A 57,671-nucleotide genomic window follows, 5' to 3' on the forward strand; every position below is an offset into this window, starting at 1 on the left:
CATTACGCCGCCGGGCGGTACATCGGTCGGGAGCAAGTCGTGCAGCAAGGCGAACAACCCCAGTTGCGCCAGCCAGCCGAGCAGGGCTCCGGTCACGCTGGCCAGCAGCCCGAGCATCGCCAGTTGCAGGCTGAACAGCCAGAGTGTTTCGCGGCGGGACAAGCCCAGGCAGCGCAGCAGCGCGCTGGCATCAAAGCGCCGATTGGCAAAACGGGTTGCAGACAGGGCAACCGCCACCCCGGCGAGCAACACCGCTACCAGGCTGGCCATGTTCAGATAGCGTTCGGCCTTGCCGAGTGCGCCGCCGATTTGCTGGTTGCCATCACGCCCGTCGAGCAAGCGCTGGTTGGCTTCAAGGCCCGGTTGGATGACGTCACGGTAGGACTGTAGTGCCGGTGCTTCGCCGCGCCACAGCTCGCGAAAGCTGACCCGGCTGCCGGGTTGTACGATGCCGGTCGCTTGCAGGTCATCCAGATTGATCAGCACTCGTGGGGTCAGGCTGTAAAAATTACCGGCACGGTCGGGTTCGTAGGTCAGAACACGGGTGATCTTGACGGTTTTTGAGCCGACATCAATGTCGTCACCGACCTTGAGATCCAATGCAGTCAGCAGTCGCGGCTCAACCCAGGCCTGCCCGGACTTTGGCCCGCCGCCGGGCTGTTCTTCGCCGTAAGGCTGGGCGGCGCTTTTGAGTTGGCCGCGCAGGGGGTATGCGTCATCGGCGGCTTTGATGCTGGACAGCTGAATGCCGTTGTCTGTGGCAATTACGCTGGAAAACTCGACGATTTGCGCGTGTTTGAGCCCCAGTTCGTTGCCCACGCGGATTTGCTCTTCGCGGGCCGGTGAGCTGCCTTCGAGCACCAGGTCGGCCCCCAGGAACTCGGTGGCGCGCAAAACCATCGCGCCGTTGAGGCGAGCGCCGAAGTAACCGATGGCGGTGCTGGCAGCGACGGCCACCAGTACGGCAAAAAACAGCACGCGCAACTCACCGGCGCGTGCATCACGCAGGAGTTGGCGCAGGGCGAGGCTGAGCAGACGGACCAGCGGCAAACGTGCCATCAAGGCTCCAGAGGGCCGACCAGATGGCCGGCGTCAAGACGGATCAGGCGTCGGCAGCGATGGGCCAGACGTTCGTCATGGGTCACCAGTACCAGTGTGGTGCCCTGTTCTTTGTTCAGCTCAAACAGCAGCTCGGTAATGCGCTCGCCGGTGTGGCTGTCGAGGTTACCTGTCGGTTCGTCGGCAAACAGCACGTCCGGGTTGGCGGCAAAGGCCCGTGCTATGGCAACGCGTTGCTGCTCGCCGCCAGACAACTGGCGCGGTGAATGGCTCAGGCGCTGGCCCAGGCCGACCCGTTCAAGCAAATGCCGCGCCTGTTCGCGGGCGTCTTTGCGGCCATCGAGCTCCAGCGGCAACATGACGTTTTCCAGTGCGTTGAGGCTGTCGAGCAGTTGGAATGACTGGAACACGAAGCCAACGTGTTCGGCGCGCACGCGGGCACGCTGATCTTCATCGAGGGTGCTGAGTGCATGCCCGGCCAGAATGACTTCACCCTGGCTGGGCAGGTCCAGGCCTGCGAGCAAGCCGAGCAGGGTGGATTTGCCCGAGCCGGAAGCGCCGACGATGGCCAGGCTGTCGCCTTTGCGCAGTTCCAGGCTTAAGGGGTGCAGGATGGTTAACTCGCCTTCCGCGCTGAGAACCACTTTGCTAAGGTTCTGCGCGGTGAGAATACTTTCGCCCATGGAGAATCCAATGCGTACGTGGTTTTTAAGTGCTGCTCTTGCCCTGATGTGTATAGCGCAGAATGCAGCTGCAGGAACAATCTTGATCGTCGGCGATAGTATCAGCGCGGCTTTAGGCCTGGATACCCGTCTGGGATGGGCTTCTTTGCTGCAACAACGGCTTAAGGAGCAAGGCTACGACGACCAGGTAGTCAATGCCTCGATCAGCGGCGACACCAGCGCCGGCGGGCTTGCGCGGTTACCGGCGCTGCTTGCGGAGCATAAACCGCAGGTGGTGATTATTGAGCTGGGCGCCAACGATGGGCTGCGCGGCCAGCCGCCAGCACAATTGAAACAAAATCTTGCCGCGATGGTCGACGACTCGCAAAAAGCAGGTGCCAAAGTGCTGCTGTTGGGCATGTTGTTGCCGCCCAATTATGGTCGGCGCTATACCGACGCTTTTGCCAAGGTCTACAGCGATCTGGGCAGCGAGAAAAAGGTCGCGCTGGTGCCGTTTTTCCTGGAGGGCGTCGGCGGGCATCCCGAGTTTATCCAGGATGATGGCCTGCATCCGAAGGCCAATGCACAGGGCCGTTTGCTCGATAATGTGTGGTCAACCCTAAAACCACTGCTTTGATGCTTTTCTAGTGGCATGGTTTCGGCTAATGTGGCGCCCCCCCGATTTGGAGCCCCTGATGTCGCGTCCTGCCTGGTCTTTATATGCTTATCAACTGATCGAGCCCGATGAACAGCTCGATTTGTTCGCCTGCCAGGAGGTACGGGTACATTTGGTCACGCGCCAATTGGAGCTGGGTGGCACAATCGACCGCACCCTGTGTGGCTCATTGCTGCCCGCGCAGCCGCGTTGGTCGGATGTCACGCGCAAGGTGTTTCAGGATCACCGGCTTTGCCCGCTGTGCCGGGCGATTATTGAGTCTCAGCGCCGCGGCACTGAGCCGATCTGGCCCGAATTGCGCTTTGAATTGTGATGTAACCTGTCTGAAACCTTAAGACTCAATACGCCGCCTCCCGGCTTTTCGAGGTGGCGTGTACACTCTCTTTTTTGTCCCCCTGTTGATTATGCGAAGGGTCTTCCGGATGTTCTCGCGCTTACCTGCTGTCACCCGTTATCTGTCAGTTGCCGCACTGTGTGTTGCGGGTCCCGTTCATGCGCTTGAATTTCCGCTGCCGCCACCGGGTGAAGACATGGTCGGGCAGGTGCAAGTCATCAAGGGCAAATACGAAGATTCTTTCTCGGACCTTGGCAACCAGTACGAACTGGGCTACTCCGAAATGATTGCCGCCAACCCAGGTGTGGATGCCTGGCTGCCTGTCAAAAAGAACCTCGACGGCTCGATCGTTGACACCGATATTGTCTTGCCGACCCAGTTCATCCTGCCGCCGGGCAAGCGCGAAGGCATCGTGATCAACCTTGCCGAGTACCGCTTGTATTATTTCCCCAAAGGCCAGAACAAGGTGTACACCTTTCCGTTGGGGATCGGCCGTGAAGGCTGGGGCTCGCCTTTGGGGCTGACCAAGGTCACGGCTAAAACGCCAAATCCGACCTGGACGCCTCCTGCTTCGATCAAGGCCGAACACGCCGCCAATGGCGACCCGTTGCCTAACGTTGTGCCGGCAGGGCCGGACAACCCGCTGGGGCCGTTCAAGTTCACCCTGGGCATGCCGGGTTACCTGATTCATGGCTCCAACGCCAAGTTCGGTATCGGCACGGGCACCAGCCATGGCTGTTTCCGCATGCTGAACAAAAACGTGCTTGAGCTGGCCAAAATGGTGCCGGTGCGTACGCCGGTTCGCATTATCAACGAACCGTACAAACTCGGTGTTAGCGGCGGCAAGGTATTCCTTGAAGTGCATGAGCCGTTGAATGTCAAAGATGGCTCTTTGCTAGCCAAAAGTGACAAGTCGCATTTGACTCAGGAAGATCTGCAGAACAAGTACGCAGGCTTTATCAACTTCCTGCTTAAGCATAAAGACCTGGAAAAGGTCATCCAGATCGACAAAGACAAAGCGTTCCCTGTGGTCGGTGCCGAAACCGGCATACCTCAGGAGATCGGTGTGGCCAACACCACGGTGCAACAGGGTCAGTCGCTGGACTACGTTCAGTAACGCACCCAGGCACTAAAACAGCCGCCACGGTTAACGCCCTGGCGGTTTTTTATTGCCTGCTTAGTTGGTAGCAGGCATAAAAAAGCCGACCCATAAAAATGGGTCGGCTTCGATAATAATCCCGAAGGACTATTACTTGCGGCTAGCTTTTTCAAGCATACGCAGAGCACGTTCGTTAGCTTCATCAGCAGTCTGTTGTGCTTTTTGAGCAGCAGCCAGAGCTTCGTCAGCTTTGCGGTAGGCTTCGTCAGCACGAGCCTGGGAACGAGCTGCTGCGTCTTCAGTTGCAGTCAGACGGGCTTCAGTTTCTTTAGATACGCTGCTGCAACCGGTAGCCAGAACTGCGGCCAATGCCAGAGCAGAGAATTTCAGAACGTTGTTCATCGTGTTCCCCTTCAAGGACTTTCTAATTAAAGCTGCTCCTTCAACATGAGGAAACAGCCGGCGTACATACTACCCATTACTTGTAGTAAGTAAACTGACCTAGCGCAAGAACCAAAAAAAATATTTGGCAATCAATGCCAATGGGCTAGATTTAACAGATTGTGTCCGAGAAAACTGCCCGTCTTTGGTCGTCTTGAGCAAGCGGCTTGCAAATATAAAGACCGCGTGAAGTGACTTCAAGAGGGCGCCTGCGTCATAGATAAGTCTTTTGCGTGCGAGCACACACTGAGCATCAATTGCGAGAGCGACTATTCTTAATTTTGCCTGTCGGCGTGCCTGCCGTTGTCTGTGTGCCTGTTGCAGAGGCTGTTCCGGTTGCTGTGTAACGGCAATGACACAGGGCCAGTATCTGGGTTCCCTCAGCACAAAAACATGAGTAAGGTAGAGGTCACAGTCCAAGACCCGCGAGGAGTAATGATGAGCGAGGCGCTGTCCATCCACCATGACCAGGCAGGTCACCAGTTTGAGACCACTGTCGACGGTCACCGTGCCTACCTGACCTACATGGATTTGGGTAAGCAGACTCTGGATATTTACCGCACCTTTGTGCCCAACGCGTTGCGTGGGCGAGGCATTGCGGCCGCGTTGACCGAGCAGGCGCTCGATTACGCCGAAAAAATGGGCTACGAGGTGATTCCTTCGTGTTCCTACGTTGAGCGCTATATGGAGCGCCACAAGCGCACTCAGGCCAAAACCTGAAATAGCACTCATAAAAAACGCCGGGCTAGCCCGGCGTTTTTGTGTGCGCTTAAAATCAGCCGCGAGCCCGCTTGGGCAGGACGTCCTTGAGCTTGGCGTGCATGCTGCGCAAGGTGTTTTCAGTGCTCGCCCAGTCGATGCAGGCATCGGTGATCGAGACACCGTATTGCAAGTCTTCAAGGTTTTTAGGGATCGCCTGGCAGCCCCAGTTCAGGTGGCTTTCAACCATCAGACCGATGATCGACTGGTTGCCTTCAAGGATCTGATTGGCCACGTTCTCCATCACCAGCGGTTGCAGCGCCGGGTCTTTGTTGGAGTTGGCGTGGCTGCAGTCGACCATGATGTTCGGGGTGATTTTAGCTTTGGTCAGGGCTTGCTCGCAGAGCGCCACGCTGACCGAATCATAGTTCGGCTTGCCATTGCCACCGCGCAATACTACGTGGCCGTAGGCGTTGCCTTTGGTGGTGACGATGGACACGCCACCTTCCTGGTTGATACCCAGGAAACGGTGCGGGCTGGACACTGACTGCAAGGCGTTGATCGCAACGGTCAGGCCGCCATCGGTGCCATTTTTAAAGCCGACTGCCGAAGACAGGCCAGAGGCCATTTCGCGGTGAGTTTGCGACTCGGTGGTACGCGCACCAATGGCAGACCAACTGATAAGGTCTTGCAGGTACTGTGGCGAAATCGGGTCAAGGGCTTCAGTGGCGGTTGGCAGGCCCATTTCGGCCAGGTCCAGAAGCAATTTACGGCCGATGTGCAGACCGTCTTCGATTTTGAACGAGTCGTCCAGGTACGGGTCGTTGATCAGGCCTTTCCAGCCCACGGTGGTCCGTGGTTTTTCGAAATAAACCCGCATGACCAGATACAGCGTGTCGCTGACTTCAGCCGCAAGTACCTTCAGGCGCTCAGCGTATTCATGAGCCGCCTTGAGGTCGTGGATCGAGCAAGGCCCGATGACAACGAACAGGCGATGGTCTTTGCCATCCAGGATGTTGCGAATGACCTCACGCCCTTTGTTCACGGTCTGCAGCGCTGTAGCGCTGAGAGGAATCTCGCGCTTGAGGCGTTCAGGTGTGATCAGGGTTTCGTTGGAGGCAACGTTAAGGTCGTCGATCGGTAAATCAGCCATCGTGTTACTCGTCAGGTCACGGGTGCCGGCCGCCAGCGATCCCCGTGCGGCGGAGCACAGCTTGATTGAGCGCATCGGGGAGCGGAACCTTAACGCGTTAAGCGGTTATTCGACAATGGGCACACAGCGGTTTAATCCAGTGCAGGTTGTGCCAGGGCCTGCTCCAGTGTTTCCTGGGAAAACTCCACCGCGTGCAGGTTGACCCATTCCAGGGCCAATGCATCCTTGTTTTCGAAGGGCAGGTTGAGTTGATTGCGCTGGCGGCAATAGTGTTCGATCTGACACACCTGCTCACCCATGCGCGCACCAAACAGGGTTTGGTCATCGGTAAAGGCCACACCGACGCGGTAGCCGTCGGCGTGTTTTTCACACCAGGCGATATAGCCCGGGTAGTGGGCGGTTTCACCCAGGGTGGGCATGTACATGTCAACCGCCGTGCCGCGCCTCCAGCCTCTGTCACTGTTGCACGCAACACCCCCCAGGCTGATAGTGTTCAGCTTCTGGCGCGAAAGGGCAGGGTGCTTGCGAGGGGTGATCTGAACAGGAACATCATCTGGGTGAGGCAAAAAACGACCCATGTACACAGACTCCAAAGTGCCAGTATTTTGATCTTGTTAGCTGAGTATAGTGACTGAAATGGAACTGACAGACTTTGATGCGGACCAGCGCCTGCTGACACTGCCCGGCACGACCTTGCTGGTGTTCACCAGCACCGGGTGTTCGAGCTGCCGCACGGCGCGCAAAATGCTGCCCGAAATGCAGTTGCCCATTGATCAGCTGTGCTGGATTGACGCCGGTGACAACGGTGGCCTGGTCGAGCGTTACGAGATCTTCCACCTTCCTGCGTTGTTTGTCGTGCGTGACGGTGCTTTTTACGGTGAATTGAAGTCGCGTTTGAGTGAAGGGGAGTTGGCCCATCACCTTAAACTGGCCTTGCTGCTTGAGCCTGACGAACTGCCTTGAACCTTGTGCTACCCCAACTGCGCGTGTAAGTCATCGCGCGGGTCATCGAACTTGTCAGGGCGCTGCTAAGCTGAATTCATCTCGGCCATAACGCCTGTCGAGGAGGTCGCATGATTCGCTCGATACTGTTCGCCACAGACCTCGGTATTTATGCTCCGGTTGTGATGCAGCACGCTTTGGGGCTAGCCCGCAGTTTCAAGGCGGATTTGTATGTACTTCACGTTGTGGAGCCTATGGGGCTGTTCGCCGAATCGGTATTGCAAAGTTATCTGGATGAGCAGGCGCTGCATGAACTGCAGCAGCAGGGCATGACCGCCATGCTGTCCAATATTGAGCAGCGCGTATTCGAGAGTCTTCAAGATGAACTGGGCGAAGGGGCGCAGGAGCTTGCGTTGATCCGCTCGGTCAAGGTGGTTCAAGGCGAGCCCGCCCATATCATTCTGGAGGAGTCGCGAAAACTTGGGGTTGACCTGTTGATCCTCGGCAGTCATGGGCAGTCTACTGGCGCAAACAGCCACTTGGGGCACAACGCAAGCCGCGTCGTAGAGCAGGCGCAGGTGCCGGTGTACCTGGTGCCGTTGGTGCAACGTCGGCGGCGCACCGACGGGTGAAGGCGACGAACTGCTTAAAACGATAAAAAAGTTCTAGATTTATTCTTCTGACCTTCCATATAGTTATATATCGCCGCCGATAGTCATGGCGCCTATTTGCTCTGAGGGATGCATATGAAGCTTCAACAACTGCGCTACATCTGGGAAGTGGCGCACCACGACCTCAACGTTTCAGCTACCGCTCAGAGTCTCTACACCTCACAGCCTGGGATCAGTAAACAGATCCGTTTGCTGGAAGACGAGTTGGGCGTTGAAGTATTTGCGCGCAGTGGCAAACACCTGACCCGTGTCACACCGGCGGGCGAGCGCATCATCACCACCGCCGGTGAAATCCTGCGCAAGGTCGAGAGCATCAAGCAGATCGCCCAAGAGTTTTCCAACGAGAAAAAAGGCACGTTGTCGATTGCCACCACGCACACTCAGGCGCGCTATGCTTTGCCGCCGGTTATCAGCAACTTCATCAAGCAATACCCGGATGTAGCTCTGCATATGCATCAGGGCTCGCCGATGCAGATTGCTGAAATGGCCGCTGACGGCACCGTTGATTTTGCAATTGCTACTGAAGCGCTGGAACTGTTCGGCGACCTGGTAATGATGCCGTGCTACCGCTGGAACCGTTGCGTGGTCGTGCCTCAAGGCCACCCGCTGACCAAACTGCCGAAGCTGACCCTCGAGGCCTTGGCTGAATACCCGATTGTGACTTACGTCTTTGGTTTTACCGGCCGCTCCAAGCTGGACGAAGCCTTCAGCCATCGCGGCCTGACCCCCAAGGTGGTGTTTACCGCAGCTGACGCTGACGTGATCAAGACTTACGTACGCCTGGGCCTGGGCGTCGGCATTGTGGCCAAGATGGCGGTAGACACCAACCTGGACAAAGACCTGGTGGTGCTGGATGCCAGCGAGCTGTTCGAATCGAGCATCACCAAGATTGGTTTCCGTCGCGGTACCTTCCTGCGCGGTTTCATGTGCGATTTCATTGAGAAATTTGCACCGCACCTGACCCGTGAAGTGATGGCCAAGGCCATTGCCTGCCATAACAAGCAGGAACTCGAAGACCTGTTTGAAGGGGTTGAACTGCCGGTTCATTGAGTGGGCTGATCGGCCCACGGATGGGCCAGTTGAGTCCATGACGGTGGTGGCTGCGAGCCATGACCGTCACTACCCCAGTAACGCACATGCTGGCATGAATACCTTGAAACTCGACGCGTGATTTCACGCTGGGCGAACAGCGCCCGGCCCACGCCAAGACAAGGACTTTTCATGAATACCAGTGCGCAAACTGCTTCCGTATTAATCCCGTCGTTAAGCCCCGCCTTCATCAGTGCCGATGATGCGGCGGTGTATGCCCACGAGCTCATTGCAGCCATCAAGAATGGCGTTGTCTATGGCGGTTTTATACTCGCCAGGCAGAACCGCTATTACGCCACCCTGCCACATGCGGGCTCCAGCACGTCCTTTGACCCTGCCGACGTGCTGTCATTGTCTGACGACGGATTATTCCTGCCGATCCGGGGCTACACCATTGAAGGGATGTACCACTCCAATACCTCCATTCAGCGGATGCCTTGGCAGATGCACGAGGAAAGCGAGTTGCAAGACAACTTCTTTTCGATTCACGACCTCAATCAAGCGATTCGCTACAAACACAACTACCCGCGCTTCTATTTGTCCTGCCCGGACAAGTGCGTGTTGAGCTACATCGCCAGTGGCTCGAACCTTGAGAAAGCCTTGTTGCCTTTACTTTCACGCAAGCGAGCGCTGTATCCCGGGACGTTTGAAAGAGCCTATGACTTGGGGTCGTTGATGCCCTCTGACGTGATTGGTTTGATCTGCCTGGCGGGGGAACTCAGCATTGTGCTGGCGGGGGCTCACTGGGATCGACGCACCCGGCTGGGTGCGAACTGGAAGGCCGATCAGCAGAAGGGGCGGACCTCGGTCGACAAGCCCGCACTGTGTTCCAGTGTGTACAGCGATGTAGTAGACGCGGTGAAGGCTGTTCATCAGGCCATGCTCTTGCGCAAACACACGCAATTTGCCGGGTTTGTACTCAAGCAGCTGGACGCTGACGTGTACGTTTATACCCGTGCATTAGAAACGCCTTTTTTTGAATTTGACCGGGATGTGGTGTTCCCCAAGGATCCCAGCGGAGTGCCGGTGGTGCCCGAGGGTTACCGCATCGTCGGGGTTTACTTGTCAGGTGAAGAACCGGATGCGCTGTTGCATGACACTACCAACGAGTTGTTTGGTGATTTCTTTTCCCCCAGCGCGCTGCTGACCAGTTTGTTGCTGGCGCGCGCAACACCTGGCTGCGACGTCTTCTTTTGTGCACGGGAGGGCGGGTTACTGCGCTATCAGAGCGACGCGACAGAGTCAGAAGCAGAGTTGGTCACACTGGTGAACCGCTCTCACGCGACCGTGCCCGACATTGAAGCGAGACTTTTCCCTTACGACCGTAATGCACAGAGCTACGTCCACCGTGTGGCCGAAGCGGGCAAGCTGGAAGTCATTACAACTGATGAGGTATGGACGCAAGAGGGAAGGATTGGCCCCGACTGGGCGCCGTTTGCCGTGTCGCCAACGCTGTAGGAGCGAGCTTGCCTCGCGATCTTTTAACGGTCAAAAGATCGCGAGACGAGCTCGCTCCTACAGTGTGTGGCGGGACGCGTTATTGCTCGGCGTTACGGCTGTGGCGGTACTCGCTGACCGAGTCATACACGGCTTTGCGCAGGCGGTTGATACCGCCAATCGGTCGGTGCTCTTCGATGCCGTGCCATGGGCTGAATGACAGGTTGTCACAGGCCAGATTCTGGCTCGGGGTGTCGAAGTCTTGCGGTTCTACGGTGATGCGCGCCACAGTCTCGAAGGGTGCATCGGACTCCTTCCATTCAATACTGGTGTCTTCAATTGGCATGTAGCGGTTGGCATCCTGACGCTGAACCTGCAACACAAAACAGGCAGGCGTGCGGTCTGTGCTGAGCTGCTGAGTCAACGCACTGCGCAAGAAGTTCGGCAGGTCCTGGTTCTGTTTGGGCAGGCTGTAGGCCGGGCAGTTGTCAGCGTCCGGTGCCACTCTGAATTTGGCATTGGCCGTCCCGAACTTGTAAGGCGACACCGAATAGTAGGTGGTTTGTGTCGGGCTGGCGGGTGCGGGTGCCAAGGTGGCCAAGGCAATAAACAGGTGCCGCACTTGCCAACTGCGCGGGTCCCAGGACGGAAAAAACGCCAGCACTTTTTTGCCGTCGGCCTGGGCCGCGATGTTCTGACGATACTCCGCCACATCGCTGACAAAGAAGTTGGGGTGGTTGAACATCACAAAATCCTGTTCGCCGCGCCCTTGCTGGCTGGGCAACAGCTGCGTGCCCGGCACGTCCTGCAACTTGATCGCCATGCCGCGGGCGTCGCGGATGCTGTCAAATTGCGGGTAAGCATTACCGTTGGACAGGCGCATCACGGCTTGCCAGGTTTTGCCCGGCGCCGCAAACACACCTTGGCGCAAGGCCGGGTCGAGGTCATCGAGCACTTTGACCTCGGCTTTGACGCAGCCATGCGCTTTGGCGTGAGCATCGCGCAGGTAGCGCGTGTTCTCGCGGTGCTGGTCGACGATTTTAATCGCCGTCTGGATCGTGTCTTGAGTCATCGCGGCTTCACCGGCCGGGATCTGCTCCTGTGCTGAAACAGGACCGCGGTACTTCCAGGCATACCAGCCTGTTGTCAGCGCCCAGCCCAGCAGCCCCAGCACGATCAGGGCGAGCAACAGCTTGCCCAGCCAGGTGCCGAGTCGAAGCCATAAAGTGGTCAGCATGCAAACATCCTTTTAATCGTTATTCGTTGGGCAACTGGTGTTCGAGCGGGCCGCCGAGCACTTTCAGGTACTCGATCAAGGCCCAGCGCTCTTCAGGTTGCAGCAGGCGACCAATCACGCCGTTGCCCTGCGGTCCGGCCCGGAACTCGTGGCCGCTGTTGTGGTTGCCACTGATGCGGGTGTCCAGCACGAAGCCGCCGTCAAAAGCGTCTGTGCGGTAGCCCAAGTGGCGTGGGTCGTACTCAAAATTGCCGCGATAGAAGGTTTGCGCACGTTCTGACTGCGGCGACAGCAATTGATACACCGTCGGCACAGAGCCGTTGTGCAGGTAGGGCGCAGTGGCCCAGATGCCATCCAGCGGGCGAGCCTTGTAGGCGCGCAACTCCAGTACGCCAATCGGCAGGCCAAAGCCGTTGAGGCGTGCTTGCTCTTCAGGGCTGACGGCAGCGTCGTGGTAGGCGCGTTTTTCAACAAAGGCGGTGACATAGGCCAGGCCCTTGGCGACGGACAGCTGATGCATGTCCAGCGGCTGCTCGCTCTTGGGGAGGAGGTTGACGTTCATGCTGGCCAACTCGGCCGGGTCCCACTGCAGGGCGCTGAGGTCGTAGCGATTGTCTGCGATGTTAGTGGCGGTATTGGGATCGGTACCGATCACCTCGACCGGCAGCATTTTAAGTTGCTTGACCAGACGGCCGTTTTCTTCAACCACGGGCGGCACGTGGCAACCTGCGCAGTTCTCGGTAAAAAGACGGCGGCCTTTGGCGGCCAGCGGGCGGTCGATCTTGCCGAAGAGGTCTTCGGGCCAAACGGGTGGCTTGAGTCGTTGCAGGGTTTCTTCAATCAGGTGCAAGTCGTTGACCCGCACGCTGGACGGGTAGCGCTGGTCGCCTTGCAGCGGCTGACCGTGGCTGTCGAAGAAGTTCAGGGTTGCGCCGACGCCCAAGGCTTCACCGATATTGCGTGCCATGGGTTGTTGGGCCGAGCCATTCCATTGCACCCAGTCGAACGTCCACATGTCCCACAGGTGCGGGTAGTCTACCGGCGCATTGGCCACTCGATAGTTGTCGGGCGAGATCGCGTCGCCGAAGCTGGCATTGGCAATCCGGCCAAAGGCATCGGTGCGCCCCGGGCCTTCGAGTGTCGGGTAAAGGCCGCGATGGGTGTCGTTCCAGGCCACGGCCAGAAAGGTGTCCAGCGAGGCCTTGAAGTCCTTGCGCAGTTGCTTGTGCCCGGCTTCATAGTTATCGCCCAGAACCGTGCGGGCAAAGCGCTCAAATTTCCAGGGGTTGTAGTACGTGGCTGCCAGGCTTGCGACCAGCGCCTGGCCAAAGCTGCCGCCGCGCAGGGTCGGTACGCTGGAAGGCAGCACGTGTTGCGCCGGGCCACCGTCAATGCGCAGGGCCTGGCCTTTGTAACGCAGCTCGCCGGTGTGGCAGGCCGCGCAGGTGATGTCCAGATACTCAACGGGGCTGCCGGGGTTCTGATGGCGAGTGAAGCCGACGGGCAAGTTGGCCGGATTAGCGGCGCTGGCTTGCTGCTGCGGGTCGATCAAAAAGCCAAACCGCGCCAAATACTCAGGCGCAGCGAAGCGTTGCGTCGAGAAGGGCAGCTCCAGGGCACTGAACCAGTCGTAATGCAGGCCTTTCACTTGGGTGCCCTGGGGGGTGTAGTAATAAAGTTGCCGGTCAGCTTCGCTCCATTGGTCCTGGTAGTGCACGTGCTGCGGCGCGGTGTAAGCAGGCAGTTTTGGGTTGGCGATGAAGTAGACAACCACACACAGCCCTAACACCAAGGCCACGCCAAGCCCTGACAGCACACGGTAAAACAATCGCAAAATAACGCTCCTTGTAGGAATTTTTTCAGTCTTATGCCTGAGCGAGCGGCTAGCATCAAGTGGCTATCGGTTTGATCGTGGAGGGGAGGGACAGGTTTGACAGCGTGCTTGAAGTGTTAGCAAAAGTTGCGGTAATTATGAATTGTGATTTAGACGTGAACTTATCCGCGATTTGCCTCTCTCATGCCGGTAGCCATTGGTTGCGGCCGCCTGATAAGCTCGCGGCTTTATTCGATTGCCCATTTGGCGCATGAACAAGGAAATAGCATGAAACAGCATCGGTTGGCGGCAGCTGTGGCTCTGGTAAGCCTGGTACTGGCGGGTTGCGACTCGCAGACCAGCGTAGAGCTGAAAACCCCGGCACAAAAAGCCTCTTATGGCATTGGCCTGAACATGGGTAAAAGCCTGGCTCAAGAAGGCATGGATGATCTGGATTCCAAAGCCGTAGCCTTGGGCATCGAAGATGCCGTCGGCAAGAAAGAGCAAAAGCTTAAGGATGACGAACTGATCGAAGCGTTCGCCGCCCTGCAAAAACGCGCTGAAGAGCGCCTGGCCAAGATGAGCGACGAAGCCTCTGCCGCCGGTAAAAAATTCCTCGAAGAAAACGGCAAGAAAGCGGGTGTTGTCACCACTGCTTCTGGCCTGCAGTACGAAGTCATCAAAAAGGCCGATGGCCCACAGCCAAAGCCAACTGACGTCGTGACCGTTCACTACGAAGGCAAGCTGATTGACGGCAAGGTTTTCGACAGCTCGATCGAGCGCGGTAGCCCGATTGACCTGCCAGTCAGCGGCGTGATCCCGGGTTGGGTTGAAGGCCTGCAACTGATGCACGTGGGTGAGAAGTACAAGCTGTACATCCCTAGCGAACTGGCTTACGGCGCACAAAGCCCAAGCCCGGCGATCCCGGCCAACTCGGTGCTGGTATTCGACCTGGAACTGCTGGGCATCAAAGACCCTGCAAAACCAGAGGCCGATGCTGCCAAGTAAGCAGCCTCTGTTTTCACACAACGCCCCGTCCTGACGGGGCGTTGTCGTATCTGGGCCTGGCCCGTCTGTTTATCCCCCCGACCAGCGGTTATTTGTCGCATCCGTTCTGATGGCTAGTAGTTGCTGACCAGCAAGTCAATGAATTTATGGGTTTTTTTATGTGTGTAAAAAATGCCCGATCTAAGCGCAGCCCTTATAGAACGTGGCTTTCGGAGCGAAAAATCTGCTCTGTTCACAAGGTTATCCACAATTTGTGTGGATAACATTTCGCGTTTATCGGGCTTATTCCTGCGGCGAAGGTGAACACGAGCAAGAAGATCAAAAACCCCAGAGACCTCAGCGGCTGTTAGGATTAAGCTTCTAAGGAAAATTCCGACTTGATCTGTCTAAAAATCTGACGGGGTTAGCAATGGATCTTCAAATCATCAAGCGCAATGGAGAACCCGAATATGCGGTTCTTTCGTGGCAGAGCTACCTGGCGCTACTCAAGGCTGCGGGTATCGACGCTCCGGTAGCGACAACACTCATCCCTGATACTGAACGACAGCCGCCTGAGCCTGTACAGGCGCTGCCAGGGCTCGATCAACTACGTGGTCTGCGCGAGGGCAAGGGTTTGGCCCTGGAGGTGCTGGCACGCACGGTAGGCATTAGCCCGTCGTACCTGGGAATGATCGAAACCGGTGAACGTCTGCCGGATCTTGCCATTCGCCGTAGCCTGGCCTGGGAGCTGGGCGTTGCGGGCTGGAGGGAAGCCTCATGAACGTGCGCATCAGTCGTCAACACTGGGATGGGTTACTGGCTGAGCTTGATCAGGCGCGTCGACAACGCCATTTAGTGACATACCGGGCATTGCTGGAGCGTTTGCAGTTGCCCAGCCCGGCCATGTTGACCCTCACCTCCGCGCTGGAGCATCTGGCGGCAATGGACGTGAAGGCCGAACAGCCGCTACGCAGTTCGCTGGTGATCAGCCAAGGGGCGAGCCGTCTGCCCCGCACCGGTTTTTTTGAATGCGTGGGGCGCCTTGGGCGTTTTGCCGGGCCGCCGGATGGCGTCGCGGCAGCCTCCTGGCACGCCTCGGAAGTGGTTCGGGTGTTTGAACACAGTTACGAACACGAAGAAGCGTAAAGACAAAAAGGGCGGGCCGCATGATGCGGCCCGCCCTTTTTACACCAAAACCCCGTAGGAGCGAGCTTGCCTCGCGATCTTTTAAACGTTCAAAAGATCGCGAGACACGTGAAGGTTACTTCTTCGCTGCCTGTGGGTTGAGCTTGAGGTAGTCCAGCAGGACGCGCCCGGTTTCACTCAGGTAAGCGTCGTCTTCTGGCTTAGTCTTTTCAGGCTCCACCGGCAAGGCGTCTTCGTCTTCTTTCTTCATTTCCTTTAGCGGTGCTTCGCCTTTAGCCTTGCGGCGGGCGTTTTCCATCACCAACTGCTGGGCATCGATATCGGCGTGTTGTGCGCGACGGTCGGCCTCGTTCAGGCTCACGGTTTTCTCGGCCATTAGCTTGTCGGCCAGGGCCAGCTTGTCGCGGATAAAGATGAACTCGGCATCTTTAGCCACACGCGCATCGTGATCCGCTTTCAGTTGCGCAATGAACGGTTTGAACGGGTCAGCCGCAGGCTTGATCGCAGGGCGGATGGTGTCCCACGGCATGGCCTCAGGCAGTGCACTTTCACCGATTTCCTTGGTGTCGATAATCGACGGGAAGGCGACGTCAGGCAATACGCCCTGATGCTGGGTGCTCTGCCCGGAAACCCGGTAGAACTTGGCCAGTGTCAGTTTCAGCTCGCCGTGGTTCAGCGGCTGAATGGTTTGCACCGTGCCCTTGCCGAACGTTTGGCCGCCGATAATCAGCGCGCGGTGGTAATCCTGCATGGCCCCGGCGAAAATCTCCGACGCCGATGCCGACAAGCGATTGACCAGCAACGCCATCGGGCCTTTGTAGAACGCGCCCGGGTTTTCGTCTTCGAGTACGTCGACTTTACCGTCAGCGTTACGTACCAGAACCGTTGGGCCCTTGTCGATAAACAGGCTGGTCAGCTCGGTGGCTTCCTGCAACGAACCGCCACCGTTGTTGCGCAGGTCGATAATCACGCCATCGACTTTTTCATTCTGCAACTCGGTCAGCAGTTTTTTAACGTCGCGGGTCGTACTCTTGTAGTTCGGGTCACCGGCACGGTAGGCCTTGAAGTCCAGGTAGAACGCCGGGATTTCGATCACGCCCAGTTTGTAGTCTTTGCCATCCTGCTTGAGGTTGAGGATCGACTTTTTCGCCGCCTGCTCTTCAAGCTTCACCGCTTCACGGGTGATGGAGACAATCTTGCTGGTCTGGTCATTAGGCGCATTGCTCGCCGGAATCACTTCCAGGCGCACCACAGAGCCTTTAGGGCCCCGAATCAACTTGACCACTTCGTCCAGGCGCCAGCCGATCACGTCGACCATCTCTTTGTCGCCCTGGGCAACGCCGATGATCTTGTCAGCCGGAGCGACTTGCTTGGTCTTGTCGGCGGGGCCTGCCGGCACCAGGCGCACGATCTTCACTTGGTCGTTATCGCTCTGCAACACGGCGCCGATGCCTTCCAGCGACAGGCTCATGTTGATGTCGAAGTTTTCCGCGTTATCTGGCGACAGATAGTTGGTGTGCGGGTCGTAAGACATGGCGAAGGTGTTGATGTACGCCTGGAAGATGTCTTCGCTGCGGGTCTGATCAAGACGGCTCAACTGGTTCTTGTAGCGCTTGGTCAGCAGTTCCTGAATTTTCGACGGCTCTTTGCCAGCGATTTTCAGGCGCAGGACTTCGTCCTTGAGACGTTTGCGCCACAGATCATTGAGTTCGGCTTCAGTCTTGAGCCACGGAGCGTCCTTGCGGTCGATCTGCAGGGTCTCTTTGGTGGTGAAGTCGAACGAGTCCACGCCTTTGTTCAGTTCGCCAAGGGCGAAGTCCAGACGCGACTTGACGCGATCCAGGTAGCGCTTGTAGATGGTGAAGCCGGGATTGAGATCGCCGCTCTTGAGGAAGTCGTCAAACTGGAATTTCCATTTGTCGAATTCGGCGATATCACTGGCCAGAAAGTAACTGCGCGAAGGATCGAGCAGCTTCAGGTAGCTGTCATAGATGATCGCGGAACGTGCGTCATCCAGTGGCGGCTTGCTGTAATGATGGCGTTTGAGCAGCTCAACAACGTTAAGGCTGGCAATTACCTCATCACGATCGGGCTGAAGGTTATCCCAACTGTTAGCGGCGAACGTAGTGGCCGAAAACGGCAAAACGCCTAAGCCAATGAAGAGTGCGAGAGCGGTGCTAGGGAATAAATGCTTCATGCTGAGTCGACGCGGGGGCAATTGATAACGCATATTAGGCCGTCTTTGAAGTCGCCGGTTCCGTAAAAACCGGCCGCATAATGCAAGAAGCCCGATGCAGCAGCACCGGGCTCAGTCCAGACTCACTATGGAGGCACTGTGAAAGCATTGCAAGGCGTTGAGGGACAAGTGAAGTGGGTTGAAGAACCAAGCCCACGTTGTGATGTAGGACAAATCCGAATTCGTGTGGCGGCAGCGGGCCTTAATCGCGCCGATCTTTTGCAAAGCCAGGGGTTGTATCCGCCACCGCCTGGCGCCAGCCAGATGCTGGGGCTGGAGTGCTCGGGCGTGGTCAGCGAGGTCGGGCCAGGGTCTTCCTGGCAAGTCGGAGACCGCGTGTGCGCGCTGTTGGCGGGCGGTGGCATGGCGCAAGAGGTCGTGGTTGATGGGCGCCATGCCTTGCCGGTGCCCGAAGGGTTGTCGCTGATTGAGGCGGCTGCCCTGCCCGAGGTGTACAGCACTGCATGGCTTAATCTGTTCCAATTGGCGGCCCTGAAGCCGGGCGAAAAAGTGTTGCTGCATGCCGGAGCAAGTGGAGTTGGTTCAGCCGCTATTCAGCTGTGCAAAGCCTTTGGCAGCCCGTGCTGGGTGACGGTCGGTTCGGCCGAGCGCCTGGCCTATTGTGAGGCCCTGGGTGCCCAGGGCGGCGCAGTGCGCACCGAAGGGCTGGACAGCCTCAAGGCGCTGGGGCCGTTTGACGTGGTACTCGACCCGGTGGGCGCCAACTATGTGGAGTCCAACCTCAAGTTGCTGGCACTGGACGGGCGTTGGGTGTTGATTGGCTTGATGGGTGGGCGCAAGGCCGAGCTGGACCTGGCCTTGGTGTTGGGCAAGCGCATCCAGTTGCTGGGTTCGACATTGCGCAGCCGCGGCGACCAGTTCAAGGCGGATTTGCTGAGTGATCTCAATCAGCAAGTGTGGCCGTTGTTTGCCGAAGGCCGCTTGAGCCCGCAGTTGGCCAAAACCTTCCCGATTGAAGAGGCCCAGGCGGCGTTTGCCGAATTGGTCAGCAATCAGGTGTCGGGCAAGCTGGTGCTGGTTATTGACGCGAGCCTGGTGTAGTTGACACATAACTGTAGGAGCGAGCTTGCCTCGCGATCTTTTAAAAAGATCAAAAGATCGCGAGGCAAGCTCGCTCCTACGGTTTTCTAATTTTACTTCCAGTGATGAATCGGCCAGCCCGCCTTTTCAGCGTGCTCACGCAAGACCGGGTCCGGGTTGACCGCATGCGGGTGATCCACTTTGAGCAGCAACGGCAAGTCGTTGCGTGAATCAGAATAAAAACTCGCGCCCTCAAGGTTTTCTTCTTGTTCGTCCAGCCATTCCAGCAGGCGTGTGATCTTGCCATCACGGTAGGTCAGGGTGCCCACGGTGTTGCCGGTGTACGTACCGTGCGCAACTTCCAGTTCAATACCCAGCACTTCATCAATGCCCAGACGCTCGGCAATCGGTTTGACCAAGTGCACGCCCGACGCCGAAATAATCAAAATGCGATCGCCGGCCTTGCGGTGAGCGGCCACGGTTTTGGTCGCGTCACTGAAAATGATCGGTTCGATAAAGTCTTCAACCCACGGGCCGACCAAATGCTCGATTTCTTCAGGGGTCCGTCCGATCAAGGGCTCCAGGCTGAAGGCCATGTAATCTTCCATCCTCAACTTGCCTTGGCTATAGGCGTGCATCAGTTCGTTATTACGCTTTAAAAACTCTTCCGGATCGACCCAGCCCAAGCGGCCCATTTGCTCGCTCCACAAGGTGGCGCAGTCGCCGTGAATCAACGTTTCATCCAGGTCAAAAATTGCCAGGGCCATCAGTGCAACTCCCTTTTCATGGTGCTCAAAAGCATCAGGCTACCTCACATAAGGCGCTGGAATCGATGGTCAACGCCACGCGCTGACCATCCGCGTACAGGTCGGCCGCAGAACGGTTGAGCACGTCCACGATCAACTCCACGCCACGGACTTCGACCCGATAGCGGATCACGTTGCCCAGCAGGCTGTGGTTGCGGATCAGTGTGTCGGCCTCGCCGTGCAGGCTCAAGCCCAGGGTTTCCGGGCGTATGGCGATGCGGCTGGTGACCGGGCGCTGCAATAAACGGCTGGCGGTGTCGGCGTCCAGCAGGTTGTAGTTGCCAATAAAACTCGCGGCAAACACGTCCACCGGGGCGACATAGAGGCTTTCGGCATTGCCGCTCTGGACGATCCGGCCCTTGTTCATCAGGAAGATACGGTCGCTCATGGTCAGCGCTTCTTCCTGGTCGTGGGTGACGAAAATCGTGGTCAGCCCCAGTTCGCGCTGGATCTGCCGGATCTGCTCGCGCAAATGCTTGCGGATACGGGCATCCAGTGCTGACAGGGGTTCGTCCAGCAGCAACAGGCGCGGGCGTGTCACCAGTGAGCGGGCCAGCGCCACACGCTGGCATTGGCCGCCCGACAGTTGGTGCGGGTAGCGCTTGGCAAAGTCATTGAGCTCGACCAGTTGCAGTACCTCAGTCACGCGTTTTTGGCTGTCATTGGCGTTGACTTTTTGCATGCGCAGGCCAAACGCAACGTTTTGCTCAACGGTCATGTTGGGGAACAGCGCGTAGCTCTGGAACACCATGCCAATCCCGCGTTTTTGCGGGTTGAGCGGCACGATGTCCTGGCCATCGAGGAGGATCTTGCCGTCATCCACCGGCGTCAGCCCGGCGATGCAGCGCAGCAGCGTTGACTTGCCGCAGCCCGACGGGCCGAGCAGGGTGACGAACTCGCCCTTGCTGATGGTGAAATTGATGTCGCTGAAGACCGGCGTGCCGGAGTAGGTTTTTTGCAGGTGTTCGACGCTGACAAAACTCATTGGCTTTTGTCCTTGTTCAGGAAGGTGGCAACCCAAGTCAGCACCAGTACAAATAGGAAGTACGAGATCACCAGCGCACTGGTGAAATGGCCGCTGCTGTTACGCATGTTATTGAGGAACACCTGCAAGGTTTCGTAGCGGGTGCCGACCAGGATGTTGGCAAACACAAATTCGCCAAACAGGAACGAAAACGACAGCAGCAACGCCACCAGCAAGCCTTTGCGCAAGTTCGGCAACACCACCAGAAACGCCGCCTGCCAGGTGCTGGCGCCGAGCAGTTGAGCGGCGTCCATCAGGTCGTGCAGGTTGATGGCTTGCAGGTTGTTGGTGATGGCCCGGTACATGAAGGGCAGGGCCACAGTGAAGTAGCAGCCGATCAGGATCCACGGCGTACCGACCATGGCCATCGGCCCCGAGCCGTACAGTTGCAGCAGGCCCACCGACGACACTACCGGAGGTACCGCAAACGGCAGCAGGATAAGGATGTTCATCAGCGCGTCGAGTTTGGGGAAGTGGTAATGCACCACAAACAGCAGCGGCAGAATCAACACCACCGACAGCAGCAAAGACCCGAAGCAGATCAACAGCGAATGGCCGAATGCGGTCAAAAAGCGCGGATCGCTCCACAGTTGCAGGTACCACTTGAAGGTGAAGCCGCTGGGCAACACGGTGGCGGACCAGCTGCTGGCGATCGAGTACACAAACGTGCCCAGCAGCGGCAACAGCAAAATAATAAACAGCAGGTAAACCACCGTGCGGTGATAAACGCTGGCGGTTCCGGTTTCAGCGCGCGACATGGTAGCTCCTCTTTAACAGCCACTGATGCACCAGCGTCACCAGGGTCATCAACCCCACCAGAATCACCGCCAGCGCACTGGCCATGTTCGGGTCCAGGCTGATGTCACCCGAGACCATCGCGGCAATGCGGATAGGCAATACGTTGAAGTTGCCGGTGGTCAGCGCATACACCGTGGCGTAGGCGCCGAGGGCGTTGGCCAGCAGGATCACAAAGGTGCCCAGCAGCGCCGGTGTGAGGACAGGCAGGCCAATAAAGCGCCAGAACTGCCAGCTATTGGCGCCCAGCAATGACGCTGACTCGCGCCAGTCTTCACGCAGGGCATCAAAGGCCGGGTACAGCAGCAGAACGCCCAGCGGGATCTGGAAGTAGGTGTACAAAATAATCAGGCCGGTTTTGGAGTAGAGGTTGAAGTCCTCGATGATCCCCGCTTGTTTCAGCATGATCGTGATACTGCCGTTAAACCCCAGCAGGATGATGAAGGCAAAGGCCAGCGGCACCCCGGAGAAGTTGCTGGTCATGTTGGCGAAGGCGTTAACGAAGTTGCGCAGCCTTGAGTCGACTTTATGCAGCGAGTAGCTGCCGAGCACGGCAATTACGATGCCGAACAGGCTGGACCAGAAACTGATCTCCAGGCTGTGCTGGATGGCCTGCAAATAGAACTTCGAGGCGAAGATCTTGCTGAAGTTATCCAGGCCCCAGCCGGTGTCTTCTGATTGCAGGCTGTGTACCAGCACCCACACCAGCGGGGCAATCTGGAACACGATAAAGACAATTGCAAAGGGCGTGAGGCACAACAATGCCAGCCATTTACCACGGGTCATGGCGCGGGTCTCAATAAGGTCTGGCACAGCGGTTTGTCATGGGCGACGCCCAGCAATTGGCAAATCGTGCCGCACAGTTCGGTTTGTTTGGGGGTGGCCTGCGGGTCCAGGCTAAAGGCGTCGCCAAGTACAAACAGCGGCACTTCGCGTTCTTCGGGCAACAGGCCATTGTGCGAGCGGTCGTTGTTCATGCCGTGGTCGGCGGTCACCAGCACCTGGTAGCCCGCGTCCAGCCAGCTTTGAAGGTAGTCGGCCAACACAATGTCCGCAGAACGCGCGCTGTTGCGGTACTGCGAGCTGTCGAGGCCGTGCTTGTGGCCGGCATCGTCGATGTTCATCGGGTGCACCAGCAAAAAGTCCGGCGCATGGCGCAGGCGCAGGCTTTCGGCATCGGCAAACAAGTGGGAATCGGGATAGTGATCGTTCCAGTAAAAATGCCCGTGCTGGATGGGCAGGTCACTGTCTTCGGTGTGGCGGTCACGGGCCGCGATAAAAGGCGAGCGGTTATACAGTTCGCTGACCCAGTGGTAAGCCGCGGCGGCGGTGCTCAAACCTGCCTCGCGGGCGTAATGGAACACGCTGCGCTGGTGAGACAGGCGCGAGACATTGTTATGCACAATGCCGCTTTCAATCGGCGGGACACCCGTGAGGATGCACTCGTAAAGAGGGCGCGACAGCGCTGGCAATTCACAGGTGAGCTTGTACAGCGTGGCGCGTCCTGCGCTGACATACGCCTGCAAATGCCCCATGGCATGGCGGGCAACGTCATGATTGAGTCCGTCGAGTACCACCAAAATGACCTTGTGTTTCATGTACTGCGACTCCGCAGGTAAAGCACAGAATGTGCAGGGGCGAGCTTGCCTCGAGATCTTTTAAACGATCAAAAGATCGCGAGACGAGCTCGCTCCTACAGGGGAGGTACAGCTCTTTACTGCATGTTGATGATGACTTCTTCCTGCCATTTCTGAGGCAGGGCCTTCGCGGTTTTTTCCCACGCGTCGGCGTCTTTGATCGGCGTCACGTTCTTGTACTGCTCGTTAGGCAGCAGCTTGGCCTTCACGTCGTCTGGCAGGGTCAGGTGTTCGGCGCGGATCGGGCGGGCGTTGCCACGCGCCAGATTGGTTTGGCCGGCATCGCTGAAGATGTATTCGCGGGTCAGTTTGGCGGCGTTCGGGTGCTTGGCGTATTTGTTGATGATGGTGGTGTAACCCGAAATCACAGAGCCGTCCGACGGAATCAGCACCACATAGTCATCCGGGTTGGCCATTTTGGCTTTGTAGCTCAGGCCGTTGAAGTCCCAGACCACGCCCACTTCAACTTCACCTTTTTCCATGGTGGCGATGGTCGGGTTGGCCAGTGACAGGCGGCCTTGCTTGGCGATGTCCGCAAACATCAACAGGGCTGGCTGAATGTTCTTTTCATCACCGTGGTTGGCAAAGGCCGCAGCCAGAACACCGTTGGAGGCTTGCGCGGCGGTGCTCACGTCACCGATCGAGACCTTGTATTTACCAGATTTGAGGTCAGACCATTTGGTTGGCACTTCAGAGCCGTGCAGCAGCTTTTTATTGACGATAAACGCGATGGTGCCGGTGTAGGCCAATGCCCAGTTACCGTCTTTGTCCTTGGCCCAGGCCGGGATCTGTTCCCAGGTGGTGGGTTTGTATGGCTGGGTCACGCCTTTGGCCACCGCGATAGGGCCGAAGGCTGCACCGACGTCACCGATATCAGCGCTGGCGTTGTCTTTTTCGGCGGCAAACTTGGCCACTTCCTGAGCCGAACTCATGTCGGTGTCGACATGCTTGAGGCCATACAGTTTGTTCAAGTCTTCCCACGTGCCTTTCCAGTTGGCCCAGTCATCGGGCATGCCGACACTGTTCACGGCGCCCTCTGCCTTGGCGGCAGTTTCAAGGGCTTGTAAATCGACATCGGCGGCCATGGCCGAGGTGCAAAGGGCGATGCTGGTGCCTAACAGTGATGCCAGAAAAAACTGTTTCATCTGAAGCTCCTGTGGGGGTGTTCACGCTGGTTTTTTTAGAGTTTTGCAGTGGGTTGGTCTAGGTCAGCAATACCTGAGCCAATTTAAGGGGGCTGCATGACACTTTAATGTCGGCATTGGTTGTGCAAGCACTTTTACAGGCCCGCCAAGTGCCGTGAGCTAAGCGTAGACCATGGTCAAGGCCCCGGCGGGTTTGGGCTTGAGGGTTAAAACAGGTGTCAGTGTCATCGAACAGTCATCTGCACTGCCTAGGCTGGCATCCTCAAGAGTTAAGTGTTTTGCAGGCCGAGCCTGCCCACATTTGGTGCTGGACTAGTCCAGATAGGTAACGTTGATGCGTGAAGGTGCACCCAAAGCGGTGACAGCCATTGGTTTGGCCCTGCAAGAGCAAATCGAACATGGCTTGCTGACCTGTGGCAGCCAATTGCCGGCTGAAAGAAAACTCAGCGAACTGTTCGCGACCACCCGCATCACGGTACGTGAAGCGTTGTTGCAACTGGAAGCGCAAGGCGTGGTGTATCGCGAGGAGCGGCGCGGCTGGTTTATTTCGCCGCCGCGTCTGGCCTACAACCTGATGCAGCGCAGCCACTTTCACGCCATGGTCAGCGCCCAGGGGCGAGTGCCGACCACCGAGGTGATTTCGGCGCGCTTGCAGCCGGCGTCGGCCGCCGTGTGCGCACGTCTGCAGTTACCGGCGTTTTCCAGTGTGATCCAGATCTGCCGGGCGCGGCGCATTGATGGGCGTTTGGTGCTGTATGTCGAGCATTACCTGAACCCGCAATACTTCCCGCAGATTCTGGATTTTGACCTCACGCAGTCGATCACCGAGCTGTATGCGCGGCACTACGATTTGCATTACGGGCGGGTGCGTTTTGAGATCGTGCCGACCGCCTTGCCCGCCGAGGCGGCGGCAACGCTCAAGGTGTCGACGGGCAGCCCGGGGTTGAGGATCGAGCGCATCAACTACGACCAGCACGAGCGGCTGATCGACTGTGACATTGAGTATTGGCGACATGACGCGATCCACGTTGGTGTGGATGTGCTGGAGCGTTGAGTCTGAGCCTGCCTCGCGAACTTTTAAAGATCAAAAGATCGCGAGGCGAGCTCGCTCCTACAGGGGGGTTATTCCTTTTGTAAGTTCCCGCTACCTGCTGTCACTACCTGCACGCTCAGGCGCGGTGTCGCGAGGTCAAGGCCGGCTTCATCCAGATGGCGCTTGAGCGACAGGTTGAACGCCCGTGACACTTCCCATTGCTTGATCGGCGCGGTTTTGAAGCGTGCGCGCAAAATTGCGCTGCCCGACTCGAAACTTTCGACCCCTTGAATCTCCAGCGGCGACCAGATGTTGCGGCGCTGCAGCGGGTCGGTGCGCATCTTTTGTCCCACCTCGCGCATCAGCTTGATGGCGTCGTCGATTTCCATGTTGTACGGGATCGCCACGCGGAAGATCGCGTAACCGAACTCGCGGGAATAGTTTTTGATGCTTTTGATTTCACTGAACGGAATGGTGTGCACGATGCCGTCAATGTCGCGCAGGCGCACGGTGCGAATCGTCAGGCCTTCAACCGTACCCAGGTGGCCACCGACATCCACGTAATCATCGATGGCCAGCGAGTCTTCAATGATGATGAACAAGCCGGTAATCAGGTCGGCAACCAGCGACTGCGCACCAAAACCAATGGCCAGACCGATCACACCGGCACCGGCCAGCAGTGGCGTGACGTTCATGCCCATGTTCGCCAGTGCGACGATCAGCGCGATGATGAAAATGGCCGCAAACAGCACGTTGCGAATCAACGGCATCATGGTTTGCGCGCGGGCGTTGGCCAGGCCTTTGCGTGAGCGGGTCAGGGCGTGATGGATGGCCGTATCGGCGAGAATCCAGATCAGCCAGGCAAACAGTAACGTCCCCGCCAGGCCGAACAATTTGACGCTGATTTCATGGCCTTCACCCTCGGTGAAACCAATCAGCGAGAGGCCCCACACGCGCAACCCCAACTCGATGAACACCAGCCACACAATCAAGTGCGCCAGGGTGTAGACAAAGCTTTTGAGCCGTTCCGAATACAGCGCGTGGCGCTTGGGCCCGCGTTGGGGCTTTTGCGCATGGCGGCGCACCAGCCCGTTGATCACCATGCACAGCACTACCAGTACGGCGCAGATCAGCGACTGGCGCAGCGCGGTGCTGGTATCGCCCGCGGACAAGAAGGTGGCGAACAGTGAGATGCCCACCAGAATCAGCGCGGCGATGTACCAGTAAGTACCGAGGGTCTCGATGCTGTCGCTCAGGGCGCGACGGGTGAGGCGGCGTGACAGTGGCTGGTTACGGATAAGGTGAGCGATGGGGCGGCGGAAGCGGATGATAAACAGCCCGGTCGACAGCGCCGCCATCACGTTGGCAAACGTGGCCACGGTATGCGCCAGGTGCACGCCCAGTGAGGCAACCATGCGCGGGTCGCTGAGTGCCTCACCAAAGGCGGCAAAGCTGCCGATCCACCACAGCGGGCGGAACGCCTGATGCCGCAGAATATGCAGGGCGCGATGACGGTGTGGGCCATCGAGCAATGAAAACAAAATCACGCAGGTGGCCGAGAAGCAGGTGCCGATCACCAGGGCGTAAGCCAGCGCCATGGCCAGGTCTTTGCCCAGCGATGATGGCAAGGCGTAACTCATGTACACCGTGATCACCAGCGCCACCAGCCAGGGGCCGAGCTTGCGCAAGGCAAAGCGCAGCATGTCGACGGCTTTTGGGTGCTGCGGCAGTTCTTCGCTCAGGCCAAAGCGCAAGCGCACGCGGTGGCTGACCCAAATCAGCAGCGAGGCCAGCAGGCTCCAGATCATGATGATCAGCGCAAAGGCAAAGATGATGGGCACCCATTCCTTGGCGGGCAGCATCAAGGCCACCAGTTCATCTTTGGCCTGGCCGATTTCTTCGCTCCAGCGCGAGGTGGGGCTGTCGTTGCCCGAGAACTGTTTTTCGAGGTCGGCGAGAGTGCTACCGATCAAACCCAGCACACCGATTTCAGCTTCGGGCTGGGCTTTTTTGGTGGCATCGCGAAGCTTTTTAAGGTCCGCCAGCAACTTGCTGCGTTGCTGGTCGTTCTCAAGGTTTTTGATCACCTCGTCCAGCGACTGGCCCAAAGGCTCGGTGGGTTGCGTTTGGGTTTTATCCGAACTGGGAAGCAGGCTGGTGATGCCCACAGCTTGGGCCGAGGCGAGCGGCAGCAAGGTCAGCAGACAAATCAGTAGCCAATAGGGCCGGGCAAAGAGACGAAGAAACACTAGGCGATCACCCTCGGAAAGTACGGATCGGACGAGTGTACGCTAGGCCCCGCGATCATTCATTTCTTGTCATACATAAAATAAGTGATCGCGGATGCGGTGCTATTTATTGATTCAGTTTGGCGAGAATTTTAAAAACGATGGTGCCGAAGATCAGCAACATGCCAAACCAGATCGACAGTACACCGGGTTTACTGTCGCGAAAGTTGAAGCCAATGGTGAGCAGCAACATACCAATCACAATGGGGATCAACATGGAATTAAAGGCGGATATTTCGAGCATGTTCTGGACCTGAAGAAGTTAATCACCCAAGTCTAGGTGGCTTTACGCAGAAGTGGGGTGATGTGTATCAAAAATGAATCGCCGTGCTTGTAACACAACAGGTGGGAGCGGGCTTGCTCGCGATGCAGGCGACGCGGTCTTTCAAAAAAAACGCGCTGATTTCATCGCGAGCAAGCCCGCTCCCACCTGTTGAAGCTGGTGTTTACGGGAGTTCGTTGCTGGCGTAGAACGCGCTCAATACTTTGACCAGGTGCGCCAGGTCGTGGCTACCGGCCAGTTCACGGATGGAGTGCATGGCGAAGGTCGGCAAGCCGATGTCTACTGTGCGCACGCCCAGGTGGCTGGCGGTGATCGGGCCAATGGTCGAGCCACAGCCCATGTCGCTGCGCACCACAAAACTTTGCACCGGCACTTCAACCGCCATGCACAGATGGCGGAAGAACCCCGCCGTTTCACTGTTAGTGGCGTAACGCTGGTTGCTGTTGACCTTGATCACCGGCCCGGCATTGAGTTTGGGGCCGTGGTTGGCGTCGTGCTTGTCGGCGTAGTTGGGGTGCACGCCGTGGGCGTTGTCGGCCGAGACTAGCAGCGACTTCTGAATAGTGCGCACAAACTCGTCGCCTTCAGGTAGTACGCGCTGGAGGATTTGCTCCAGCATCGGGCCGTCCGCGCCGCACGCCGAACACGAGCCGACTTCTTCGTGGTCATTGGCCACGAACAGGCAGGTCTCGTCGGTATCGGTGTTCAACAGTGCCTGCAGGCCGGCGTAGCACGACAGCAGGTTGTCGAGGCGTGCACCGGCAATAAAATCACCGTTGAGGCCGATCACCGCAGCGCTTTGGGTGTCGTAGAAGCTCAGCTCATAGTCGAGCACCACGTCGGCGTTCAGGCCGTGCTCGCGGGCCAGTTGGTCAGTGAGCAGGGCGCGGAAATCCACGCGTTCATCGCCTGCAACCTGCGCCAGAATCGGTGGCAGTTCGGTCTGCGGGTTAATCGCCCAGCCTTCGTTGGCCGTGCGATTAAGGTGGATCGCCAGATTGGGGATGGTCGCAATCGGCGCGCGGAAGTCGATCAACTGGCTCTCGACCTTGCCATCGCGGCGGAACGTCACGCGCCCGGCCAGCGACAGGTCGCGGTCAAACCAGGGGGCCAGCAACGCGCCGCCGTAGACTTCCACGCCCAATTGCCAAAAACCCTGGCGTTGCAGCTCAGGCTGAGGCTTGACCCGCAGGCAGGGGCTGTCTGTGTGAGCGCCGACCATGCGGATGCCACCTTGCAGGGGCGAGTGACGGCCCAGCTTGAAAGCGACGATGGAGGAGTCATTACGGGTGACGTAATAGCGGCCGTTGGCTTCGGTGTACCACGTCTCGCGCTCGTCGAGGCGCTGGTAACCGGCGGCTTCCAGGCGTTGAACAAGGCTGGCGGTGGCATGGAACGGGGTAGGGGAGGCCTTGAGAAAGTCGATCAGGCCTTGGTTCAACTCTTCGCGCATAAGTTACTCCAGACAGCAAGGCCGCGAGTTTAGCGCATTGATCACAAAATTTGACCAGCAAAAACGTGCAAACCCTTTGTAGGAGCGAGCTTGCCTCGCGATCTTTTAAAGATCAAAAGATCGCGAGGCAAGCTCGCTCCTACAGGGCGTGAAGCTTTTAAAACGGGGCGGGGCACTCGAAGCGCAGGCGTTCGCCGGTCTGCGGGTGGGTGAAGCTGAGCATGCTGGCGTGCAGGCACAAACGCGGGTAGGCCGCCAATGCCTGCGGGTGCGCGTACAGGCCATCGCCCAGCAGCGGGTGGCCAATGGACAACATGTGCACGCGCAACTGATGCGAACGCCCGGTAATCGGCGTCAGTTCAACCCGGCAATAATCGCCGCAACGCTCCAGGACTTTCCAGAAGGTCAGCGCGTTCTTGCCAAACTCGTGGTCGACCACGTGGCGCGGCTTGGTCGGCGGGTCGTAACGCAGGGGCAGGTCGATGCTGCCACTGTCCAGCTCTGGTTGGCCCCAGGCCAGTGCGGTGTAGGCCTTTTCAGTTTCGCGGTCGTGAAACTGACGCGACAGCTCGCGGTGCGTGTCGGCATCGCGGGCCAGCAGGATTATCCCCGAGGTTTCCCAGTCCAGGCGGTGCACGATGCGGGCTTCGGGGTAGCCGTTTTCTTGCAGGCGGGTGATCAGGCAGTCTTTGTTGTCTTCGGCGCGGCCCGGCACCGACAGCAGCAAGGTCGGCTTGTTGACCACCAGAACGCCTGCGTCCTGATGGATGATGTGAATATTCGACAACGGCATTAAAACAGCCTCTTAACAAACGCCAACGGCGGCTTGGAGATCCCCCTGTGCAGAGAAACCTCCAAGCCGCCGTGGTATCAGCCGGATCGATTAACGATCTGGCAGGGTGATGTTGAGTTCCAGAATCGAGCAGCTACCCTCGTTTTCAAGGGCGATCTGTACTTGATCATCGCCGATGTTGACGTATTTGCGGATCACCTCGACCAGCTCTTTTTGCAGGGCTGGCAGGTAGTCCGGGGTACTGCGTTGGCCGCGTTCGTGCGCCACGATGATCTGTAGACGCTCTTTCGCGACCGACGCGGTGGTTGGCGTTTTGCGGGTACGAAAGAAGTCAAAAATGTTCATTGTTTAATTGCCTCCAAACAGGCGCTCGAAGAATCCCTTCTTCTGTACATCGAGGAACCGATGCTCCACGGTTTTGCCCAGCAAACGATCAACCGCATCGCTGTAGGCCTGACCGGCGTCACTTTGGTCATCAAGGATCACCGGCACGCCTTGGTTGGATGCCTTGAGCACCGCCTGGGATTCCGGGATCACACCCAGCAGCGTAACCGCCAGGATTTCCTTGACATCTTCAACGCCGAGCATTTCACCCTTGCTGACGCGATCCGCGTTGTAGCGGGTCAGCAGCAGGTGTTCCTTGATCGGGTCTTCGCCCAGTTCGGCGCGGCGCGATTTGCTGGCCAGCAGGCCCAACATGCGGTCCGAGTCACGCACCGAAGACACTTCCGGGTTGGTCACGACAATCGCTTCATCCGCGAAGTACATGGCCAGGTGGGCGCCAGTTTCGATGCCCGCCGGAGAGTCGCAGACCACGTATTCGAAGGTCTCTTTGAGTTCCATCAGAACTTTTTCGACGCCTTCTTTGGTCAGGGCGTCTTTGTCACGGGTCTGGCTGGCAGCCAGCACGTACAGGTTTTCCAGACGTTTGTCTTTGATCAGCGCCTGTTGCAGGTTGGCTTCGCCGTTAACCACGTTAACGAAGTCATACACCACGCGACGCTCGCACCCCATGATCAGGTCGAGGTTACGCAGGCCAACGTCGAAGTCGACGATGACGGTTTTGTGCCCGCGCAGTGCCAGGCCCGTACCGATAGCGGCGCTGGTGGTGGTCTTACCCACACCACCCTTGCCGGATGTAACCACTAGAATCTTGGCCAAGGTGCTTCACCCCTAAGGAAAAAGGACTTTTTAGTCCCTGAATAACATCTCTAAATAAACGACAACAGGTGAACAGTCTTGGTGGACATCCCCCAAGCCAGGCCTACACAACGTAAACACTGGCTGATTGCTGACTTCCTACAAAGACTAGTCTGTTTTCTCTACGTAATTGAGATGGTTGGAAAATGGCGTGAGTATCCGTTAAAGACGGGTGATGTTCAACATGTCACTTGACAGACTGATTTGAACCCCGGCGCCCCACAAAGGATCGCGTCGCAGGTCTTCGGACACTTTGTACATTCCGGCAATGGACACCAGTTCGGCGCTCAGTTGCTGGCAAAAAATTCGCGCTCGGGTGTTGCCTTTGTATCCGGCAAGCGCTCGGCCACGCATAGGGCCGTACACATGGATGTTGCCATCGGCCATAAGTTCCGCACCGGGGCTGACCGAGGCGATGACCACCAGGTCACAACCCTCGGCGTATACCGTTTGGCCACCACGTACTGGCGTGGTGATGATGCGGGTCGGTTTGATGGCCGGTTCGGGCGGTTTTTCGGGCTTTTTCGGCGCGATGATTACTTCAACCGGGGGCTCAATCGGCCGCTCACGTGCACCGGACGGCGGCAAGACTGGCAGGTCAATGGCGATGGCCGCGGCGATGTCTTCGATGCGGTTGGCGCGAATGGCCAGGGTGCGCAGGCCATGTTGGCGACACACGCGCATCAGCCCGGGCAAGTCGACGGCACCGGCACCGACGGGCAGCTTGTCTAGCGCCAGCACCAAAGGGGTGTTACTGAAAAAATTAGGCGCCTGGGCAACTTTGGCGGCCAGTTGGCGATCAAGGGCTTCAAGGTTGTTTTGGGCCAGTTCCAGCACCGTAATGGCGAGCATACTGCCCTTAAGCTGAAACACGGGGGCTTGGTCTTGCGATTCGGTTTGGCTCATGGTCGGCTTAATGCGGCTTGTCACTTAAAGTGCAGAGACTTATAACGAGAACGCCCGCGAGCCGCAAGCCGGGTCTAACGATGTAGAATGCCCGGCCCTTGTGTCTGTCCGGAATCATTAATGGATCGCCCGCGTTTTCGAGCTGCTTTTTTTCATCCGCGTTTTTGGCTGCTGTGGTCAGGGCTGGGCGTGCTGTGGCTGGTGGTGCAACTGCCTTATAAGGTGCAGCTGCGCATTGGTCGTTTTCTGGGGGCTTGCATGTTCCGGGTGGCCGGTGAGCGCCGGCGCATTGCTGCGCGCAACCTTGAACTGTGCTTCCCCGAAAAAAACGCCGCTGAGCGCGAGCGCCTGCTTAAGGAAAACTTCGCCTCAACCGGCATCGCCTTTTTTGAAATGGCCATGAGCTGGTGGTGGGCCAAGCCGCGCCTGGCCAAGTTGGCGCATGTCGAAGGGCTGGAGCACTTGCAGCAGGCCCAGCGCGATGGCAAGGGCGTCATCTTGATGGCCTTTCACTTCACCACCCTGGAAATTGGCGCCGCCTTGCTCGGGCAACAGCACACCATTGATGGCATGTACCGCGAACACAAAAACCCGTTGTTCGACTTTATCCAGCGCCGCGGCCGCGAGCGCCACAATCTGGACTCGCTGGCAGTGGAGCGCGATGACGTGCGCGGCATGCTCAAGTTGCTGCGCGCCGGGCGGGCGATCTGGTACGCACCCGACCAGGACTACGGCGCCAAGCAAAGCATTTTTGTGCCATTGTTTGGCATCGAGGCCGCCACGGTGACCGCCACCAGCAAGTTCGCCAAGCTGGGTAAAGCGCTGGTTGTACCCTTTACTCAACAACGACTGGCGGATGGCAGTGGTTATAAGTTGGTGATTCATCCGCCTTTGAACGACTTTCCCGGAGAAAGCGATGAGGCCGACTGCCTGCGCATCAACCAATGGGTCGAGCGTGCGATACGCGAATGCCCAGAGCAGTACTTGTGGGCACACCGCCGCTTCAAAACCCGGCCACCGGGAGAGCCAAAGCTGTACGACAAACGCCGCAAGTAACCTGCGCTGCAAGGGCGCTGAGGTATGAACGGACGAGCGTCGGTGACCGGGTTGATCCTGTCGGGCGGCGGCGCCAGGGCGGCGTATCAAGTGGGGGTGCTGGCGGCCATTGCCGAGTTATTACCTGCGGGGGCGCCCAACCCGTTTCCGGTGATTGTCGGCACGTCGGCCGGGGCGATCAACGGAGTCAGCCTGGCCAGTGGCGCGATGAACTTCACCCAGGCCGTCGAGCACTTGACGGCCTTCTGGCAAAACTTTGAAAGCCATCGTGTGTTGCGCAGTGATTGGCCGGGGGTGATTCACCAGGCCAGCCGCTTTCTGGGCCACAGCTTGTTGGGCCTTGGCAGCCACGTGCCGGTGGCGCTGCTTAACAGTTCGCCGTTACGCGAATTGCTCAACGACAAAATCAACTTTGCCGGTATCGATCAGGCCATCGCTGCGCAGCACTTGCGCGCTGTGGCGCTCACGGCTTTTGGCTACTCATCGGGCCAGGCCGTGACGTTTTATCAAAGTGAAGGTGCCATCGAAGGTTGGTTGCGTCATCGGCGCATTGGTCTGCCGACGGCGTTGACCGTCGAGCACTTGCTGGCCAGCTCGGCCATACCGCTGTTGTTTGCCCCGGTCAAAATTGGCGAAGAGTATTTTGGCGATGGCGCCGTGCGCCAGTCTGCACCCATCAGCCCGGCGCTGCATTTGGGCGCCAATCGCGTGCTGGTGGTCGGGGTCAGCGGCAACCCGCGCGGGCCGGATCGTCAGGGCGGGCAAGGGCGCCAGTACAACGCCCAGCAACCGACCTTGGCGCAAATTGGCGGGCACATGCTCAACAGCACTTTTATTGACAGCCTTGAGAGCGATATCGAACTGCTGGAGCGCCTTGCTGCCAGGGCAGCCCGACAACCTCGGTTTAGCGCCGGTTGATGTGCTGGTTATCGCCCCCAGCCAGCCCATCGACGAAATAGCCGCCCGCCACCGCCACGAACTGCCCGCCGCGCTGCGCCTGTTTTTGCGCGGGCCGGGGGCAACCAAAACCAGCGGTGCAGGTGTGCTGAGTTATTTGTTGTTCGAGGCGGGCTATTGCAGCGAGTTAATTGAACTGGGGCGCAAGGATGCATTGGCCCAGCGTGCGGCGTTAGTGGGGTTTTTGGATATTACGTAGCAGTTGACGAGCCTGGATGCGCTTTGGAAACGCAGTGCATGCCATTCCCCACCTCATGCGCCAGACGATTAACCGTGCTACTAAATTCGATCAATAAATAGGCAGCGATGGGCCGAAACTACAGTGAGTCAGGCCCCAAAAGTGGCAAGGGCCTGCTGGGTTAGAGCGTATTTGAGAAGGTTATATACGGTGGGTTTACCTGTCATTTCTGACAGTATCCAACTGCCTTAAAAAGGCGTTCAATAACTCTAAGAGTCACAACAGTATTAAGGTATTTATGGCGGCCATAGTTCGTTCGGTGGCGTGCTGCTCGCACACTTAATTTATAGGCTAAGTGCTAAGTTTTTTGTGGGTCTGTTTTTGTAAGGCGTAAGAACGTTCGATATCTAAACTTTTCTGTGAATTGAGGGTTGCGGGATGAATATGCTTGAGAGGAAATTAGCTGCTAAAAATGCACGTAAGGCTTATTTTAAACGCGCTGTTGGGTTAAGGCATGCAGCTGCACATGTCAAACCTACTGTGCAAGGTGTTTTGCCAGGCGATCCGCTTGGGCTTATCCCTAAAGCGCTTTTGACCGTTCCTCTTAAAGTTGAAATTCCGCACTGGGTGAATTTTCCGACCAATCCAACAAGGCCCGGTGATGAATTAAGGCTGCAATGGCGACCGCTAGGGAGTACCGATGACGCGGCCTATATAGACCTGCTGGACCCTCCATCTATTGAAATAAAAGGGGTGTACCCAGATCCCATGATTCAAGAAATACCGCTCGACGCTTTTAAAAATGTTCACGGTGCTTTTGAATTTAGATACCGCGTAGTGGGTGGGAATGATGGCGGAGTTGCTACTCCGTCAGAAACAACACCTATAGTGCTCGACATTATCCCGCCCTACGGTTCTGCATATCCGGCTGATTTAATTCTCCCGGCGGGACCTATTACGGATGCCAATCGTGCTGCAGTAGTGGCTGAAATTTCGGCTTATCCTGATGAAGAAAGCAGCGATAGAATTGGTGTTTTCTGGGTAAAAGGTGATGTGCCGGATGATATATCCGGCTTGACCCCTATTGGGGGGTATCAAGCTATTCCAGCAGGTCGGAAATTTGCAATTCCCGAAGCGACAATTGTTGCTGCGGGGGATGGTGATTTTTACGCCTGTTATATCCTGCTCGATAAAGCCGGTAATGACAGTCGTATTGGTAAGTCTGTGAAAATGCCTGTAGCGCTTGGACCTTTGCCTGTGGCGCCATTTCCGGCACCGACGGTACGCCATGCCGACGAGATCTCAGATGAGTTAATTGACCGTGATGATGCTTTTTTGGGCGTTTATCTTGAGATAAAAACTGAAATTACCAACTGGAAAATTGGCGATCGTATTGAGGTCAAGTGGGGAAGCAAGACGTTGGATGTCCTTTTTCCCATCAGTCAGTTTCCGGTTAGCGTCCCAGTGCCGTGGGCAACTCTGAAAGCTGCCTATGATTTCACGAAGCCTGGCTCGCAGCCCACCATTGTCGAGTACACCTATTACCGGGGTTCGCTGCCTTTGGGCTCAGCCGATGTCACGATTCAGGTAGATTTATCCAAAGTGGGGCCAGAAAACCCTGACGAGCCTAACCCGGTAAACCCTGCACTCGGTGTAGTGACCGTAGTCAGTTTTACGGGGGAAGTTGATAAAATTGTTGCTGGTGATGTAAACGAACCTGCAACGATAAAACTCAGACCTTATGAGGGAATTGGCCCCGATCAAAAAATCGAGTTCTTTTGGGGGGGTAAATCACTCGGTACTCATACGGTCACCACCGAAGAGCCCACTGATCCTGATGATATAGAGTTCACTGTTGATTGGGTTAATATTGATGCAGCGGGTAATGGCGACATCGATGTTTGGTTTTCTGTATCGCATGACGACTTTATCAACGATGAAAAATCAAAGCCCAAACCGGTGGCGGTTTCGGGAGTTCCTATTGTTTTGGCTCCCCCTGAATTTCCAACTATTGACACGACTTGGAACTGGCTGAATTGCCCTTCTCTGGAACTGACTGATGATGGTTCCTATGGGATTCGTGTTTATATTCCGGTATCCAGATACTTGGTCGAGGGTACAAAAATAAAACTTAAATGGACTAGTTTTATTGATGAAGGCACCGTAACGCCGATTCCAGGTGACCCACTTGAAAGTGGCGAGTTGACGGTGAGTAAGGAGCAAGAACAGCAAGGTTTTATCTGGTGGGTTAGACCTTATGACACCTACTTTCTGCCCATCTATGGTGCAGACAGTGACAATATAGGCAGTGGAAAAGTTGAATACACACTGCTTATTCAGGGTAAAGAAGAACCTGGAGAGGCGACAGTGGACATAGGTATGTATACCTCAGCAGGGACGTGCAATATCCCCCCAAGTCCATAGATTTATCAGGGCATGCAACATTATTTGGGAGACGCCCTACGATTGCGTAGGGTTTTTCCTACATTGCGGTTTATACAATGTGCGTAGCATGCGTCGGCTTTGTATGAATATGCTTAGAGAGACCTAAGGTAATTCTTTGCATAAAAATGTATCCGATTAACAGGTAAATGACCATGCCCTATCAACGTTCGCCACTTTCTCATTGTATGTTTCTTGTTGCGGTAGGCTCCAGTTTGTTCATCGCTGAACGCGTAAATGCCGAAACAGTTTTGGTCAGATTTAGTGACGAGTCTATTAGTGCTTTGAGTGATCCGCTGAATAAATATAGAGTTTTCAATGGTTGGACGCTGACGGCCAATGCAGCGACCGCACAAAATATTGAGGTCAATAAGTCAAATCTGGTGTTGAACGGGTCAACTGTAAATGGAAACGGTACAGAACCCGGTGTGAGTTTATATGGCAGTAATGCGACCATTACTGGCAGCACACTTACCAGTAATGGGATCGCTCTTAGAGTCGCAGCTGATACCAATACAGGGTCTGTTGCACAGGTACAGAGTAGTACCATCACGGGTATGAACCGTGGCGCAACAGTGTCTCATTTGAGCCGCCTGGAGATGACCGACACTACTTTGTTGGCCAACGCTGCTGAGGGTATCGGCCTTGAGGTGTTCAACGGCAACGCCTCAGCCGTGAGAGGCACGATTGTTGGGGGGCTGAATGGCATACAGATTATTGATTACATCAATCCCGAAGATTCAGTTATTGATCTAGACAGTACTACCGTGACCGGGCGGACTGGGGCGGCGATCCTTGTAGAAAACTACGATTCCGGGAGCGCTCATACACAAATCAATGTGATGAATGGCTCTACACTCACCGGTGGTAATGGCAATTTACTGGAGGTTAACGGCACATCCACAGCCACCTTGCGAGTCAGCGACAGCAATACCCAACTTAAGGGTGATGTGATTGCTGCGTCAGGTGCTACTGCCAATGTGATCCTTGATACTCAGGCCACCTTGACCGGGCGCCTTGAAAACCTCTCGGGCCTGGCAATCAATAGCCAGGCACAATGGGTAATGGTTGAAGACGGTACAGTGTCCGACTTATCCATGAATGGAGGTTCGATCAAATTTGGTGAACCCACCGCTTACTACACGTTGTCGGTCAGTAACTTGAGCGGAGCGGGCGGTACGTTCTATATGGCTTCAGATTTTTCGACCGGTCAGACCGACAAACTGGACGTAACGGGCACCGCTACGGGCAGTCACCAACTGGTAGTGGCCAGTTCCGGTGCTGATCCGATTAATGCAGACAAGCTTTACCTCGTGCACACAGCCGCAGGGGATGCAAAGTTTTCGTTGCTGAATGACCGAATTGACCTTGGTGCTTATTCCTATCAATTGGCAAACAGTGAAGATGGAGGCGCAACCGACTGGTACTTGAACCCTGAGAACAGAACCATAAGCCCTGGCACTCAGTCGGCCATGGCATTGTTTAATACGGCACCTACTATCTGGTATGGAGAGTTGACCACGTTGCGCACACGTATGGGGGAGTTGCGTATCGGTTCGGGGCAGTCCGGCGCATGGGTCAGGGCCTATGGCAATAAGTACACAGTGTCTGCTTCTACCGGAGTGGGCTATAAGCAAAGCCAGCAGGGGTTAACATTCGGTGCGGATGCACCGTTGCCGATCGGTGATGGTCAGTGGCTGGCGGGTTTGATGGCGGGTTATAGCCAGTCAGATCTTGACCTCGATCGTGGCACTTCCGGCACGGTAGACAGTTATTATGCTGGTGCTTATACCACCTGGCTTGATGCGCAAACCGGTTATTACTTTGATGGTGTCGTCAAGATTAACCGTTTTCAAAATAAATCAGATGTGAATTTGAGTGATAACACGAGCACAAAAGGCAGTTATAGCAATTATGGTGTTGGTGCCTCTGCAGAGTTTGGGCGTCATATAAAGCTTGATGAGGGCTACTTTGTCGAGCCGTATGCTCAAGTGTCAAGCGTTATTATCCAAGGCAAGGATTACGATCTGGACAATGGGTTACGTGCTAAAGGTGACCGCACGCGTTCATTATTGGGTGAGCTTGGCTCTACGGTGGGGCGTAATATTGAGTTGGCGGGCGGTCAGGTCGTACAACCCTACCTGCGAGCCGCTTACGTGCATGAGTTCTCGAAAAACAATGAAGTCAAAGTTAACGACAATGTCTTTAATAATGACTTGTCCGGTTCGCGAGGTAAGTTGGGGGCCGGTATGACGATGACCATGACTCAAAAAATAAAAGTCTATGCTGATGTGGAGTACAGCAAAGGCGACGGTATTGAACAGCCGTTGGGTGGCTCAGTGGGGGTTTATTATAGTTGGTAAGTTTTAAGTGTACGAAAAATAATAGGGCTGTTTAAAGCTGAGAGGTCGGGTGCTAGTAGTTTTGCTAGTAACCGATCGATCAAAAGCGTTCTAAATATACTTGACGTGCTTTACGTGCACAGTGGGAGTCCACTGTACACGTCAGGTTAAGTTTCAATTAAATTGAAGTTTAGTGAGTGATAGTAATGGCCGATTTTGATGACAGAAAAAATGTAAAACCCACTGAAGGCCCGGCGAATATAAATGCGCTTGCGTCCCTGCACCTTTTGTTGCGAGAGCCCGATATTGTAGGCGTTTTGCCGGGGCTCCCGGCAGGGTTACTACCGGCTTCGGCGCTTGATGATCCGTTAATCGTTGACGTTGCAGCATGGGTTAATCTCCCGCCAAAAAACGCTATTGATAAACTCTCATTTCAATGGCGCAGGCAGAATACCTCCAACGCATTTAATACAATGCAAACCTATGACGTTGTAGGGCCGCTTGCTGACAGTGATTTTCCTATGTCATTTAGTATTGATGCGGGGAAGCTAGATTACGAGGAAGGGCCTTTTGACTTTAGATACGTGGTCGTTGGGCATAATGGGGGAGGAGAGAGTGAATCAAACATTGTCCCCTTGGTTATTGATCGTACGCCTCCGTATAAGCATCTAAAACCCAGCACACTGATCCTTCCCGCCACGCAAATTACTATTCCTTTCTTCGAGGCTCATGACAATAAATTTGTCTGTGTCATACCAGAATATGCCGATTATCAAGACGGTGATGAAGTCGTTTATTTTTGGAGAACCCGTACGGGTAGTCAACTTATTGGTCGGACACCGGTGGCGACCAATAGAGAAATAATCTATACCCGTGCGCAGATTGAGGCCGCGCTGAACGGTGAGTGTTATGCCGAGTACCAACTTATCGATAAAGCAGGAAATAGCAGCCCGTTGAGTGAGTCAGTGCCCATTGAAGTGGACATGGCGCCACGTTCTCTCGGCTACGTAAAAGTTACAGGCGCCAGCGGTTCATCTCAATTTGGGAAACTGAATATCGATTCTGTAGGGGAGGGCCCTGGAGACGGTATCACTGTGAATATCCCTCCAGAAAGTGATATTTATGAGGGCGAGAAGGTTCTTCTTCAATGGGCTGACCCTCTGGCGTTTAATGCAATTACGCTGAGCAGCGCCGATCCTGATGCTCCCTTGCTATTTAATGTACCCAGAAAAAATATTGCGGCCCACATGGTCAGCAGTTTGGTCGACGGAGCACGCTATATTCCCGTCTATTATGAGGTGCTCGACGGTAGTAGCTCTGAAGTGCTTGCGACGTCGGGTATCTATGGCTTGACCCTCTCAGATATATTGGCAACTAACTATCCGACCATGCAGTGTTCGCACGTGAACGGGAATATTTTGAGCCTTTCCAGCGTGCCTGGGTCAGGAGCTGAGGTGAGTATTGGTGTGTGGCCTTTTATGGCAGACGATCAATATATCAAATTCAAGCTGGTAGGTTTGGGGCAGGATGGTAAAAACTTAGAGGTGGTTTTCTTTGAGCATAAAGTGACTGCCGAGGAAGTAGCGGATAAGAAGGTCAGTGTGACAGTCGCTAAAGAGCAATTTTTAAAATTCAAAGTAGGCATCGATATTTATTTTGAAGGGCAGGTGACTTTTAATAATAAGGGTTATTGGTATGGCTTCAGGGCGTTGCGAGCTAATCTGACCAATTAAATATGTGTCTCCCCGCTTTTTTATATTGCGAAAGCGGGGGGAGCATTTATTTGTAGGTAAGTGTGAAGTTTAAGGCTCCTTCCACTGACCCGGACTCAACTTGGTCAGCTGGATGGGTCTGATACATGCGTGCCTTGAAGTCCAGCACCGTGTTACCCGGCTGAATGGCGATCACGGGTACTTCCACTCCCAAAGCTATTGGAGTCAGGCCATCGGCGCTGAGCATTTGAATTCCCACCCCCTTTGCCGTGGCGCTTGAAGTCAGAGTAAATATCCCTTTAGCAGCATCAAATACCGTCGATCCCTTGGCCCCTTCGAGACGAATATTTGCCGTTGCGATATTCGCGTCTGCAGGGTCTGCTTCGCAGTCGATCAGATTGATGTGAAAATCCACCGCATCTGTTACATCCCCCGGTTTAGTAAAGTGCGAGTTGTCCCAATCACCCAGATTTACCGGATTTGCACTCACAGGGTTGCCTGACAAACTGCATTGCGCTTGTATTACGGTGCCAGTGACACCGTAAGAAAACGCCTTGCCTATGCCGCTGAAATGACCACTGAACAACTGAGCGCCATTCAGTGTGTGCAGGCCGGGTGCGATTTTGCCTATTTTGATCAGCGTGAGTCGATGACGTAAGTTCCCCAAACCGAAGTTGGCACTGCCCATTGCGCCTGTGTGTTGGCTGTCCATTGGCACGTAAGGGCCATTGAGGGCTGTGAATGAGTTGTCTTCTGAAAACTCTTTAACCAAGGGTCTTTGCAGTTCAATTCTGACCCCCACTCCGGGAATGTTGGAATGCAGTATTGTGCCCGGCGTCGGCGGCAGGGGGCCTATGAAAATAGGGGCAGATGCAATGGCGTTAAAGCTCAGTACCGTTTTGCCGTCGTTTGCGCAACCAATGTAGCCTCTCTCAGGATTCTGCGGAAACAGATCATTTACAATCCCAATCACACTGCCCAAGGGCGCATCTCTTGGGATATAAACAGCGCCTACATCGGGAGTAAAAGTTACAGGGCCTGAGCCGCTGACCCAGTAGCAAGTGTTCACATCATCTGCGCCGAAAGCGATAGACATCTTAGAGCACAGAGCAAGTCCAATCAGGCACACTAGCCGTTGAGAAAACGTGTTCATTGAGTCATTCCAGATTGGCCGGGGGGTATATTGAATACCACCCTTATAGAGGGCGATTTATTGGCAAACCAGAGCCTGCAAATGAAACCCGTTGATTTGTTGCATCGTGTCCGGATTTGTGTGCATTTTGCAGTTTTGCTCTGGTTCCGGACCCCAGCCCACGTTCAGAGTTTGCGACTGAAGCGTTGTCGATAACAGCACTTGCCCGGCTTGGCCGATGATTCCCTTTTGTTCACCTGTAACTGTGGTTACCAGTGCAGCAAAAGGCAGCGGTTGGCCATCGATTGTGGTACCGGTTATTAGGATTCGGTTCACTTTTCGGGCAGGAAACACGCTTTTCACAACCGCGCCTCGTCGAGGTATTACCTGAGCAGTAGCGTTATCGATCTCGATATTTGGTCCCAGATCGTCAGTATTGAGCTCAAGGTAGTTGACCCGATAAGGGCGCAGGTAAGGAGCCAGTACAAAACCTTTTTCATTGGTGCGTATGGCGCTCGTATTGGCGACACCAACCCCGGCAATGTCGGGCACCTGAATTAAGGCCATGGTTTCCCCCAAATAAGGGCTTAACTCGATGCCTTGATCGTGGAGCATGATCGCGCCAGTGGTGTTCACCGACATACTGCGGTATTCACGTCCTACAGTAATGCCGCTGCCCAGGCTGGCATAGGGTGTTTGATAGTTGGCCGATAACGTAGCGGATTCTTGCTGTTGCTCGGTGTGGCTGAATGAGCCCCGATAATTGAGACGATTGCCATAGGCGCTGCCACTCACGCTGGTGCGCTGACTGTAGTAGTCGGCATTTTTTTGCAGGTCAAATGTGACATTGCTGGCACGGGCAAAGTCCAGTGGCATTGAAATACTCAGACCTATTTGTCTATCACTGGCGTACTTATCGCTTAACGATTGCGAGGCAAACAGGTTAAGCGTGACGTCCTGAAACTGAGTGTTGAAGCTGAACTGGAATTGACGCTGCTTGTAGCTCGTCCCCCAGTAGTCTTGGTGCGAAAGCGATAAGTTTAAGGAGCTGCGAGTCGTTAAATTTTGATAAACAGAGGCTTCTATCCGGCTACGGCGGCTTCCAAAGAACGTGGAGTCCTGGCTGCGTTGGCGCAGCGCTTCATCAAAGTCTCGATAGCCTGAGGTGGAGTAGCGATAACCGGCAAAACGAAGATTGGTGCCCGAGCTGAAAGATTTGCCGTATTTAACGGCGTAGCTCATCCCCTGCAGACTTTGCACATCATTCCAATCGATCTGGGCGCTGGAACGGGTTGCGTCAAGCGCCAGGGCGCCGAATGTACCTAGGTCTTTAGAGATGCCAAATGTGCCAGCCTGATAAAAGTTGCTCCCCATGAGGCCACCATAGAGGGTTGAGTTCCAGGCGGTGCCCATCGCTAAAGTGCCTTGCCATAATATCGGCTCGCTCAGGTGGCCTGCCGCGTTATAACGTCCGGCAGCAGCGCTGTAGCGCCAGACACCTTCGCGCAATAGATTGCTCAGGGTCGCGTAGGGCTGAGTAAACCGTCTTATCTGACCGTCTTCTTCGGTGAGTACTATTTCCAGTTCACCACTGCCACCAGCAGTGCTCAGGTCGTCGATTTCATAAGGACCGGCGCTGACATAGGTTGAGTAAATGGGGTACCCGTTTTGCCGCACCTCGAGTTTGGCTCGGGTCAGCGCCACGCCTCGAATGATGGGTGCGTAACTTTGCAGCACGTCTGGCAGCATCCCTGGATCCGAACGAAGCAGGACTCCCTGAATAGGCACGCTGCGAAAAATATCTCCTTCTGTTGACGTTTCACCCAGCGTCAAATTCGCGTTAGTGCCCGGCACATCTCGTCGCAGGTAACTAAATGAGCGCGTCCACTGATCGTTATCGGTGTCATCCCGACGGAGTACGTGATTGGTGCGAAATTGCCATTCACCCAGGTTTATCCCGCTGTTGAGAAATAAATCCTGGCTGCTGCTCTGGCCTCTGTAACGGTTGGAGCTTTGCTGTGCAGATGCTTGATAGTTAATGAATGCAGCATTGATGCCGGTATCCCAACGTTTTGGTTCAACATGCCCCGCGACATCACGACGCAATGCAATTTGCGGGATAGAAATGTCCAACAGCATTTTGGCACTGTCAAAATCTGTTGTAGCGCCCGGTATCAGTGCCCAAAGATCCACACAGGCAGCTTTCAAGGAGGCAGGGTCTTGCACACTGTCCGGTTTAATGCCAATTGACGTCAATAATGCTGCAGGCAAGCAAGGTTTGAGTGTTTCGCCATCCTCGCTTAGTAGGAAATTGATCTGTTGCTGTTCAAGCGGTTGTGAATTGGCTTGAACATGCACCCAATAACGTCCGGGTACGATGTCATGTCCTTTGGAAAGGGCTTCAAGTGCATAGTTGCCCGCATCGGTTGTTTGTCCAGTGCCTTGGCGCATAAAACTGGATTGAAACTGTGTTGTCGCGTTTGCGAATGTAAAAGCTGTGAACGTGAGGTTTAAGCTGGCACTCATGATAAAAAGTCGTGTTAATTTCAGGCGCGCATGAGCATTGCATAGGCCGGGTGTGTAGATCATGGAGGGTCCTGGTAGGTCAATGCGGGGATAAGCTTTAGTTAGCGAACGCTACCGGGCGGGATAAAGGTGTGCTGAAGCCGCCGTAGTCATTGATTGCAGAGAACGTGACTTGTATATCGGAGGCCAGCTTGGTGTTGTCCATCGGGTAAACCTGATGAGAAAGGGGGGCAGCCATTGGCGGATTTTCAGGGGACTGAATATGGCCGTTTGAACTAACATCCAAGCGTAGAAAGGAAACGTAATAGGGGGTCGGGTTATATACCTCCAGATAAGTCTTGCCCTCAATTTTTTTCATGGACCATTGCAGCTCTTTTAATCGAAGCTCTGGGTTGCCCTTGATCGCTGTAGGGCGATAGAACAATTTAATTCGAGTGCGTAATGCAATATTTAATACCCCGTCTTGGGACTTAGTGGTTTGAGGGATTTCTTGTACATTAAAATAAAAGACCGACTCTTGGTTGTCAGGTAATTGATGGGGGAGCAGGTTGATTTGAACGTGCTGTTCTTTTCCTGCATTTAATCGAAATAAAGCGGGGGATGGAATAAAAGGCACTGCCGTGGTGTTGTCATCGTCAATTGTATTGACCCAGGTTTGAACGGCAAACGGTTTTTTGCTGGGGTTGGAAATAATAGTGGAGACACTACGCTTGTCGCTGTCATACACGATGCGGGTGCCACTTATAACTAGGGCGGCATGGTTGGAAGCGCTATAGAAAGTGCATATAGATAACAGTGTAATCATAAGCAAAGCAGGCTTTGAATCAGTGGTCTTTCTGATAAAACCGAACATGGAGTGCAGACCTGTCAGCGAGGTGAGAAGTTGGCGAGTCAGATAAGTGCTGCCCTTGGCTGGCAAGGGCAAACAGTGGGCTATTACTTGATAGTGACGAGGAAGTTTATATCGGCATCAGCCGGTCCGGCACTCACGTCTTTTGAGGTTGAGACATAATAAGCATCAAACTTCATGTCGTTAACCTTGAGAGGGTCCAAGACATAGGATTTGGATGCGATGCCGTTCTTCACAGGCTCACCTGTATGATCCTTTATAAGAATTGCAACCCCGGTGGCTGCGCCTGTATATACTTTAGTTGCATAATTATCACCAGCAGCATTACTGGTGAAGGTTACGGTTCCAGCATTTACAACAGCGCAATCCGCATCTAAGGGTATACGAAGAATAAAGTCATTCCCCGGATACTCCTGGCCGACTTCAGTAAAGCGTGAGGGTGATATAGAACCCATGCTGACCTCGTTGGTCACCGCACCACTGCCTGGGTTTACCACTTCTATAGGGCATGTTGAACTGTCGATTTTACCGACGAAGTTGATAGTGCCGGTGTTGGCAAAGGCAGAGGTACCTGTCAGGGCTGTCAGAAGACCCAAGGTTATTAATGAGCTTTTCATGGTGTATAACCTGTTTGGAAATGTGTTCGGCGTATAAATGCGAAACATTGCCGAGTGCACATAAGGGTGATTATAAAGGGGTAGCGTTGTTTCAGAGGGCAGATTTTGCAGGGGTTGAGCGGGTTGAGATATGAGAGAACTCTCAATTATCAGGTGGTGAAAATTTAGAATTTAATATTCCAGCGGTTGAGTGAACTGGGCAGGTCCGCCTCTCACATCGGTTCAACTGGATCAAGCGCATAGCGCGTGCGGCTTATAGGGGGGATATAAGTGCTGCAGTCACATAATACCCTTCACGTAAAATAATGTATTTCACGCGAAAGGTATCTGTGTCTACTGACTGAACTGTTCAGCTTGTTCGAGCCAAATGTTTCACTTGGGCGAGAAGTTTTTAAGAATTACCCTATATTCACGCCCTGGTATTGCGAACACCTGCTTCAGTAGTTATGACGCGATCTGGAGTCTCGACAGTAGGGTAAGTTTTAGCCAAGCGGTAAGGATTAAGGGGTTTTATATCTGGCACTTTTGAATAGATATCAATCGTATAGACGTCAGTCGAAGAGGTTGCTGGATTAAATAATTTAGCATCTCCTACTGATGTCGTTACTCCAGCCTCTATAGGTGTAAATGAGGCTAAAGATTTTTGTACATTGCGTGTAGCTCTAAGCCCACTGGAGGTCGCAGCTTTAGCAAGGTCAAGGGCAAGGTCAAGGTCAAGTATTCGCGTGATTGCCAACGTAGCGTCTGCAGCCAGCAGTGTCCAGTTAGCCTTGTCCAGAACATTGGCTAATGTTGGACTCTTTGTGCCTATGGATATCGCATCTAAGCTGGTCGTCACTGCATCAAGAGCCACAAAAGTTTTTTCCAAAATTGTCGGTGCTGTGATGAAGGTGGTGATGATGGTCGAAGTCCAATAGCTAACTGCATAGCCAGCCATGAGTACTGGCGTAGAACTTGTCAGTGCAGACAGAGCTGTTGTGAAACTGGTTGCCACACTCGAAGCTATGGCTGCCACAGGTGGGAAAAATACCGTTGCGATTACAGTTGCAACTAAAAGCACAGCACCAATAATCACGCCTATCCAGGCGCCGATACCGCCACCGCTGCTACGCGGCGCTACATATTTAGGACGAATGTTGCGACCTGAACCCGCATGCCCGGTGGGGTCACTTAATGCAATGGGATTGCCCAGGCAATACGCATATGGATTTAGCCCACCCGCACCAAATGGACTCATCGAATCGGGACTGTGGAAGCGCATCAGTTGTGGGTTGTAAGCTCGGTAGCCTTTACCGAGTAAATACCAACCACTGGCCTCATCACGCACTTCGCCATTGAATGCCATCAGGCTTTGCAGGTTTTGTTCACTGCTGCGTTCGCCATAAGCAGTGTAGCTAGCGGTCAATAACTGATTTTGCAAGCACTCGCCGACTACGGTATGACTGGCGTCAGTCAGTAACACCAGGGTTTTACTGTCGTCACCAGCCTGTTGTTGGCCGATCGGCTGCCCGCTGATGGTCAGAAAGTGAGTGCTAATACCTTCTTGAACTGAAAGGCTCAGGCGATTACCTTCATAAAAGCGCAAGGTTTCAGGCTGCTCGCCGACTTGAGTGGTGATTAATTGATTGTGTGCATCGTAGCGATAACGCCCGCTGATCTGCGCATCCCGGACCGCCTCAACTTGCAGCAGTCGGCCTTGGGAGTCATAGATAAGACGCTGGTTCTGCTCATCATTGAGCATGTTGCCATTAGCGTCATACTCGAATGCCTGAGTTGCTGGGTAGGAAGGGTGAGTATGGGTCACGTTTAGAAGGCGGCACTTATCTTCAATGTCGTAGGTGAACTGGGCAAGATCCGTTGTAGCGTCGGCAAATATGGTGGCGCAGCGTTGAATATTGTCAAGCGAATCAAACCTGAACGTTTGTCGAGTAATTGCATTGCCATAACGATCCTTGGGTAAGTTATCACCTTCGCATATATGCAGCCGCAGTCGGCCGCGGGCGTCATATTCAAATGTTTCTTTCAATAGCAGGGCACCGTCACTGTTAAGTTCACGTGTGCGTAGCAGGTTATTGGGGTACCACGTCTGGCCGAGAATGCGTGGCGCTTCACTGTTCAAGGTTTGTGAGCGCAGCACTTCCTGTCCTTGATCGTTATACCCAATCTCAACTGTTAATAGGGTATCGGCTGCACGGTCACTCGTTATCGTCTGCGATAACTGGCCCAGGCTGTTGTAAGCAAAGCTCACACTCAGCGCTTTATCCTCATCGTCTTCAGACTGTTGTACGCGTAAAAGACGCGCGTTGTCATCATATTCGTAGATTCTGCGCATGCCGTTGTATTCGGTTTTGCTAAGGGGCTGACCTTGTAATGAATAGGTAAATTGCGTTTCCCAAGTTGTCCCACTGTTATCAGTGCGTGTTTCACTGATCATTTGTTTATGACTATTGTAGAGGTAGGTCAATCTACCTTCAGGGTTGACGGCTGAGCTCATCAATGCATTAACAGCGTTATATTTGAAGGTGGACAGCTCCTCGCCTGCGACGTCTGTGGTTTTCGCCTGAGTGGTAAGTCTAAGGTCATAGGTATAGTCAATGGGCGTCCCACTGGCTTTGGTCAGGCGACTGATCAGATTTTGCCCGTCGACATAGTCATAAAGCTCGCTACGTTTACCGGTTGTCATTTGGGTGAGTCGTGCAAATCCATCAAACTGCTGTTCACCCGCGAGGTACTCTTTAAGCAAGTGATTATTGGGTTGAACGCGCGTGGCAACACGTAGCTCGCCGCTACTGTGTGAGGCATATTCGCTGCTGACTCGGGTAAGATCGGGCAATGTTGTGCTTGTCAGACGGGACCATGCATCGTAAGTAAAGCGCGTAGTGAGTTTGGCCGTGTCGGTTGTCTCAATACAGCGTCCAAAACCGTCATATGTATAAGTATCGACCGACATTAGCGTGCGGTTGGCAGTGTATATTTCAGTTTTTATCGGTTTTTTGAATGCATTGAATACGCTGATTGTCAGGCCGCTGATTAGCTGTGGCGTTGTTTTGTTTTGGGTGTAGAGGGTCTGTGTAGCCCGCTTGACAGGAGGCGTGCCTACAGAAATACCAATCGGGTCGTTATATTCGACTGTCTGTACGCCATCGGCCGCAGTGACACAAAATTGCTGACCCCAATCGTCATAGTCGATCAAACTGCTGGATAAGCGTTCCTCATCATCAATCCAGTCATGTTCGGTTTCCCTGACCAGATTGCCTCGTACGTCGTAAAGCGCGGAATACACTTGGCGCTCTACAGTTAGTGGGCTGCCGGGATCAATCAGGGTTGTACGAACGGCGCGATTAAGTCCATCAACATACGTATGAGTCTCAATGCCATCTGCATTTGTCACAACTTGCTTGGCTTGGGTGCCTTCTACACTGAGTGCATAGGCATAGGACAGTGAGGTTTCGACATCAGTGCCGGGAGCAACAGTTTGTCGAATGAGCCTGTCCAGCGCGTCATAGCTGTACTGTAGGGCAACATCGCCTTCCAGCGTGTATTGCAGCAGGCCGGTATAGAGGGATACTTGCCTCAACAGCGTTTTACTCAACGGAGTTTTTGGGTCTAACTCACTCTTGATAGTTTCCGTGATCTCCAACACTGACAAGTCGTCAAGGCGCGTGTACGTGTATTCAGTAGTCGTGGTGTTGTTGTTGAGTGTTAAGGCTTCCTGTTGGATGCGACCATGCAGCAGTGGATCTTGCGGGAGATCAAAATAACTCACCACCTTGTTCTGCAGTTCAAAAATGAGTTCATCTTTGATTTCGAAGAGAGTTTCGCTCTCCTGCACACAGAAAGTGTCGACGCGCTCTCTAGCCAGAGAGGGTAATGCCATATAAGAATAACGTGTGAGCAAGGCGTTTGCAGGTTCGCCGGTTGAAGTGGGAGCCGGAATAACTTTCTTATCACGTACTCGGTACACAAAGCCTTCTGGGTCGGGAGGGCAGAAGTAGCCGTCAGAGTCTTCACCTTTTGCGCTGTAGTAAGTGTAAAGCTCCACCATCCCTTCTTCTGTGGTATGGCTCAACACGTTTCCTCGGTGAGAATAGGTTGTAGAGGTTGATGCGCTACGCAGTTGATTTATATCATTAGCCAAATACCAGGTGCTTTTAACTTTGATCGGCATTTGGCAGTATGGCATTTGCTGGTAAAAAGATTGACCACTATAAAGTGGGTACTCATTGATGACACGGTGAACATGATCATTTTGTGTGGTGACTTCATGGCTCAACAAATGATAACGATTAAACCTGCGTTCTATTATTCGTTCGGCCTTACCCTCAACAATCAATGATTCGGTACTGTGATAGGTGTAATCGCTATTCACCTTGAATAGGTTATCAAGGCCATCGTCATCCCAGTCAAAGCCGCCTGCGCCATAGCCCATAAAGTTCTCGTCGCTGTAGCTATAGTGGTTCTCGATCGGCGGTTGATCAAACAATGGAAACACCACATGGGTAGCAACACGTGGCAGCGGGCTGGTGCCGGATGCTGGGTGCAAATGACCTTGACTGTCATAAGTAATGGCTTCATGCCCCCCGGTTGGCGTGGTGACTTTTTCCAGACACAGGCATTCAAAAACCTGTCTATATTCAAATGCCCAAGAAGTCAAATCGTCAGAAGGCAAGTGGATTTTAGTGACGTGATTATCGACGCCCGTTAGCTCCAAGCTATAGCGCGCAATCGGCTGCCCCTGTCCTCCGGAAAATGGGTATATGTCGATGTGCACGAAGTCATCATTGGGGTCGCGTTCTATAGACAATATCGGCAAATCGTCAGAGTCGGTAATAGCATTTAAAAAAGGCTCACCTTGAAAGTCCGTATAGGCCAAAGTGATTTTATGACCTTGTGCAGAATAAAATTCTTCAGGCATCGCGACAGTGCCCTGATTAACCAGGATTTCCATCTCTCCTGAAAGATGCATGACGCGATATTGATTATTACCCTCATCGTATAAATGAAACGTATCAAGACGCTGCTCGGGGATAATTGCGCGTGAGGTAATGCTGTCCCATTCAGTGACTTTGAAGGTTTCACCGGAGCGTAGTGAAATAATTTGAGTGCTTATATCAAAATGCGTGAGATATAAATTCCAGCCATAACCAAAGCCTCGATCGATACGGCTAATGGGGCTAAAGCTCAATACCAGCGGGATACTGGGGCCGTTGAGAGAGTTGCTTTTAATCTCTGGCAAATTGATCGACAGGGTGTATTGCCCCGTGCGTTGATCAACGCCGCTTTGTAGGGCACCTAGAAAATTGAAAGCATTTGAGTGCACCGCAGTTGGAGTGGTCATGAGTCTGGGTCTCTTCTTAAAGAGTGGGCAATAAGTGAATGGTTATTATGGTTAACGATAGGCAACGCTGACCTCAGAGCGATGAGCTCACGAAATTAAAAAGGCCGGTAATCATGTACAAAATAAACCTGGTAGCAAGGTGAATACGTGAGCGTATAAGCCAAGACTAACAGCTGTAACCGCGGCGCGAACCTATCAGATTAGCTAGTAGGCGCATGATGATTTAGAGCGTAACCTGAAAAAAATCGTCAGGCTCAAGCTGGGGACACTGGCGTTAAGTGTCTGCTTATTAAATGCCTCTGTGGAGTAATTGTCGTGGCTGATACATTTCCGCTACCTATCATTGAAAGTTTAGATGCCGAAAAAGTTTTGGATTTGGAGGAGTTGGGTTCAGGCCCCCTTCTGACCTATATCAAATACGACGGTATTATAGAAGGCGATACACTTTATCCGAATTGGCGTGGGTGCAGTGAAAGCGGTGAGGTCATCGATTTTATTGATTCCCCTGTTGACGTTTCAGGATCAGAAGCCGAGCTGGCCAAGGGGATGCTGGTCAATCTACCTAACATTGCAATTGCGCCACTGGATCAGGGCTGGGCTTTTTATTCTTATGCATTAAGACTCAAGGGCGAAACGACAATAAGTGCAGAGTCCAGACGTTTAATGATTTATATCGGTAAACGTCCTGCACAGTTACTTCCGGCCGCTCATATTACGCAGTCTCATGCACTGTGTATCAATATTGATGAGCTTCCTGGGGAGGGGGCCAGTGTCAGCGTACTGCCCTATCAAGCAATGGCCGTAGGAGACAAAGTTACTTTTTCTTGGTCTGGGTATATGCAGGGCAGCGATCCGGGCGACCCGAGTGATCCGGGTGACTCGGATACTTATCAATATATTCTGCAAAGCAACGATATTGGTAAACCGCTGTCATGGATTATTGAGAAGTCTTTATTTGACTTTATCGAAAATGGCTTTGGCTACCTGGATTACACAATTGACTATGCGCCGAATGACAGTGGTTTAACTTCAATTGCAAGCCGACAACGCTATGAGATCATTCCTGCTGTAGAGCCAAAACTGGAAGCGCCTATATTTGATAGTTTTAGTGGCGCGGACGTTAACCCGGATAAGTACCCCAACGGTATTACTGTACGTATCCCTTTGTACGAAGGGGCCCGAATAGGAGATGACATTCGAGTGTACGGAATGAGCACTGTGCAGACATTAAGTGCATTAAAAACACTGCGCGTTGACCCATCGAACCTAGACAGTGGCAGAGTGGAGTGTGTGTTTGACGCTAATTGGTTAAAGGCTAACAACTGGCAGACGATCCAACTATTTTATCAGTGGGGCCGTCAGAAGCTATCGAGAACTTCTAATGTATTAGAGTTCCAAGTTCGCCAAACGCGAAGTTTAATTGCGCCAATGGTTAAAACAGCCTATCCGGATGATGAAGATCAGTTTATGTATGATGCAATGGAGGGGGCAGTGCGCGGGGCGAGTGTGATAGTCCCGGATGCTGCAATTATTGAGGCGGGCGATACGGTACACGTTGAATGGGCTTTTGTAGATGGGAGTGCAGCTTACACGGGGGCGGCACTAGAAAGTAATCCACGAGAATTCAAAGTTCCGTTGGAGTTTATTCCGGTCTATATGGGTAAGCGAATAGATGTCGTGTATAGCGTCGTACCTGAGCACCCGGTGGATGATAAGGAAATTTACTATTCAGCCCCCTTCAATATTGAGATTAATAAATTGCCCGTCAACCAATACACACGTTTGAAGTGTGCGTTGGAGGGCGCAGTAACAGAGATTTCACGGGCGAAAGTGCCAAGTAGCGGTGCCCCGTTTTATCTGGATAAGTGGAAATTCATGGCAGCAGATCAATTAGTCACCATTGAGGCTAATGGCGGAGTAAGTGATGCGGGTGAAAACTATGATTTATGCCGCAGCCGAAAAGTAGTGCTGGCTGAGGCTCAGCTCGGGAAGTTTGATGTGATCTTACCGTTGAGTTACCTCAATGGGTTGACGTTGGGTGAAATATTTTCGATTAAAACCAGTGTCAGTTTCGATGGTGGGGAGAGCTATCAAACTTTCCCGACTGTTGAATTTAAATTGGTTGCTTAACCAAAGTCACAATGGCAATTAAAAACACTGAGGTGCAATATGTCAAAAGAATTCAGGGCGTTGAGCAAGTTAACTAAAACTGTGCCAGTAGTGAATGATACTTTAAAACTTAATCAGTGGCTTGCTGAAGGGTCAAGAACCTATGGTTGGGGTGCTATTTTGGCGTATGACCGTCAATCAGCCAATAAAGTGTTAAAGCAGGAGTACATTCAGCGCTTCAATTCGGCAAGCGTTGCGCTACCTATCAGTCTTTCGGTGTCAGGAGGGGCAGAGACGAAGCAGCTATCTGGATATGAGTTTGATGCGCCACTCATGTCCTTCGAAAATCATACGGATGGAGATGTCAGTAATGATCCGCGTTGTAAGCTTCGGCTGCCGATCATTGCCGGTTCATATAAAACTGTCGCAGCCAAGGGGATTGTCACGTCGATTAGTGTACTGGACCCGCTGGACGGCCAAGTGTTAACCATGACACTTGACCTGATGGCCAGGAAAGGTGCGGTAAATGACAAAGACCAGGTGGTTTTTGATATTAGTGAAGGAACCGGTTTCACAGTTGATGTTAATGAACATAGTATGGATCAGGAAGATGTAGGTAAAGCGATTCAGGCCTACTTTAAAGAAAAACTACCTCTGGATCAAAAAGTCTGGGTCTTGAGTACGATTGACAAAAGTAAGAATCAATACCTTAAGCCTGCGTCGATAGTACTTTATGTTCGTCAACTTCCTGGTTCTACAGGTATTGCCGACGGCGAGTTGTTGGTGCTGGTAGCGATGCAGGGAGACCTTGTCGGGACAGCACTCCCAGCTGATTTTCCCTACCTGACGAGCAGAGACTCTGCAATTATTATGTTAGGGCAAAAAACACTGCTTGAAAAAGTGGTACACCCGCAACTCTCGTCGTTTTATTCTTCGATGACCAGTACCGCTGTTAAAGAAGAGAATGACTATGTACTTAAAACGCTAAGTGGAAGTGCTGATGTGCAACACAAAAGCTACAACTATGTAACTGAGAGTGAAGGGGCCACATTGCCGGTGACCATTGCTTACCAAACCTTGGAGTTTGCAGGTGAAGGTAATCAACTAAAGGTGACTGCGGCGGGCGAGTACATTACAGCTGCTTGGAGTGGCCAGAATACAGTTGATATTTCAGCAGGTTATTTTAATAACTGGGGTTCACAATGGGTTGGGACTTTAGCTCAAACTTGGGCGGGGTCATCAAAGGCATCTTATAAAGTTAAGGCCGATGGCAGTGGTTTGGAAGTTAGCTCGGTCATGGATAATGAGCCTAGCCGATCCGAGACAATTAAGTGCACTAGCATACCCGCCGCCACTGACGCGCTTAATGACGTTATGAACAGGCTGTGTATTAAGTACAAAAGTGAATACGTGCCAGAGATGATCGGTAAGATTAAAGCTGCAACCCACAATGCCCTCGCTGGTTTGCCAGAACTGAACACGTTCGTTCTTGAGAGTATACTTTTCAGAAATGAAGATTCCGTCAGCCTGAACAGTTGTAGCCTGCCTAACGATCTGGTCATGCAAGGTACAGTGGGCCATTCATTTTCAGCTTACGAAATAACACCTATGGCACACATAATGCCTGTTGGCACCACTCATCAGTTTAGAGTTGAGCCTGCCACGGTAACAGATGTGGTATGGTCAGTTGAATCTGTTTCTGGCGACGGCACGTTAAAGGGAACTATTGATACCAGCACTGGCCTGTATACACCGCCTGATTTATCTGGTTTTAAAGGTGACTTTATCCGCGAACGCGTAGTTGCAAAAAAAGGCAATTATGTCAGCTATGCATTAGTCAGTGTGCTGAAAAAAACCATTACAGTGAATCCTTTACTAACAGTGAAAACAATTGGTAAGACTCCAATTGAAGGCGACAACGTCTCATTCAGTGCCAATCATGTGAGTGGGGCTTCACTTTCATGGGAGCTGATTGGCCCGGGTCAAGGTGGACTGCAAGATAAGATTGGCTACAGTAATGTCTATACGCCTAACTATACGGATTCAACAAGTCCTTATGATATCGATAGTGTTAGCGTGACAGATGAGTCAGGCAATCAAGTTGTCGCCACTGTCATCGTTAATCGCACTGCGGATGCGGGCGCTGCGATGGTCGAGGGTAGTTCAACAGCCACTACGGTGCAATTAGAATGGGTGACTGGGGGGGCTGATATAATCGCAGAAGCGGCCACGACACTTACAGTCGTGGGCAGTGGTACGATTGATGCAAAGGGTCTTTATACCCAATCTGAAAATAATAGCGATACTTTTGCAATAGCAAAGTGCAAATATGCAAGCGGGCCTTTTACATTTAGCTCTTTTATCGTAATACCCTTGCCGCTGGTTGCCTATGCTGCACCTTGATGTGTAGGGCAGATAAATTTTTTTAAATTTTTGAATGAGGTGCCGTAATGGGTATTAACTCGCGTGAAGAAATACTAAAGCAAATGGCTGGCCAGTCCGTCACGTTTGGTTGGGGGGCTGTCAATGTTTTTAACAAGACTAGGCTTAATCGATTGTTAGAGCAGCAGTATGTATCCCGCATGGAGGGCAATAGTTTTTTTCCTGGGTTTGCAGGCGAAATTTCGTTATCAAGCAGTTCAAATGCAACTGTAAAGCTGGACTCCGTTGTACTTGGAAAACCGTTATTGTCTTTCGAACAGGCGGCATCACTTGACGAGTCAATGGCAACCGTTACTCTGAATATTGTTTCTGGCAATTTATTACTGATGCAGCCGGGTGAAAAAGCCGCACGTGTGAATACCAGTTTGAAAATTCGAGAGTCGCATGGTTATCAAGTGACCATGCGCCTCCAACTCTCGATGATTACGGGTAGTGTATCGGAGTTGGGCGTTGTAATGATGGACTTGTCCAAAGGTGTAGACTTCAGCTGTAATTTGTTGCCTGACGCTCTAGACCAAGTGCCACTAGGGACTGGTTTCAAGGATTTTTTTAATTCCTTGCCAGAGACTCAACGGGTGTTTGTGCTGGGGGTCTTGGACATGGGGAGTTATGACCCTCTTGCACCCAAAGAGTTTTCAATACTTACCCAGCGTGCACCTGGCGCGGACAATTTAACAGCCTCTAATTATGGAGATGGTGGCGTTGTTGTATTTGTGCGTGTCGCCGCTGATACAGAAATAGGCAATCTACCGAGGGAAGGCTCTGGTTTTCCATACTTGATCCCGGATGATCAAGATGAATTGGGCCAGGATATTTATTCAGCTGCGGTTGTTGTTACGCAAAAGTGGAGTGATTATGTCAATGATAAAAGCATCGAGCAACTGAGTAATTTGCTCGTTCCTGGAGCAGATAGCTTCCTCAGTAAAGACAGTGCTGAACCGTTTGATTATATTAACTTCGGTAATGTGAATCCTTCGGCCACGCAGTTGGTGATTCATCCTTTGTTGTCTACCTTGAAGGTGGGACAGACCCAAGCGTTTAGTGTGAAACGCAGCGATGGTACAGCCGTATCGGGCGTGACATGGACCGCTAAGAGTCTGAATAGTCATACCCTGAAAGGGGATGGTGCTATTAATTCAGACGGTATTTATACCGCGATGGGCGTGGATGATATTGAAGCCGATACGGCACGGGTGGTTATTACCGGCACGGTTATTCTTGATGATGTATTTTATAAGGTGTCAGCGGCTGTCATGGTTACAGCTGAGCGTATGGTAATTGCGCCTCAGGTCAGTAGCCGAATTATTGAGTTAACCCCGAAGACAGTTACCTTGTTTGCTGCGACTAGTGCGACCTCAAAATTGACATGGTCGCTGTCGTTACCTTTGGTGGGGAAACTAGAGGTGTTGGGCAGTGGAAATACCGCCATTTATACGCCTCCTACTGCAGAGCAAGCAACCTTCGAGACGGTTCAAGTTATTAGTGTTTATGATGAAGCGCTTAAAGAAACAGCCCAGTCAACGGTAGTTTTATTCAATAATTATTTGTCTCTTGGGGTAAGCCCTGCTCATACCTCACATCTGACAAGAGGTAAAACTGTTACTTTTGCGGTGGAGGATGACTTTCCAGCGGATACAACTACATGGAGTGTGATTCGAGGCGGGGGAGCATTCGAAAACCCTCAATCAGGTATATTTACTGCTCCTGATCCAGTGGTAGATCCAGTGACGCTAGTTAAGTGTGTCAAGACCTCGGGTATTTTCACTTTCACGGGTTACAGCACCATTGAGTTCGATAAGTTTGAAGAGGGGCCTGGCTGGACAAAGTTGGCAAAGTTCACTGTAAAAGTACGGGACAGCTCGGGCAACTTAGGCCCGACTGGTTA

The 57,671-nt window shown here is 53.9% G+C and carries 46 protein-coding genes and 1 pseudogene (1 of these 47 running past the window's edge); 21 read left to right on the forward strand and 26 right to left on the reverse strand.

All coding sequences use genetic code 11. The features are described 5' to 3' along the window. Together GHO25_RS06575 and GHO25_RS06580 are read right to left on the reverse strand one after the other, a co-directional pair. Positions 1 to 1,059: ABC transporter permease (locus tag GHO25_RS06575; RefSeq protein ID WP_153390220.1), on the reverse strand; the 1,059-nt coding region annotated here is incomplete at its 3' end. Continuing rightward, a complete protein-coding gene (locus GHO25_RS06580; protein ID WP_048368628.1) occupies positions 1,059 to 1,742 on the reverse strand; it encodes an ABC transporter ATP-binding protein in 684 nt (227 codons plus the stop codon). The genes GHO25_RS06580 and GHO25_RS06575, both read right to left, overlap by 1 nt. A gap of 10 nt (positions 1,743 to 1,752) precedes the next feature. On the opposite strand from GHO25_RS06580, the gene GHO25_RS06585 reads away from it, so the two are divergent. The 3 genes from GHO25_RS06585 (at position 1,753) to GHO25_RS06595 (ending at position 3,848) form a co-directional block, all read left to right on the forward strand. Next, positions 1,753 to 2,358 (forward strand): arylesterase, encoded by a 606-nt coding sequence (locus GHO25_RS06585; RefSeq protein ID WP_153390222.1) that lies wholly within the window; start codon positions 1,753 to 1,755, stop codon positions 2,356 to 2,358. 58 nt (positions 2,359 to 2,416) lie between these two features. Further along, positions 2,417 to 2,710, forward strand: a complete 294-nt coding sequence (locus GHO25_RS06590) for a hypothetical protein (RefSeq protein ID WP_003446817.1) — start codon at positions 2,417 to 2,419, stop codon at positions 2,708 to 2,710. 109 nt (positions 2,711 to 2,819) lie between these two features. Then, entirely contained in the window at positions 2,820 to 3,848 is a 1,029-nt protein-coding gene (locus GHO25_RS06595; RefSeq protein WP_153390223.1) for a L,D-transpeptidase family protein, read from the forward strand. Between the two features lie 132 nt (positions 3,849 to 3,980). Here GHO25_RS06595 and oprI read toward each other — a convergent pair whose 3' ends face one another. Further along, positions 3,981 to 4,232, reverse strand: a complete 252-nt coding sequence (gene oprI / locus GHO25_RS06600) for an outer membrane lipoprotei OprI (protein WP_003172710.1) — start codon at positions 4,230 to 4,232, stop codon at positions 3,981 to 3,983. 477 nt (positions 4,233 to 4,709) lie between these two features. On the opposite strand from oprI, the gene GHO25_RS06605 reads away from it, so the two are divergent. Next, positions 4,710 to 4,991, forward strand: coding sequence for a GNAT family N-acetyltransferase (locus tag GHO25_RS06605; protein WP_048368625.1), 282 nt, complete (start codon positions 4,710 to 4,712; stop codon positions 4,989 to 4,991). Positions 4,992 to 5,046: 55 nt separating this feature from the next. On the opposite strand, the gene GHO25_RS06610 is transcribed toward GHO25_RS06605, so the two are convergent. Together GHO25_RS06610 and GHO25_RS06615 are read right to left on the reverse strand one after the other, a co-directional pair. Beyond that, a complete protein-coding gene (locus GHO25_RS06610) occupies positions 5,047 to 6,123 on the reverse strand; it encodes a 3-deoxy-7-phosphoheptulonate synthase (RefSeq protein ID WP_048368800.1) in 1,077 nt (358 codons plus the stop codon). A gap of 131 nt (positions 6,124 to 6,254) precedes the next feature. Further along, entirely contained in the window at positions 6,255 to 6,701 is a 447-nt protein-coding gene (locus tag GHO25_RS06615) for a PilZ domain-containing protein (RefSeq protein WP_153374051.1), read from the reverse strand. A 58-nt stretch (positions 6,702 to 6,759) separates the two neighbouring features. Here GHO25_RS06615 and GHO25_RS06620 point away from each other — a divergent pair, with 58 nt between their 5' ends. The 4 genes from GHO25_RS06620 to GHO25_RS06635 all read left to right on the forward strand — a co-directional run bounded on the left by GHO25_RS06620 (position 6,760) and on the right by GHO25_RS06635 (position 10,283). Beyond that, entirely contained in the window at positions 6,760 to 7,086 is a 327-nt protein-coding gene (locus tag GHO25_RS06620) for a thioredoxin (RefSeq protein WP_048391481.1), read from the forward strand. Between the two features lie 110 nt (positions 7,087 to 7,196). Beyond that, positions 7,197 to 7,697, forward strand: a complete 501-nt coding sequence (locus tag GHO25_RS06625) for a universal stress protein (RefSeq protein ID WP_153390225.1) — start codon at positions 7,197 to 7,199, stop codon at positions 7,695 to 7,697. Positions 7,698 to 7,811: 114 nt separating this feature from the next. Continuing rightward, a complete protein-coding gene (gene cysB, locus GHO25_RS06630) occupies positions 7,812 to 8,786 on the forward strand; it encodes an HTH-type transcriptional regulator CysB (RefSeq protein ID WP_048368621.1) in 975 nt (324 codons plus the stop codon). 171 nt (positions 8,787 to 8,957) lie between these two features. After that, entirely contained in the window at positions 8,958 to 10,283 is a 1,326-nt protein-coding gene (locus GHO25_RS06635; RefSeq protein WP_153390227.1) for a DUF4329 domain-containing protein, read from the forward strand. A gap of 79 nt (positions 10,284 to 10,362) precedes the next feature. Here the strand turns inward: GHO25_RS06635 and GHO25_RS06640 are convergent, their stop codons facing one another. Together GHO25_RS06640 and GHO25_RS06645 are read right to left on the reverse strand one after the other, a co-directional pair. Then, a complete protein-coding gene (locus GHO25_RS06640; protein ID WP_153390228.1) occupies positions 10,363 to 11,499 on the reverse strand; it encodes a catalase family protein in 1,137 nt (378 codons plus the stop codon). Positions 11,500 to 11,518: 19 nt separating this feature from the next. Next, positions 11,519 to 13,333, reverse strand: coding sequence for a di-heme-cytochrome C peroxidase (locus tag GHO25_RS06645; protein WP_153390230.1), 1,815 nt, complete (start codon positions 13,331 to 13,333; stop codon positions 11,519 to 11,521). Positions 13,334 to 13,600: 267 nt separating this feature from the next. Here GHO25_RS06645 and GHO25_RS06650 point away from each other — a divergent pair, with 267 nt between their 5' ends. The 3 genes from GHO25_RS06650 to GHO25_RS06660 all read left to right on the forward strand — a co-directional run bounded on the left by GHO25_RS06650 (position 13,601) and on the right by GHO25_RS06660 (position 15,445). Then, positions 13,601 to 14,320 (forward strand): FKBP-type peptidyl-prolyl cis-trans isomerase, encoded by a 720-nt coding sequence (locus tag GHO25_RS06650; protein ID WP_048368617.1) that lies wholly within the window; start codon positions 13,601 to 13,603, stop codon positions 14,318 to 14,320. Positions 14,321 to 14,729: 409 nt separating this feature from the next. Next, positions 14,730 to 15,080 carry a helix-turn-helix transcriptional regulator gene (locus tag GHO25_RS06655; RefSeq protein WP_048368616.1) on the forward strand — a complete coding sequence of 117 codons (351 nt, stop codon included), beginning with the start codon at positions 14,730 to 14,732 and terminating at the stop codon, positions 15,078 to 15,080. After that, a complete protein-coding gene (locus GHO25_RS06660) occupies positions 15,077 to 15,445 on the forward strand; it encodes a hypothetical protein (RefSeq protein WP_048368615.1) in 369 nt (122 codons plus the stop codon). The genes GHO25_RS06655 and GHO25_RS06660 overlap by 4 nt, the downstream gene beginning before the upstream one ends. Positions 15,446 to 15,560: 115 nt before the next feature. Here GHO25_RS06660 and GHO25_RS06665 read toward each other — a convergent pair whose 3' ends face one another. After that, on the reverse strand, positions 15,561 to 17,642 hold the full coding sequence (locus GHO25_RS06665; protein WP_174479320.1) for a carboxy terminal-processing peptidase: 2,082 nt from the start codon (positions 17,640 to 17,642) through the stop codon (positions 15,561 to 15,563). A gap of 138 nt (positions 17,643 to 17,780) precedes the next feature. Here GHO25_RS06665 and GHO25_RS06670 point away from each other — a divergent pair, with 138 nt between their 5' ends. After that, positions 17,781 to 18,743, forward strand: a complete 963-nt coding sequence (locus GHO25_RS06670; protein WP_178110013.1) for a zinc-binding dehydrogenase — start codon at positions 17,781 to 17,783, stop codon at positions 18,741 to 18,743. Positions 18,744 to 18,835: 92 nt separating this feature from the next. Here GHO25_RS06670 and GHO25_RS06675 read toward each other — a convergent pair whose 3' ends face one another. From GHO25_RS06675 to GHO25_RS06700, 6 genes are all read right to left on the reverse strand, one after another. After that, positions 18,836 to 19,489 (reverse strand): HAD family phosphatase, encoded by a 654-nt coding sequence (locus GHO25_RS06675; protein WP_153390232.1) that lies wholly within the window; start codon positions 19,487 to 19,489, stop codon positions 18,836 to 18,838. Between the two features lie 34 nt (positions 19,490 to 19,523). Then, positions 19,524 to 20,513, reverse strand: a complete 990-nt coding sequence (locus tag GHO25_RS06680) for an ABC transporter ATP-binding protein (protein ID WP_153390234.1) — start codon at positions 20,511 to 20,513, stop codon at positions 19,524 to 19,526. Beyond that, positions 20,510 to 21,310: an ABC transporter permease gene (locus tag GHO25_RS06685; protein ID WP_123750370.1), complete on the reverse strand. Its 801-nt coding sequence runs from the start codon at positions 21,308 to 21,310 to the stop codon at positions 20,510 to 20,512. The genes GHO25_RS06680 and GHO25_RS06685 overlap by 4 nt, the downstream gene beginning before the upstream one ends. Beyond that, positions 21,297 to 22,133, reverse strand: coding sequence for an ABC transporter permease subunit (locus tag GHO25_RS06690; RefSeq protein WP_153390236.1), 837 nt, complete (start codon positions 22,131 to 22,133; stop codon positions 21,297 to 21,299). The genes GHO25_RS06685 and GHO25_RS06690 overlap by 14 nt, the downstream gene beginning before the upstream one ends. Continuing rightward, a complete protein-coding gene (locus tag GHO25_RS06695) occupies positions 22,130 to 22,945 on the reverse strand; it encodes an alkaline phosphatase family protein (RefSeq protein ID WP_153390238.1) in 816 nt (271 codons plus the stop codon). The genes GHO25_RS06690 and GHO25_RS06695 overlap by 4 nt, the downstream gene beginning before the upstream one ends. A 116-nt stretch (positions 22,946 to 23,061) precedes the next feature. Then, complete coding sequence (locus tag GHO25_RS06700; protein ID WP_153390240.1) at positions 23,062 to 24,129, reverse strand: ABC transporter substrate-binding protein; 1,068 nt, start codon at positions 24,127 to 24,129, stop codon at positions 23,062 to 23,064. A 334-nt stretch (positions 24,130 to 24,463) separates the two neighbouring features. Here GHO25_RS06700 and phnR point away from each other — a divergent pair, with 334 nt between their 5' ends. After that, the gene (phnR, locus tag GHO25_RS06705) at positions 24,464 to 25,183 is read left to right on the forward strand and encodes a phosphonate utilization transcriptional regulator PhnR (protein WP_048368606.1); all 720 of its coding nucleotides are present in this window, start codon (positions 24,464 to 24,466) and stop codon (positions 25,181 to 25,183) included. Between the two features lie 68 nt (positions 25,184 to 25,251). On the opposite strand, the gene GHO25_RS06710 is transcribed toward phnR, so the two are convergent. The 7 genes from GHO25_RS06710 to minC all read right to left on the reverse strand — a co-directional run bounded on the left by GHO25_RS06710 (position 25,252) and on the right by minC (position 32,085). Further along, positions 25,252 to 27,411, reverse strand: a complete 2,160-nt coding sequence (locus tag GHO25_RS06710; RefSeq protein ID WP_048368605.1) for a mechanosensitive ion channel family protein — start codon at positions 27,409 to 27,411, stop codon at positions 25,252 to 25,254. A gap of 106 nt (positions 27,412 to 27,517) precedes the next feature. Then, positions 27,518 to 27,694 (reverse strand): hypothetical protein, encoded by a 177-nt coding sequence (locus tag GHO25_RS26095; protein WP_164488139.1) that lies wholly within the window; start codon positions 27,692 to 27,694, stop codon positions 27,518 to 27,520. 202 nt (positions 27,695 to 27,896) lie between these two features. Next, entirely contained in the window at positions 27,897 to 29,186 is a 1,290-nt protein-coding gene (locus GHO25_RS06715) for a M18 family aminopeptidase (RefSeq protein WP_123750373.1), read from the reverse strand. A gap of 157 nt (positions 29,187 to 29,343) precedes the next feature. Beyond that, complete coding sequence (locus GHO25_RS06720) at positions 29,344 to 29,979, reverse strand: RluA family pseudouridine synthase (RefSeq protein ID WP_048368603.1); 636 nt, start codon at positions 29,977 to 29,979, stop codon at positions 29,344 to 29,346. A 90-nt stretch (positions 29,980 to 30,069) separates the two neighbouring features. Next, a complete protein-coding gene (minE, locus tag GHO25_RS06725; protein WP_019410761.1) occupies positions 30,070 to 30,324 on the reverse strand; it encodes a cell division topological specificity factor MinE in 255 nt (84 codons plus the stop codon). Between the two features lie 3 nt (positions 30,325 to 30,327). Further along, a complete protein-coding gene (minD, locus tag GHO25_RS06730) occupies positions 30,328 to 31,140 on the reverse strand; it encodes a septum site-determining protein MinD (protein ID WP_048368602.1) in 813 nt (270 codons plus the stop codon). 201 nt (positions 31,141 to 31,341) lie between these two features. Continuing rightward, positions 31,342 to 32,085 carry a septum site-determining protein MinC gene (minC, locus tag GHO25_RS06735; protein WP_153390241.1) on the reverse strand — a complete coding sequence of 248 codons (744 nt, stop codon included), beginning with the start codon at positions 32,083 to 32,085 and terminating at the stop codon, positions 31,342 to 31,344. 120 nt (positions 32,086 to 32,205) lie between these two features. On the opposite strand from minC, the gene GHO25_RS06740 reads away from it, so the two are divergent. The 5 genes and pseudogenes from GHO25_RS06740 (at position 32,206) to GHO25_RS06760 (ending at position 40,793) form a co-directional block, all read left to right on the forward strand. Next, on the forward strand, positions 32,206 to 33,141 hold the full coding sequence (locus GHO25_RS06740) for a lipid A biosynthesis lauroyl acyltransferase (RefSeq protein ID WP_153390243.1): 936 nt from the start codon (positions 32,206 to 32,208) through the stop codon (positions 33,139 to 33,141). Positions 33,142 to 33,165: 24 nt separating this feature from the next. Continuing rightward, a pseudogene (locus GHO25_RS06745) lies at positions 33,166 to 34,297 on the forward strand (patatin-like phospholipase family protein). 417 nt (positions 34,298 to 34,714) lie between these two features. Continuing rightward, positions 34,715 to 36,700: a hypothetical protein gene (locus tag GHO25_RS06750; protein WP_048368598.1), complete on the forward strand. Its 1,986-nt coding sequence runs from the start codon at positions 34,715 to 34,717 to the stop codon at positions 36,698 to 36,700. A 167-nt stretch (positions 36,701 to 36,867) separates the two neighbouring features. Beyond that, entirely contained in the window at positions 36,868 to 39,081 is a 2,214-nt protein-coding gene (locus GHO25_RS06755; protein WP_194286798.1) for an autotransporter outer membrane beta-barrel domain-containing protein, read from the forward strand. A gap of 185 nt (positions 39,082 to 39,266) precedes the next feature. Next, positions 39,267 to 40,793 carry a hypothetical protein gene (locus GHO25_RS06760; protein WP_153390245.1) on the forward strand — a complete coding sequence of 509 codons (1,527 nt, stop codon included), beginning with the start codon at positions 39,267 to 39,269 and terminating at the stop codon, positions 40,791 to 40,793. Positions 40,794 to 40,839: 46 nt separating this feature from the next. Here the strand turns inward: GHO25_RS06760 and GHO25_RS06765 are convergent, their stop codons facing one another. From GHO25_RS06765 to GHO25_RS06785, 5 genes are all read right to left on the reverse strand, one after another. Further along, positions 40,840 to 41,925 (reverse strand): fimbrial protein, encoded by a 1,086-nt coding sequence (locus tag GHO25_RS06765; protein WP_053225203.1) that lies wholly within the window; start codon positions 41,923 to 41,925, stop codon positions 40,840 to 40,842. Positions 41,926 to 41,982: 57 nt separating this feature from the next. Next, positions 41,983 to 44,493: a fimbria/pilus outer membrane usher protein gene (locus GHO25_RS06770; protein ID WP_048368595.1), complete on the reverse strand. Its 2,511-nt coding sequence runs from the start codon at positions 44,491 to 44,493 to the stop codon at positions 41,983 to 41,985. A 34-nt stretch (positions 44,494 to 44,527) separates the two neighbouring features. Then, positions 44,528 to 45,283: a molecular chaperone gene (locus tag GHO25_RS06775; protein ID WP_153390247.1), complete on the reverse strand. Its 756-nt coding sequence runs from the start codon at positions 45,281 to 45,283 to the stop codon at positions 44,528 to 44,530. Positions 45,284 to 45,366: 83 nt separating this feature from the next. Further along, the gene (locus tag GHO25_RS06780) at positions 45,367 to 45,897 is read right to left on the reverse strand and encodes a fimbrial protein (protein WP_048368593.1); all 531 of its coding nucleotides are present in this window, start codon (positions 45,895 to 45,897) and stop codon (positions 45,367 to 45,369) included. A 409-nt stretch (positions 45,898 to 46,306) separates the two neighbouring features. Further along, positions 46,307 to 51,235 (reverse strand): RHS repeat domain-containing protein, encoded by a 4,929-nt coding sequence (locus tag GHO25_RS06785; protein WP_153390249.1) that lies wholly within the window; start codon positions 51,233 to 51,235, stop codon positions 46,307 to 46,309. A gap of 315 nt (positions 51,236 to 51,550) precedes the next feature. Here GHO25_RS06785 and GHO25_RS06790 point away from each other — a divergent pair, with 315 nt between their 5' ends. The 3 genes in view from GHO25_RS06790 to GHO25_RS06800 are tightly spaced (at most 47 nt apart) and all read left to right on the forward strand, a layout consistent with a single transcriptional unit that may run on beyond the window. Then, positions 51,551 to 53,365: a hypothetical protein gene (locus GHO25_RS06790; protein WP_153390251.1), complete on the forward strand. Its 1,815-nt coding sequence runs from the start codon at positions 51,551 to 51,553 to the stop codon at positions 53,363 to 53,365. A gap of 39 nt (positions 53,366 to 53,404) precedes the next feature. After that, complete coding sequence (locus tag GHO25_RS06795) at positions 53,405 to 55,747, forward strand: hypothetical protein (RefSeq protein WP_153390252.1); 2,343 nt, start codon at positions 53,405 to 53,407, stop codon at positions 55,745 to 55,747. 47 nt (positions 55,748 to 55,794) lie between these two features. After that, positions 55,795 to 57,671 carry the 5' portion of a hypothetical protein gene (locus tag GHO25_RS06800; protein WP_153390254.1) on the forward strand. The gene runs 1,075 nt beyond the window's last position, so 1,877 of the gene's 2,952 nt are visible here — the first part of the coding sequence; the start codon lies at positions 55,795 to 55,797; its stop codon lies off the right edge, out of view.

This window comes from Pseudomonas sp. FSL R10-1350 (assembly GCF_009600525.1).
GTDB classification, from domain to species: domain Bacteria; phylum Pseudomonadota; class Gammaproteobacteria; order Pseudomonadales; family Pseudomonadaceae; genus Aquipseudomonas; species Aquipseudomonas helleri.

Bases quoted from the DNA above. Each gene is read 5' to 3' on its own strand.
- GHO25_RS06635 (WP_153390227.1), top strand. From the start codon at position 8,958: ATGAATACCAGTGCGCAAACTGCTTCCGTATTAATCCCGTCGTTAAGC.
- GHO25_RS06750 (WP_048368598.1), top strand. From the start codon at position 34,715: ATGAATATGCTTGAGAGGAAATTAGCTGCTAAAAATGCACGTAAGGCT.
- GHO25_RS06690 (WP_153390236.1), bottom strand. From the start codon at position 22,133: ATGACCCGTGGTAAATGGCTGGCATTGTTGTGCCTCACGCCCTTTGCA.
- minE (WP_019410761.1), bottom strand. From the start codon at position 30,324: ATGAACATTTTTGACTTCTTTCGTACCCGCAAAACGCCAACCACCGCG.
- GHO25_RS06720 (WP_048368603.1), bottom strand. From the start codon at position 29,979: ATGCCGTTGTCGAATATTCACATCATCCATCAGGACGCAGGCGTTCTG.
- GHO25_RS06755 (WP_194286798.1), top strand. From the start codon at position 36,868: ATGACCATGCCCTATCAACGTTCGCCACTTTCTCATTGTATGTTTCTT.
- GHO25_RS06580 (WP_048368628.1), bottom strand. From the start codon at position 1,742: ATGGGCGAAAGTATTCTCACCGCGCAGAACCTTAGCAAAGTGGTTCTC.
- GHO25_RS06610 (WP_048368800.1), bottom strand. From the start codon at position 6,123: ATGGCTGATTTACCGATCGACGACCTTAACGTTGCCTCCAACGAAACC.
- GHO25_RS06770 (WP_048368595.1), bottom strand. From the start codon at position 44,493: ATGATCTACACACCCGGCCTATGCAATGCTCATGCGCGCCTGAAATTA.
- GHO25_RS06605 (WP_048368625.1), top strand. From the start codon at position 4,710: ATGAGCGAGGCGCTGTCCATCCACCATGACCAGGCAGGTCACCAGTTT.
- GHO25_RS06585 (WP_153390222.1), top strand. From the start codon at position 1,753: ATGCGTACGTGGTTTTTAAGTGCTGCTCTTGCCCTGATGTGTATAGCG.
- GHO25_RS26095 (WP_164488139.1), bottom strand. From the start codon at position 27,694: ATGCTCGAAATATCCGCCTTTAATTCCATGTTGATCCCCATTGTGATT.
- GHO25_RS06595 (WP_153390223.1), top strand. From the start codon at position 2,820: ATGTTCTCGCGCTTACCTGCTGTCACCCGTTATCTGTCAGTTGCCGCA.
- GHO25_RS06700 (WP_153390240.1), bottom strand. From the start codon at position 24,129: ATGAAACAGTTTTTTCTGGCATCACTGTTAGGCACCAGCATCGCCCTT.
- GHO25_RS06785 (WP_153390249.1), bottom strand. From the start codon at position 51,235: ATGACCACTCCAACTGCGGTGCACTCAAATGCTTTCAATTTTCTAGGT.
- GHO25_RS06795 (WP_153390252.1), top strand. From the start codon at position 53,405: ATGTCAAAAGAATTCAGGGCGTTGAGCAAGTTAACTAAAACTGTGCCA.
- GHO25_RS06640 (WP_153390228.1), bottom strand. From the start codon at position 11,499: ATGCTGACCACTTTATGGCTTCGACTCGGCACCTGGCTGGGCAAGCTG.
- GHO25_RS06675 (WP_153390232.1), bottom strand. From the start codon at position 19,489: ATGGCCCTGGCAATTTTTGACCTGGATGAAACGTTGATTCACGGCGAC.
- oprI (WP_003172710.1), bottom strand. From the start codon at position 4,232: ATGAACAACGTTCTGAAATTCTCTGCTCTGGCATTGGCCGCAGTTCTG.
- GHO25_RS06650 (WP_048368617.1), top strand. From the start codon at position 13,601: ATGAAACAGCATCGGTTGGCGGCAGCTGTGGCTCTGGTAAGCCTGGTA.
- phnR (WP_048368606.1), top strand. From the start codon at position 24,464: ATGCGTGAAGGTGCACCCAAAGCGGTGACAGCCATTGGTTTGGCCCTG.
- GHO25_RS06740 (WP_153390243.1), top strand. From the start codon at position 32,206: ATGGATCGCCCGCGTTTTCGAGCTGCTTTTTTTCATCCGCGTTTTTGG.
- GHO25_RS06665 (WP_174479320.1), bottom strand. From the start codon at position 17,642: ATGAAGCATTTATTCCCTAGCACCGCTCTCGCACTCTTCATTGGCTTA.
- GHO25_RS06780 (WP_048368593.1), bottom strand. From the start codon at position 45,897: ATGAAAAGCTCATTAATAACCTTGGGTCTTCTGACAGCCCTGACAGGT.
- GHO25_RS06765 (WP_053225203.1), bottom strand. From the start codon at position 41,925: ATGAACACGTTTTCTCAACGGCTAGTGTGCCTGATTGGACTTGCTCTG.
- GHO25_RS06620 (WP_048391481.1), top strand. From the start codon at position 6,760: ATGGAACTGACAGACTTTGATGCGGACCAGCGCCTGCTGACACTGCCC.
- cysB (WP_048368621.1), top strand. From the start codon at position 7,812: ATGAAGCTTCAACAACTGCGCTACATCTGGGAAGTGGCGCACCACGAC.
- GHO25_RS06655 (WP_048368616.1), top strand. From the start codon at position 14,730: ATGGATCTTCAAATCATCAAGCGCAATGGAGAACCCGAATATGCGGTT.
- minC (WP_153390241.1), bottom strand. From the start codon at position 32,085: ATGAGCCAAACCGAATCGCAAGACCAAGCCCCCGTGTTTCAGCTTAAG.
- GHO25_RS06715 (WP_123750373.1), bottom strand. From the start codon at position 29,186: ATGCGCGAAGAGTTGAACCAAGGCCTGATCGACTTTCTCAAGGCCTCC.
- GHO25_RS06615 (WP_153374051.1), bottom strand. From the start codon at position 6,701: ATGGGTCGTTTTTTGCCTCACCCAGATGATGTTCCTGTTCAGATCACC.
- GHO25_RS06685 (WP_123750370.1), bottom strand. From the start codon at position 21,310: ATGTCGCGCGCTGAAACCGGAACCGCCAGCGTTTATCACCGCACGGTG.
- GHO25_RS06695 (WP_153390238.1), bottom strand. From the start codon at position 22,945: ATGAAACACAAGGTCATTTTGGTGGTACTCGACGGACTCAATCATGAC.
- GHO25_RS06590 (WP_003446817.1), top strand. From the start codon at position 2,417: ATGTCGCGTCCTGCCTGGTCTTTATATGCTTATCAACTGATCGAGCCC.
- GHO25_RS06760 (WP_153390245.1), top strand. From the start codon at position 39,267: ATGGCCGATTTTGATGACAGAAAAAATGTAAAACCCACTGAAGGCCCG.
- GHO25_RS06680 (WP_153390234.1), bottom strand. From the start codon at position 20,513: ATGAGTTTTGTCAGCGTCGAACACCTGCAAAAAACCTACTCCGGCACG.
- GHO25_RS06775 (WP_153390247.1), bottom strand. From the start codon at position 45,283: ATGTTCGGTTTTATCAGAAAGACCACTGATTCAAAGCCTGCTTTGCTT.
- GHO25_RS06625 (WP_153390225.1), top strand. From the start codon at position 7,197: ATGATTCGCTCGATACTGTTCGCCACAGACCTCGGTATTTATGCTCCG.
- GHO25_RS06660 (WP_048368615.1), top strand. From the start codon at position 15,077: ATGAACGTGCGCATCAGTCGTCAACACTGGGATGGGTTACTGGCTGAG.